At 29.5% G+C, this 48,885-nt stretch carries 47 protein-coding genes (1 of these 47 cut by a window edge); 7 read left to right on the top strand and 40 right to left on the bottom strand.

Going from position 1 to position 48,885, the window contains the following annotated elements; translation table 11 throughout:
- Nucleotides 1-108 precede the first annotated feature (108 nt).
- The 4 genes from L3B96_RS20275 to L3B96_RS20260 all read right to left on the bottom strand — a co-directional run bounded on the left by L3B96_RS20275 (nt 109) and on the right by L3B96_RS20260 (nt 3,168).
- Nucleotides 109-723, bottom strand: a complete 615-nt coding sequence (locus L3B96_RS20275) for an alpha/beta hydrolase (protein ID WP_238948415.1) — start codon at nt 721-723, stop codon at nt 109-111.
- Nucleotides 724-757: 34 nt separating this feature from the next.
- Nucleotides 758-1,423, bottom strand: coding sequence for an HAD family phosphatase (locus L3B96_RS20270; protein ID WP_023976268.1), 666 nt, complete (start codon nt 1,421-1,423; stop codon nt 758-760).
- Between the two features lie 124 nt (nt 1,424-1,547).
- Entirely contained in the window at nt 1,548-2,168 is a 621-nt protein-coding gene (udk, locus tag L3B96_RS20265; protein ID WP_017208845.1) for a uridine kinase, read from the bottom strand.
- A 187-nt stretch (nt 2,169-2,355) separates the two neighbouring features.
- Nucleotides 2,356-3,168: a hypothetical protein gene (locus tag L3B96_RS20260; RefSeq protein WP_238948414.1), complete on the bottom strand. Its 813-nt coding sequence runs from the start codon at nt 3,166-3,168 to the stop codon at nt 2,356-2,358.
- 354 nt (nt 3,169-3,522) lie between these two features.
- On the opposite strand from L3B96_RS20260, the gene L3B96_RS20255 reads away from it, so the two are divergent.
- A complete protein-coding gene (locus L3B96_RS20255; protein WP_011968883.1) occupies nt 3,523-4,002 on the top strand; it encodes a CarD family transcriptional regulator in 480 nt (159 codons plus the stop codon).
- Nucleotides 4,003-4,234: 232 nt separating this feature from the next.
- On the top strand, nt 4,235-4,387 hold the full coding sequence (locus tag L3B96_RS20250; RefSeq protein WP_238948413.1) for a hypothetical protein: 153 nt from the start codon (nt 4,235-4,237) through the stop codon (nt 4,385-4,387).
- A 116-nt stretch (nt 4,388-4,503) separates the two neighbouring features.
- Here the strand turns inward: L3B96_RS20250 and L3B96_RS20245 are convergent, their stop codons facing one another.
- The 7 genes from L3B96_RS20245 to L3B96_RS20215 all read right to left on the bottom strand — a co-directional run bounded on the left by L3B96_RS20245 (nt 4,504) and on the right by L3B96_RS20215 (nt 13,426).
- A complete protein-coding gene (locus L3B96_RS20245) occupies nt 4,504-4,659 on the bottom strand; it encodes a zinc-ribbon domain-containing protein (protein ID WP_011968881.1) in 156 nt (51 codons plus the stop codon).
- A gap of 165 nt (nt 4,660-4,824) precedes the next feature.
- Nucleotides 4,825-6,429 (bottom strand): cell shape-determining protein, encoded by a 1,605-nt coding sequence (locus L3B96_RS20240; protein WP_238948412.1) that lies wholly within the window; start codon nt 6,427-6,429, stop codon nt 4,825-4,827.
- A gap of 598 nt (nt 6,430-7,027) precedes the next feature.
- Nucleotides 7,028-8,869, bottom strand: a complete 1,842-nt coding sequence (locus L3B96_RS20235) for an ATP-binding protein (RefSeq protein ID WP_238948411.1) — start codon at nt 8,867-8,869, stop codon at nt 7,028-7,030.
- Between the two features lie 79 nt (nt 8,870-8,948).
- The gene (locus L3B96_RS20230) at nt 8,949-10,295 is read right to left on the bottom strand and encodes an FIST N-terminal domain-containing protein (RefSeq protein WP_238948410.1); all 1,347 of its coding nucleotides are present in this window, start codon (nt 10,293-10,295) and stop codon (nt 8,949-8,951) included.
- A 267-nt stretch (nt 10,296-10,562) separates the two neighbouring features.
- Nucleotides 10,563-11,858: a homoserine dehydrogenase gene (locus L3B96_RS20225; RefSeq protein WP_011968877.1), complete on the bottom strand. Its 1,296-nt coding sequence runs from the start codon at nt 11,856-11,858 to the stop codon at nt 10,563-10,565.
- Between the two features lie 205 nt (nt 11,859-12,063).
- Nucleotides 12,064-12,669 carry a DUF975 family protein gene (locus L3B96_RS20220; RefSeq protein WP_238948409.1) on the bottom strand — a complete coding sequence of 202 codons (606 nt, stop codon included), beginning with the start codon at nt 12,667-12,669 and terminating at the stop codon, nt 12,064-12,066.
- Between the two features lie 58 nt (nt 12,670-12,727).
- On the bottom strand, nt 12,728-13,426 hold the full coding sequence (locus L3B96_RS20215) for a DUF554 domain-containing protein (protein WP_238948408.1): 699 nt from the start codon (nt 13,424-13,426) through the stop codon (nt 12,728-12,730).
- Between the two features lie 319 nt (nt 13,427-13,745).
- Between L3B96_RS20215 and rpsD the strand changes: the two genes are divergently transcribed.
- Nucleotides 13,746-14,342: a 30S ribosomal protein S4 gene (gene rpsD, locus L3B96_RS20210; protein WP_238948407.1), complete on the top strand. Its 597-nt coding sequence runs from the start codon at nt 13,746-13,748 to the stop codon at nt 14,340-14,342.
- A gap of 70 nt (nt 14,343-14,412) precedes the next feature.
- A complete protein-coding gene (locus tag L3B96_RS20205) occupies nt 14,413-15,120 on the top strand; it encodes a hypothetical protein (RefSeq protein ID WP_238948406.1) in 708 nt (235 codons plus the stop codon).
- A 134-nt stretch (nt 15,121-15,254) separates the two neighbouring features.
- On the opposite strand, the gene aspS is transcribed toward L3B96_RS20205, so the two are convergent.
- The 21 genes from aspS to L3B96_RS20100 form a co-directional block, all read right to left on the bottom strand.
- Complete coding sequence (gene aspS, locus L3B96_RS20200; protein WP_238948405.1) at nt 15,255-17,054, bottom strand: aspartate--tRNA ligase; 1,800 nt, start codon at nt 17,052-17,054, stop codon at nt 15,255-15,257.
- Nucleotides 17,055-17,085: 31 nt separating this feature from the next.
- Nucleotides 17,086-18,339 carry a histidine--tRNA ligase gene (gene hisS, locus L3B96_RS20195; protein WP_023976277.1) on the bottom strand — a complete coding sequence of 418 codons (1,254 nt, stop codon included), beginning with the start codon at nt 18,337-18,339 and terminating at the stop codon, nt 17,086-17,088.
- A 59-nt stretch (nt 18,340-18,398) separates the two neighbouring features.
- Nucleotides 18,399-19,826: a coproporphyrinogen III oxidase gene (locus L3B96_RS20190; protein WP_238948404.1), complete on the bottom strand. Its 1,428-nt coding sequence runs from the start codon at nt 19,824-19,826 to the stop codon at nt 18,399-18,401.
- A gap of 45 nt (nt 19,827-19,871) precedes the next feature.
- On the bottom strand, nt 19,872-20,468 hold the full coding sequence (locus L3B96_RS20185; protein ID WP_238948403.1) for an MBL fold metallo-hydrolase: 597 nt from the start codon (nt 20,466-20,468) through the stop codon (nt 19,872-19,874).
- Between the two features lie 12 nt (nt 20,469-20,480).
- Complete coding sequence (gene dtd / locus L3B96_RS20180) at nt 20,481-20,930, bottom strand: D-aminoacyl-tRNA deacylase (protein ID WP_238948402.1); 450 nt, start codon at nt 20,928-20,930, stop codon at nt 20,481-20,483.
- Between the two features lie 31 nt (nt 20,931-20,961).
- On the bottom strand, nt 20,962-23,178 hold the full coding sequence (locus L3B96_RS20175; protein WP_023976280.1) for a bifunctional (p)ppGpp synthetase/guanosine-3',5'-bis(diphosphate) 3'-pyrophosphohydrolase: 2,217 nt from the start codon (nt 23,176-23,178) through the stop codon (nt 20,962-20,964).
- Nucleotides 23,179-23,522: 344 nt separating this feature from the next.
- Nucleotides 23,523-24,041: an adenine phosphoribosyltransferase gene (locus L3B96_RS20170; protein WP_011968867.1), complete on the bottom strand. Its 519-nt coding sequence runs from the start codon at nt 24,039-24,041 to the stop codon at nt 23,523-23,525.
- Between the two features lie 90 nt (nt 24,042-24,131).
- The gene (locus tag L3B96_RS20165; RefSeq protein ID WP_011968866.1) at nt 24,132-25,007 is read right to left on the bottom strand and encodes a DHH family phosphoesterase; all 876 of its coding nucleotides are present in this window, start codon (nt 25,005-25,007) and stop codon (nt 24,132-24,134) included.
- A gap of 123 nt (nt 25,008-25,130) precedes the next feature.
- Nucleotides 25,131-26,006, bottom strand: coding sequence for a protein translocase subunit SecF (gene secF, locus L3B96_RS20160; protein ID WP_238948401.1), 876 nt, complete (start codon nt 26,004-26,006; stop codon nt 25,131-25,133).
- Complete coding sequence (gene secD / locus L3B96_RS20155; RefSeq protein ID WP_011968864.1) at nt 25,999-27,264, bottom strand: protein translocase subunit SecD; 1,266 nt, start codon at nt 27,262-27,264, stop codon at nt 25,999-26,001. Before secD ends, secF begins: the two co-directional genes overlap by 8 nt.
- 371 nt (nt 27,265-27,635) lie before the next feature.
- Nucleotides 27,636-28,004: a TIGR04086 family membrane protein gene (locus tag L3B96_RS20150; protein ID WP_011968863.1), complete on the bottom strand. Its 369-nt coding sequence runs from the start codon at nt 28,002-28,004 to the stop codon at nt 27,636-27,638.
- Between the two features lie 51 nt (nt 28,005-28,055).
- A complete protein-coding gene (gene yajC, locus L3B96_RS20145) occupies nt 28,056-28,334 on the bottom strand; it encodes a preprotein translocase subunit YajC (protein ID WP_017208831.1) in 279 nt (92 codons plus the stop codon).
- Between the two features lie 160 nt (nt 28,335-28,494).
- Nucleotides 28,495-29,631: a tRNA guanosine(34) transglycosylase Tgt gene (gene tgt, locus L3B96_RS20140; protein WP_077828798.1), complete on the bottom strand. Its 1,137-nt coding sequence runs from the start codon at nt 29,629-29,631 to the stop codon at nt 28,495-28,497.
- Between the two features lie 193 nt (nt 29,632-29,824).
- Nucleotides 29,825-30,850 (bottom strand): tRNA preQ1(34) S-adenosylmethionine ribosyltransferase-isomerase QueA, encoded by a 1,026-nt coding sequence (queA, locus tag L3B96_RS20135; protein WP_238948400.1) that lies wholly within the window; start codon nt 30,848-30,850, stop codon nt 29,825-29,827.
- Nucleotides 30,851-30,978: 128 nt separating this feature from the next.
- Nucleotides 30,979-32,022 carry a Holliday junction branch migration DNA helicase RuvB gene (gene ruvB / locus L3B96_RS20130; RefSeq protein ID WP_238900798.1) on the bottom strand — a complete coding sequence of 348 codons (1,044 nt, stop codon included), beginning with the start codon at nt 32,020-32,022 and terminating at the stop codon, nt 30,979-30,981.
- Nucleotides 32,023-32,087: 65 nt separating this feature from the next.
- A complete protein-coding gene (gene ruvA / locus L3B96_RS20125; protein WP_077828796.1) occupies nt 32,088-32,684 on the bottom strand; it encodes a Holliday junction branch migration protein RuvA in 597 nt (198 codons plus the stop codon).
- A 205-nt stretch (nt 32,685-32,889) separates the two neighbouring features.
- A complete protein-coding gene (locus L3B96_RS20120; protein WP_238900796.1) occupies nt 32,890-33,459 on the bottom strand; it encodes a hypothetical protein in 570 nt (189 codons plus the stop codon).
- Between the two features lie 118 nt (nt 33,460-33,577).
- Nucleotides 33,578-34,312 carry a hypothetical protein gene (locus L3B96_RS20115; RefSeq protein ID WP_238900795.1) on the bottom strand — a complete coding sequence of 245 codons (735 nt, stop codon included), beginning with the start codon at nt 34,310-34,312 and terminating at the stop codon, nt 33,578-33,580.
- A gap of 16 nt (nt 34,313-34,328) precedes the next feature.
- Nucleotides 34,329-35,198 carry an SPASM domain-containing protein gene (locus L3B96_RS20110; RefSeq protein ID WP_238900794.1) on the bottom strand — a complete coding sequence of 290 codons (870 nt, stop codon included), beginning with the start codon at nt 35,196-35,198 and terminating at the stop codon, nt 34,329-34,331.
- Nucleotides 35,199-35,808: 610 nt separating this feature from the next.
- Nucleotides 35,809-36,306, bottom strand: coding sequence for a L,D-transpeptidase (locus L3B96_RS20105; RefSeq protein ID WP_011968854.1), 498 nt, complete (start codon nt 36,304-36,306; stop codon nt 35,809-35,811).
- 63 nt (nt 36,307-36,369) lie between these two features.
- A complete protein-coding gene (locus L3B96_RS20100) occupies nt 36,370-36,984 on the bottom strand; it encodes a DUF488 domain-containing protein (RefSeq protein WP_238948399.1) in 615 nt (204 codons plus the stop codon).
- Nucleotides 36,985-37,291: 307 nt separating this feature from the next.
- Between L3B96_RS20100 and L3B96_RS20095 the strand changes: the two genes are divergently transcribed.
- Both L3B96_RS20095 and L3B96_RS20090 read left to right on the top strand, forming a co-directional pair.
- On the top strand, nt 37,292-37,651 hold the full coding sequence (locus tag L3B96_RS20095) for a DUF5658 family protein (protein WP_238948398.1): 360 nt from the start codon (nt 37,292-37,294) through the stop codon (nt 37,649-37,651).
- A gap of 383 nt (nt 37,652-38,034) precedes the next feature.
- On the top strand, nt 38,035-39,306 hold the full coding sequence (locus tag L3B96_RS20090) for a cation:dicarboxylase symporter family transporter (protein ID WP_238948397.1): 1,272 nt from the start codon (nt 38,035-38,037) through the stop codon (nt 39,304-39,306).
- A 146-nt stretch (nt 39,307-39,452) separates the two neighbouring features.
- On the opposite strand, the gene L3B96_RS20085 is transcribed toward L3B96_RS20090, so the two are convergent.
- Entirely contained in the window at nt 39,453-39,917 is a 465-nt protein-coding gene (locus L3B96_RS20085) for a CBS domain-containing protein (protein WP_011968851.1), read from the bottom strand.
- A gap of 143 nt (nt 39,918-40,060) precedes the next feature.
- Nucleotides 40,061-41,584 (bottom strand): DHA2 family efflux MFS transporter permease subunit, encoded by a 1,524-nt coding sequence (locus L3B96_RS20080; RefSeq protein ID WP_011968850.1) that lies wholly within the window; start codon nt 41,582-41,584, stop codon nt 40,061-40,063.
- Between the two features lie 286 nt (nt 41,585-41,870).
- Between L3B96_RS20080 and L3B96_RS20075 the strand changes: the two genes are divergently transcribed.
- Nucleotides 41,871-42,521, top strand: a complete 651-nt coding sequence (locus tag L3B96_RS20075) for a TetR/AcrR family transcriptional regulator (protein WP_017208818.1) — start codon at nt 41,871-41,873, stop codon at nt 42,519-42,521.
- Between the two features lie 165 nt (nt 42,522-42,686).
- Here the strand turns inward: L3B96_RS20075 and thiH are convergent, their stop codons facing one another.
- The 6 genes from thiH to L3B96_RS20045 all read right to left on the bottom strand — a co-directional run.
- Nucleotides 42,687-43,847: a 2-iminoacetate synthase ThiH gene (gene thiH, locus L3B96_RS20070; protein ID WP_238948396.1), complete on the bottom strand. Its 1,161-nt coding sequence runs from the start codon at nt 43,845-43,847 to the stop codon at nt 42,687-42,689.
- Nucleotides 43,848-43,857: 10 nt separating this feature from the next.
- A complete protein-coding gene (locus L3B96_RS20065; protein ID WP_011968847.1) occupies nt 43,858-44,628 on the bottom strand; it encodes a thiazole synthase in 771 nt (256 codons plus the stop codon).
- A gap of 205 nt (nt 44,629-44,833) precedes the next feature.
- A complete protein-coding gene (thiS, locus tag L3B96_RS20060; RefSeq protein WP_065416310.1) occupies nt 44,834-45,031 on the bottom strand; it encodes a sulfur carrier protein ThiS in 198 nt (65 codons plus the stop codon).
- A 322-nt stretch (nt 45,032-45,353) separates the two neighbouring features.
- Nucleotides 45,354-46,991: a hypothetical protein gene (locus L3B96_RS20055; protein WP_238948395.1), complete on the bottom strand. Its 1,638-nt coding sequence runs from the start codon at nt 46,989-46,991 to the stop codon at nt 45,354-45,356.
- Nucleotides 46,984-47,709 (bottom strand): ABC transporter ATP-binding protein, encoded by a 726-nt coding sequence (locus L3B96_RS20050; RefSeq protein ID WP_077305780.1) that lies wholly within the window; start codon nt 47,707-47,709, stop codon nt 46,984-46,986. Before L3B96_RS20050 ends, L3B96_RS20055 begins: the two co-directional genes overlap by 8 nt.
- A 255-nt stretch (nt 47,710-47,964) precedes the next feature.
- A protein-coding gene (locus L3B96_RS20045) for a thioredoxin domain-containing protein (RefSeq protein ID WP_238948394.1) crosses the window boundary here: on the bottom strand, nt 47,965-48,885 show its 3' end. The gene runs 1,122 nt beyond the window's last position; the window shows 921 of its 2,043 coding nt (coding positions 1,123-2,043); the start codon falls outside the window, past its right edge — the gene reads right to left on this strand; its stop codon occupies nt 47,965-47,967.

The following is a 48,885-nucleotide window of genomic DNA, read 5'->3' as shown; positions in this document are numbered from 1 at the left end:
TATTCTACCTCCAACCTTATAAAATAAACATATTACTTTTTGAAGTTTACACGAAAGTCTTGACAGACTCAAAAACATTTAAAGAATACATTCTTTAAATGTTTTTTGTTATATTAAGTATTTCTTTTCAGCCTCAATTACTTTACGAATAACATCTATACTTCTTAATATATCATTACTTATATTTAGCGAATGGTCAGCTCCTTCTATTTCAATCATCTCTACACCATTAATTCTTTTTATTTTTTCAATAGATTCTATATTTATTAGCGGATCATTTGTTCCACTTATTACTAACGAATTTTCCTTTATTCCAACTCCTAAAGTATCATCTATAGGCGTTAAGTAAATATGCTTAACTTCATAACCACTAATCTCATCACAAAGTAGAGTATGTACAATAGTTCCTATGCTTTTAGATATGAATACTATCTTGGTGTAATTCCCTTTTAATGCTGATTTAAAGATACATATAGATTCTTTTATTAAGTGCTGAAGCTCCTTTTCTATAAGCAAGTTTTTTCTTGCAATCTGAAAACCATATTCTAAAGAAAGAACATCATAACCTAACTCTAGAGCTAATTTCTTCGAATAATCTAAAAGAGGTCTGTCTAATGTATAGCCAATTCCTGGCATCAACACAGTTAGCGTCGTACTAGATTGACTTATTACTTTACTTTCTAAATTAACTCCCCAATAAGAATTTATTAACTCTTCACTCATAAATTTAGTGTTCCTTTCTGAAACTTAATTAAATTCAATACTCTTTAATTTCTTCCAAAACGCTCTTAACATCAACCAATTCCTTACATATTTTAAACGCTAGCTTCTTTGTCTTATCATCTAATATCTTCATATCTGGAACATGAACTCCTGTCATACTCGCTGCATGTGCTGCTGTTATTCCAGCATCTGAATCTTCAACAACTAAGCAGTTATTTGGTTTAACATTTAACCCTTCTGCTGCTCTTAAAAATATTTCTGGATCAGGTTTAGAATTTTCAACTTGATCTCCACAAACTATATAATTAACTTTTTCCTTTATTTTTGCTCTTTCCAATAATTCAAGGGCTCTTTGTCTTCTTGTTGAAGTAGCTACCGCTATTTTATAATTTTCATTATTTAGGTAGTCTAATAGTTCATGTACTCCAGGCTTGATTTTAACACCATTTTTATCAGTAAATTCCAATGCTAATTTAGATTTTTTCTTATATATCTCATCGAAAGGAAAGTCCTTCCCAAACTCTTCCTGCAATGCCTCTTTTATACCCTCAACATTTCTTCCTATGAATTTTACATAAATCTTTTCATCCATTTCATATTGATAATCTTTTAAAACTTCCTGATAACATTTGAGCGATATTCTTTCCGAATCTATTAATACCCCATCCATATCAAATATTACTGCATCTACCTTTTTCATACGTATCTTCTCCTTTTTATGAATTACTACCAACTTGTCTACAATAATTAATAAATGCCTTTTTAAATTTATTCAAACTTAAAAAGACACACTTTATTTAATATTACTTAAAAATTATGTACTGCTATTCTTTATATATAAAATTCCTCACTCTTTCCAGTAGCATGCTTAAAGCAACTGCATTACAACCACCCTCTGGAATTATTATGTCTGCCCTTCTCTTACTTGGATCAACAAACTCCTCATGCATAGGTTTCACTGTACCTAAATATTGATTGATTACAGAATCTAAATCTCTTCCTCTTTCTTTTACATCTCTTAGCAATCTTCTTATTATTCTAACATCACCAGCTGTATCTACAAAAACTTTAATATCCATCAAATCGCAAAGTTCTTCATTTTCAAATATTAATATACCTTCAACGATTACAACTTTAGCTGGTTTTACTTCTACAGTTTCGTTTAATCTTGTATGTTCAACAAAAGAATATACCGGATGATATATTGTATTTCCCGCTTTTAATTCTCTAAGCTGCTCTATTAGTAGATCTGTGTCAAAGGAATTAGGATGATCATAATTAAGTTTTTTTCTTTCTTCCAAAGAAATTCCCTCATTAGATTTATAATAGTAATCATGACAAAGAATTACTATATCATCACTAAAAGCTTCTCTTATATTTTGAGCCAAAGTAGTTTTACCTGACCCGCTTCCTCCAGCTATGCCTATTATCATTATATCTTGCATTTTTTCCTCCATAAGTAATCTAATATAATTATACTTATAATTAATTTTAATAAATACATATTACTACACTCATTAGATTTTATTACAAAATAAAAAAAAAGACAACTCCTATAACTGCGATATCAAATCATATACTACAGTCAATAGAAGTTTACTTTTTACTAACTTTGTTATAAATGTTAGCTCATCACAATACGTTTTTTTGTAGTGGCGATGACTTTTTATATAAATATACTGTAAGATTTTTATTTTCTTTATTAACATTTTTTAGGACAACAGCATTTTCGTTAATGTTTTCATTATCTCCATCATCAAAGAACTCAATTGCTTTGTTAACTCTCTTAATCTCTCCATCACCATTTTTATAAAGCACAGAAAATTTTTCATTAAAACTTCTATAATAATTATTTACTCTCGTATTTTTATGCTCATCCCTATTATATATTTCACAATTTATATTATTATCATTTTCAAAGAAAGTAATTTCACTATTATCTATTATAAATTCTTCTTTGTTATCTATATTTGTTTTATCCTTGAAAGTTATATTTTTTAAAGCAAATTCAATATTTGTTACTAAAGCTTCATATTTATCCAACATGCTTACCAATTGTTCATACTCAACGATATCTTCTCCATATTTAACTTTAAAATCATTTAACATATCCTCTACTTTACCTTTATTATATATCCCTTTAAAAGATAAATCCTTTGCTATTTCATTTACTATATTATTTATGCTTTTATATTTAATAAACTGCAACATTCTAATAATAAAAAACATAGACAATATACAACAAGGCACTGATATTATCGGAAAGTCGATTAACAAAGCTCCAAGAAATATTAAAAATATAAAGTTTCTACTTGCATCTTTATATACTGCAATTCCTTCCAAAAACACAGGATTATAAGCCAAAATCTTATCAGCAAGTAAATTCTTATTTTTCCGTTTTATTTTTCTTTCACTTTTTATAACTTTTTTATTATGAACCCCCACGCCAGCAACCCCCTCTTTTCTGTAATCATTTCCTTAATTTTACATCACATATTATTTATTATCAAGCTGTTGTTTTACTTATATTTCTATATTTTTTTACATTTTTTACATTTAATTTATTTTTTGTATTATTATTACTTATCATAATTTCTTTAAATATGTATTTTTCAATTTACTTTTTACCTTTAATTGTCATATAAATTTTTACGTTATATAGTTATCAAAGAATTAATATTACACTCTAAAAAAATACAAATATTATTGACATGAAATAATAGATATGATATATTTAAGTTTTATTTTTTTTAATAATGTGTTATAATAATAGAACAACCATTTAAGGAGGTGTGTTTTTTGTTTTTGATAGGAGATAAAGTCGTTTATCCAATGCAAGGCATAGGCACTGTTGAAAGAATAGAAAATAAGATTTTTTCAGGAAATACCAAGGAATACATAATAGTAAAGATTACGTCAAATAATTTAGAAATTATGATTCCAAGTGATAAGGCATCTAACTCAAATTTACGAAAAGTTTGCGATAACTCTACCTTAGATCATATATTGCTCACTCTTGAAAATAAAAGTAGTGAATTTGAACTTGCATCATCTAAGGAAAGATATCAAGCTAATGCAAAAAAAATAAGATCTGGATTACTTAAAGATAGTGCAGAAGTAGTTTACGATCTGATTCTTATGAATAAGAAAAAATCACTTAGTTCAAGTGAAAAACAATTATTTAATACTGCTTACAAATTTTTAGTTGAAGAAGTTTCAGTTATAAAAAATATTAGTGAAATTGAAGCTACAAGCTTTTTAAATTTGAACCTTAATTAATTTTTGTTTAGATTAACTATTACAAAATAACCTATATACTGAAAATAGATTTGAATAAACCTGCTAAATAATATAGGTATAATTAATATATTATTTAGCAGGTTTATTTATTTTCTATTTAATTAATAATATAACTAATATTGTTATTATTTTTTCTACAGCTTACGAATAATATTGTATCACTTAGCAAAAAATTAATATGTAAATTTATTGTTTAAGGGAGGTTTTTATTATGCCAAAAGATAGTCAACCTGATAACAAACATGCTAGAATGGAAAAATGCAATCATCAAACTCCTATAACTCAAGAAAATATGAACCACAATCCAAACAGAAAAAGACATTCAATTAAAAGAGAAGGGGTTCAAAATGACCATATAAATTAGTGTATGGTTTGTCAATTAATAGTATCCTATATATACCATAAAGGTATCAATTATACCAATATATAATAAAAAAGCTATAAGAATAATATCTTATAGCTTATCTTTGCAAACAGAAACTATCTTCTGTTGTTTTGTTGCTTTCTAGCTCTTCTACAATCTGCACATCTTACAGGATCATTTTCGAATCCTTTTTCTTTGTAGAATTCTTGTTCTCCAACTGTGAATATAAATTCTTTTCCACAATCTTTACATACTAATGTTTTATCTTCCATTTTCAATTCCTCCAAATTTAAAGACTTAGTTAAATAATACTTTCTCATAAGGAGAAATTTTAATATAATTAAATCTTTGATATATTTTTTTATTCCCTTTAGGAACTATTTTAGTATATCATAGCTCCCTTTTAATTGCAATACTTAATTTTAATTATTTTCTTCCTATTCCTTTTTCTGTTTCTCACTGTTAACAAAAGAAAGATTACTAAATGAATTGGTTATAATATATCTATTATCTCCAACTTTAATAAACTTCATTTCCACTGAGTCGTTAACCTGAGTTAATGCAACCTCTCTAGATGTCTCCGTTGAAACCGAAAAAATATTTTCATTATTTTTTAACTTAATGTCATAAATACTCGTACCTTCTTTTATAACTAGACCTATCCTTTCTACTTCTCCTCTTATAACTTCTTCCTGGTTTCCACTTTCGAGAGAAATATTAGTATTGGTTAATCCCTCTAAATATTTATTTAGAGTAGCTTGAAGTGTATCTCCAACTCCTACAGTGTTATAATTTTTTACATTCACCATAGCATATTGCTTAACTAATCCATTAGAATCTTTCAGCGTCATAAAATATGTCGGCTCATTTTGTATGTTTATCAGATATGGAAAAGTAGCTTTATAACCATACTGTTGTACTTTTCCTTCTGCTGATCTCATGCCTGCTTCTTCTGTAGCACCAGCCGTTTTATACATTTTAGTCTCTCCGGTTCTTGTATTTGTAAGCATAAATCCTACAAGTGATTCATCACTTCCTACTGACGTTATACCTGTATAATAGTAGCAGACACCCTTATCGTATATAATATTCATACCATCTGTTGTTGTCTTAAGTTTATCTTTATCCGTAAAATTCAAAACACCATGAACCAATTCTCCCCATTTGTTAATATACCTATTAATATATTTCATCGGCTGTATTCTGTCTACCCATTCTGGTAAATTATCAATATTATAAATAGTTGAGTCACCTGTCTGAGCATCCATTACTAATGCACCTATGGCCTTTTCTTCTGTAATGCCCACGCCAGTATCATATCTTGTAATGACCCAATATGGTCTGCCGTTATCATCTAATTCAAAAGTATAATCTGTGTGCCCTGCTTTCATATCTCTAAAGTAAGCCGCTCTATTTAAATCACTAAGAAAATATGCAGAATTTAAATATTTAAGCCTAATATCTTTTCCATCAAGCTGGGTAACCAACTCTACATCATTTTGATTTGTAGCACTTACCTTAATATACCCTATCGTTCCTTCTCTATTGCTAATCCATTTAAGAAAAGAAGAATGCTCAAGTGGTCCAACATAACTTAGTTGACCATTTACACTTTGTAATGTCAATTGACCAACACTAACTTGACTCCCAAGACTAGTAATTTCACCTAATTTTTTATCAGCTAGCTTGTATGCAAGTTCTTTATCAATAATAGGCAACTGGTTTATATCAATATATTCTATTTGGCTAGAAAAATCCATTTCTTCTATATTTCCTATTAAATTTCTATGAGCATTATAACTAATTAAAGGACTATATATGATAATTGCACCAACATATAACAAGGCAACAATAATTGCCGTAGATATATATTTTTTATTTCTAATTAATACTCCATATACCAGTGTACACGCCACAAATATCCCTGTTATTGTTAAAATATTAAGACTTAAATCTAGAACCATAGAACTACTAAAAATTAAAATTAATCCTATAATTAAATATGCGCTTAATAATATCTTTAAATATCTATTATTCCCCATCCTTTTCCTCCACACTGTATTTTATTTCTTTTGCTTAAATTATAACATAAAGAATGGAATTAAAAAGCCTCTGTATTTATGAAGCTATATAAATACAGAGGTTCATATATTATTAAAAGGTAATATTTCTAATAACATAGCATATAAAGTGTGGAAACTATATTACTTGAATACTTAGATATATGCAATAGCAAATTATTCCTCGCACTCTAGAAACATTCCTTTTGGGGGCAAATAGTTTAAATTCTCATTTCTCAGTGCCTATAACAATCAAAAAGAGATAAATAAAGTCCCATTAATTGTTTGAAACCTCATTATCTCTAACCTATTAAACACACTAATATAGTAACAAATATTAAATTTATATTCAACATTTGTTTAAAACTCTTAAAAAAAGTAAGTAAAAATATCTTTTTACTATATTATCTTAACTTTTTTTCACATATACTTACATTATAAAAGAAATATTTTACAAGCATGTACATGTTAGAATTCACAATGCACAATGTATAATTTCATAATTACTGTTAAAATTCTTGTAATATTTTTAGAATTACGATGAAGGATTATTTTTGTAATATAATTGAAATCTATAATTTTAATTATATATATCCGAAAATTCTATATTAATTTTTTCAATACAATCTCCGCCTATAGAGCTGCAAAGCGAATATTGCTCTTCTGCATTTTTTACTAGTTTGCATGGGATATATATAACAAATTCAGTGCCACAGCTTATTTTACTTTTTACAGATATTACTCCACCATGCAGCTCAACTAAGGACTTTACAAGAGAAAGTCCTATTCCACTTCCTTCATGATCTCTAGCTAGAGATTTATCTACCTGTATAAATCTTTCAAATATCGAATTTAATTTATCTTGCGGAATACCTCTTCCTGTATCTTTAATTTTTATACAAATTTTATCATAGCAATCTTCAATACTAACAGTTATTTTTCCACCACTTGAAGTAAATTTTACTGCATTTGATAGTATATTCAAAATAATTCTTTCAATTTTTTCCGGATCACATGACATAATTTTTTCTTCCACGTTCGTATCAAATATAAGAGACAGTCCCTTATTCTCAATATAGTCAGCCACTGATAAAGTTATATTCTCTATAAGAGCTATAATATCAATATTATGTTCATTGATATTAAAATACCCAGAATCAATTTTTGTTATATCTATAATATTATTAATAAGTCGTAAAATACGATAACAATTCTGTTTCATTATTTTAGTATATTTATATTTATCAATACTTCTATTTTCAAATATACAATCTTTTAACCTAAGTTCATGTATTTGCAGCGCCGAGAAAATAACACTAATCGGTGTTCTTAATTCATGAGATATATTAGAAAAAAATTCTGTCCTTATTCTGTCGTATTCCTTAATTTCATATAATTTTTTCCTCTCTTCTTCAACACTTTTTTGCAATTCTTCCATATGCTTTTTCTCTGTCACATCTATGGCTACTTTCATGAATAATTTATGTCCATCCTCTAAATCACCAATATATGCTGAATAAAAATTGCAGATTCTTATATTTCCATCATGTGTCCTTATAGAAAACTCCCCATTGTTTTGCCTTTTCTCGGAATTAAATAATTTTTTTATATTTGTACTGCTCAATTCCTCTTTAAAAGCCTCTGAAATATCTGCCCATTCTGAAATCATTGGAATATCTTCAAGTCTATATCCGGTAATGTCACTCCATGATCTATTGATCTTCTTTACAAATCCATCTTCTGTATATAACATTATTGGGACTGGTGCTTCTTCTATGGAATGTCGTAACTGTCTCTCACTTTCCTTTAACGCTTCTTCTGTTCTAGTTCTTTCATTCATTTCTTCTTCCAATATAATGTTGAATTCTTTTAACTCAAATGTTATCTCATCTAATTGATTATCTTTTTCAATAACTTCATTAACCAAATCACTGTTTCTTTTTAATAAAACCTTATTCCAACTCTTTAATTCAGTAGATGTTGTATCATAATTACCTTTATGAAATTTTATCTTATGCTCCATAAACTTAATTTTTAAATGCATTTCAATTCTATTTATAACTTCCTCGTATTCAAGGGGGGTACTTAAATAATCATTTCCTCCAACAATATATATTTTATTTCTATCAATAGCTTCTCCACCTGTGTTTATAAAAATAATTGGAACATCCATCAAATCATCATCTTTTCTTATAACTTCACATAACTCATATCCATTAATGGCTTCCAGACTTATATTTATTAAAATCATATCTGGTATATTTTCTTTTATTGATTTTATGATTGATTCACTTTTTTTAACACTTTTTATATTTATATATCCTCTATAATTAAGAAATTTTATTAGCACACGTGAATCTTCAAAGTACTCATGAACGATAAGAATATTAGCTTTATAAAAAAAGTTTTCTAAATTCTTCATTACTTATAGCCTCGCTTCAAAACATTGTAATATTCAATAAAAAGTATATATTTAAATTTCTTATTCTTTTGTTCTTTGTTTATTTTCCTGTCTTTAAATTAAAAATTAGCATTGTAGATGTGTCATTTATATGACCTATATACTGTTCTCCATAAGCTGAAAATCCTATAGTAGGAATATCTTTAAATATTTTAGCATATTCATCTGACAAATTTTTCTTTTTTAATTCCAAAGTTCTATGTATACATTGAAAATTTATAATCCCATCAATTTTTCCTAATTCACTGGCTTTATTTTCAATTATCCTTCTTGTATCATCAATAATATTTGTAGCTTTTAAAAGGTTAACCTCCATTCCTTCAAGTATATTACAATAAAACATCATACTTGTCCCTATAACTCTCTGAGGTGATCTTACAAAAAAATCATTCTCTTCAATCATCAATCCTAGTGGGTTACTCATAAAATATTTTGAAATTTCTTTAATATTATCAACTTTCACAGCATCTGCATATTCCAACACAGCTGGTCTATTATTAAATTCAATTACTTGTCTTCTCTCTTCGTTCACTTTATTTGCAACGAAGCTATAATCCAAAGATTCAAAACTTTGTGTTTTTATAACACTAAACTCAGCATCATCGCTTATCTTTATTAAAATTAAAGCTACTGAATCTGTAGAAGTATATCCATTTACAGAAACATAGGTCTCTACGAACTCATTGTTATCCGCAGCTGAACCACCAACAAAGAACACATTAGTCCTATCACCTATCAGATCCATTATTTTTTCCTCTTTCATGCTTAATCCATCTATTAATGTTATACCAACAAATTTTTCCGAGCTCATATTATATAAACTTTCTTTATAGTATTCTTCAAAAGAAGTAAAAGCAGGCTCTAAATTTAAATTTTTCTTTATATTTCCAACCAATTCAACTTTTATATCAGAAATAATATTAGAGTTAATAGCCATTGCAACAATGGAATTATCCAATATTTCTCCGCTTGCAAGTTCTCCTGCCGTAGAGCACCCTACAACAATACATCCCTTAAATTCTTCTTCCATAAGCAAACTTATCTTTTGTTGATTATAATTAGAAGATGCAAAAAATATTACTAATTTTATGTCGTTAATATTTAATTGATTTTTTATATCCTTTACTGCATCCTCCTCCGTTATTTTACTTGAGGATGATGATCTTATACTTTTTTCAATATTATCCAAATTATTTACATTTAATTGCCTAGCAATATCAAGAAGTTTATTAATTATTGTCATATCATCTGGAGAATTTATATCAAATTTATTGGGATTAATTCCTTTTAGAATTAATTTAGCTATAGTCATTTCCATAATAGCAGGATTCCCCTTTGATCTTTGTTGAATGATTTCGTCAATCATCTTTTTTATTTTTCCGGGCAAAAATGACCACCCCTTTCTTTCCACTAAATAAATAATCTATTATTCAAATCGACTCATATATTGTCCAATTTTTCAAATATAAAGTAATTATAACATATTTTTTCTATATTTTACTTAATTTTCGTATCATATTTTTTAAGATTTTTCAAAAAACTTTTAATTAAAAAAAATGCCACTTATTACATTTAATAAGTGGCATTAACATTAATCTTTACTAGAATATTACCTATTTTTCCAACAAACGAAGCTGTACGTTCAGGCTAGAATTTATTTAAAATCCTCTATTCTTATTATGTTATCTATTTTGTAAACAGATTTTAAGCTAGTAATTTCTTCAACCGCACCATCAATTTGAGCCTCACTAGTTCTGTGAGTAACTAATACAATAGTTACCTGACCATCTTCTTCGTCACCTTTTTGTATCACAGACCTTATACTTACATTATGTTTTCCAAGTATTGCAGTAATTTCTCCAAGAACCCCTGATTCATCCAAAACAGTTGCTCTTATATAAAATTTACTTTCAACTGAACCCATGTCTAAAATTTCTCTTTCCCATAGGTTATTCTTTACTACTGGATTCGGATTTTCTGTTTCAACATTATTTCTTACAATAGAAACAATATCACTCACCACCGCACTGCCAGTTGGAAGATCTCCTGCTCCTCTTCCGTAAAACATTAAATCTCCTACTGCATTTCCTCTTATAAATACAGCATTGTATGAATCATAAACATTCGAAAGCGGGTGTTTCTTCGGAATCATTGTAGGATGAACTCTAAGTTCAACTTTGCCATTAGTTTCTTTTGCTATAGCAAGTAATTTAATTCCCATTTTAAATTCCTTAGCATATTTCATATCAACAGCTTCAATTTTTGTAATTCCTTCTCTATATACATTTTTCACATCTATCTTTGACCCAAAAGCTAATGAAGCAAGTATTGCTAATTTATATTGTGCATCATACCCTTCAATATCTGATGTAGGATCAGCTTCAGCATATCCTTTTTCTTGCGCTTCCTTTAATACATCATCGAAATCAGCACCTTCAAGTTCCATCTTACTTAAGATGTAATTAGTTGTTCCATTTACTATTCCATAAAGAGTTTCTATTTTATTTGCAGTTAAGCTTTCATCTATTCCCTTTATAATTGGAATCCCCCCAGCTACACTAGCCTCATAACTAAACATAATTCCGTTTTCATCAGCTTTTTCAAAAAGTTCATCTCCACCAGTTGCTAATAACATTTTATTTGCAGTTACTATATGCTTTTTGTTTTCCATGCATCTTAGCATATACTCTCTAGCGGGTTCCATTCCTCCCATGACTTCAACGACAATTTTAATGCTACTATCTTTTAATATTTCATTAAAATCAGTTGTTACAAGTTCGTCCGATATTTCAATACCTCTTGGTTTATTTTTATCTCTAACAAGAACTTTTGCTATTTCTACTTCATATCCACATCTTTTCATAATTTCTTCTTTGTTAGAGTTTAAAATCATCCAAACACCACGACCAACATTCCCCAATCCTAGTAGTGCTATTTTTACTTTTTTCATTCTGCGCCCCCCTTAAGTTACGACTATTATAAATAATAGTATACGTATTTATTATAATTCTTATATTAATTTTTGGCTATATTTTTTTGTCTAATATTTCGTACGTCAAATAAAAAATTATTACTTATAATTCCACTATTCGAAAATGTTTTCTCAATAAAAAAATATTTTATCATGTTATGTAGCTGCAATTTAAATAAGAAAGTTACTTTTTTATCTCTAAATAAAAATTGGCACGAGTTACTTGTTGATATGGATATATCCATAAGACTCCTATTCCAAAAGTCAGAATTGACATAATCCACCACCCAACAAAACTTAACTCAAGGAGTAACAAGCGAATCTTATATCCCCTCATAATTGATAGACTCTGCTTTAAACATTCTATTATAGACTTATTGTTATCTTCACATAATATGAAGAACGCTTGTGAAAACATAAGCGAGACTATAATACCAGGGATTATCAAAAACATTGTTGCAATAGATACAGTTAAATTAATCAATATCCATAATCCTAAGGCCTTAAAGTAAATATTAATGCCTACAAATAAATCATTAAACTTTTCCTCATTATTACTGAATGCCAAATTTAATACAAATTTGCATGTTCCTAACGTAGCCATTCCACCTAAGAAAACACTAACACATTCACCAATAGCAGTAAGAAGACCTCCATCTGGTTGAAGCAACTTCATCGCAACGTAAAATCCACTTATTATTATTAAACTTACAAATAAAGTTGTTATTGCTATTCCCCATTTTCCTTTTAATTGTTTTTTCGACTTTCTCTTTAGTTCAGATATCTTCATTCTAAATCCTCCAATCAGAAATTGTAACAATATTATATTCTATTAAAATCCAGTCAACTTATTTTAAAAAAAATTCAAATATAATTGGTAAAAATATTCCTGGCAACAAATTTGCAACTTTAATTTTACTTATCCCAAGCATATTAAAACCAAGTCCTACGATTAACAGACTTCCTACTGCTGACATATTAGAAATTACATTATCAGTGAGTATTGTTGAAAGTCCTCCTGCAAGCAAAGTTATACTTCCTTGATATATAAAAATTGCGATTGATGATAGCATTACACCTACCCCAAGAGATGATGCAAATATTATTGATGACACTCCATCTAATATTGATTTAGCAAAAAGGGTTGAGTTATTTCCTTGTAATCCACTTTCAAGAGACCCCACCACTGCCATTGCTCCAACGCAAAATAATAAGCTAGATGTAACAAATCCTTCTGATATGGATATTTTATCATTAGAATTATTTTTCCTTTTTCCATTTATTTTTCTTTCAATCATATTTCCTAAATCATTTAATCTTCTATCAATATCTATAATTTCTCCTATAAGAGCACCTAGTGCAATACAAATTATTATTTGCAATGTATCTTTTCCCTTGAGCGCTCCAGATATACCTATGTATAATACGCATAAAGCCAAACCATTCATTATTGTATTACTAATCTTTTCGGTTAATCTACCTTTTACTATTAGCCCTATTAAGCACCCACCTATTATTGCTAACGAATTAACTATTGTTCCTAACATTTTTCTTCCCCCAACTTTTTTATCATTTTATTTTCCGCTTAATTATAACATATGTGAATTATTATCCCTACCTTGAGATTTACAAATAAGAAATTTAATTTCATAAATTTAGCTAATTAAACTCAATTACCAAAAAATACAACGTGTCAAATAAATTATCTTGTACAAACTAATTTATGAAATCATTAATATAGATTTCTAAATAATATTATTCCATTGGAATAGAAAACATTAAGATAATTTTCATTCGTATATTATATTTATTGTATTATTTTAGGTTAACTTTTATCAAAGCAAGACCTTATAGGAGATGATAACTATGGCAAGAATGAGAGAACCTAGATTCAAGTTGTGTAGACGCTTAGGATTAAATGTTAGTGGACATCCCAAAGCTATGAAAAGAGCCAACAATGGCAGTGCTAGAAACGCAAAAAAGCTCTCGGCTTATGGCCTTCAACTACTTGAAAAGCAAAGACTCAGAGCATACTATGGTGTAATGGAAAAACAGTTTGCCTCCTATGTACGAAAAGCGTTAAAAGATAAAGAACCTACTGGTTATGCTCTAATAAAAAGGTTAGAATGTAGATTAGATAACTTAGTTTACAGACTGGGCCTTTCGTCTTCTATTGCACAAGCTCGCCAAATGGTAGTTCATGGGCATATTTTAGTTAATGATAAAAAGGTAGATATTCCTTCTTATGAAGTAAATATAGGTGATATAATTTCTTTAAAAGAAAAATCCAGAAATAATGACTTGTTTAGTGATACTTTTTTATCAAATACTCTTAATACCTATCCGTATCTAGCCAAGGATCAAGATAATTTTTCAGGAACTCTTATAAGATACCCTTTAAGAGAAGAAGTTCCTATTGAAATCAATGATTCATTAATTGTAGAATTCTATTCTAAACTCTAACATAATTAATCATAAATTTAAAATGTATTTTTTTAAATATTATGATAACATCGAGAGGAGGAATTTATCATTGGAATTTAATATAAAACAAAATACTCTTGAAAAAAGACCTTATAGAAGCTTTTCTTTTTGGAAAGAAAAAATTCTAAATGAAGAAAATTTATGGGAGGGTTATTTTGATAATAAAGAGATAACTAACACCTCAAAAGTAATTTACACTGGAATTTTTGATCTTGAAAAAAACATTCTCCAATGCGGTTGGGCTGCTTATCCTTGCGGCTATAGTCTATTAGGATTTTTACAACATGTATTCTTGCCAACATCTTTTTTTGCTTGGTTTGACCGTAAATCTGATGGTTTCTTTATTCCAATATCAGATTTTAATACTGTTATTAATGAAACTTTAAACTACAATGATTCAAATGTAGATTTAAATTCTTTAAATTCAATAAAAAATTCATATGATATTTTAAATAATTTTTGGGACTGTGATTCTGAATCATTAAAACAGGAATTAAAATCTTTTTCTAAAAAGTTTAATGATACTTGGAATAACATTCCTAACCAAAGGCTATTCATAGAAATTTTTGATAACCCATGTGATATATTTGATTTTGTAAAAGAGTCTATATCGTGGGAATCAAAAGAATTCATAGAAGAGGATATTTCTATGAGCTTAGAGGCTCTTAAATTTGCCTGCGATAATGCAGTTGAAGAACCACTATTAAGCAGGAGGCTCATTGATATCCTAAATACTAATGCACCAATACTCTTCTAATAATAACTAATTGTAAATTGAAACAAGACAATTAAAAGTCTTATATATATAAATTAATCCTATATAATAATATAAACTTAAATAAAAACTCTTATACTTTCATTCGTATAAGAGTCTTTTATAATTAATTAATTCTATTCTTTATCATTTTTTTCTTCTTTTGGTAGTATTGCTATGCCAAGTTCAGTTAATTGCTTTTCATCAACTATATTTGGTGCTTCACTTAAGTAACAATATGCATTTTGATTCTTAGGGAATGCAATAACATCTTTGATATTTTCTGTTCCTGCTAAGAACATAATCATTCTATCAAGACCAAATGCTAAACCGCCATGTGGTGGTGGCCCAAATTTAAATGCCTGTAATAAGTATCCAAATCTTTCATTTACTACTTCATCTGTTAGTCCAAGTGCTCTAAACATTCTTTCTTGAAGAGCCGTATCATGGATTCTTATAGAACCTCCACCTAACTCTTCACCATTTAATACTAAGTCATAAGCCTTAGAACGTACGTTTCCTGGATCTGATTCGATAAAATCTAAGTCTTCATCCATTGGTGCAGTAAACGGATGGTGACAAGCTTTATATCTTTCTTCTTCTTCACTATATTCAAATAGTGGGAATTCAGTAATCCATGTGAAATTAAATTCATTCTTATCCTTAATCAAATCAAATTGCTTAGCAAGTTCTAATCTTAACGCACCTAAACTTTGGAATACCACTGAATCTTTATCTGCTACTATAAGTATAGCATCTCCAGTTTTAGCATTCATAGTTTTTACTATAGAATTCGTTACATCATCAGTTAAGAACTTAGCTATTGATGATTTAACACCATCTTCTTTAATTTGAATCCAAGCAAGACCTTTAGCCTTGTAAGTCTTAACAAACTCCCCTAATTTATCTAAAGGCTTTCTTCCAAGGTCTGCTCCACCTTTTAAACATAAAGCTCTAACAGATCCACCAGCTTCTATTGCTGATTTAAATACAACAAAATCTAAATCCTTAACATCTTCTGTTATATTAGTTATTTCCATCCCAAATCTTAAATCTGGTTTATCAGATCCGTATTTTTCCATAGCATCTTTAAATGTCATTCTTTTTATTGGAAGCTGAACATCTACACCTGCTACCTTTTTAAATACATGAGCAATTAACCCTTCGTTTACTGCAATTATATCTTCTTGTTCTACAAAACTTAATTCCATATCAACTTGAGTAAATTCTGGTTGTCTATTCGCTCTTAGGTCTTCATCTCTAAAGCATTTAGCTATTTGATAATATCTATCAAATCCAGATACCATTAATAACTGCTTAAATATTTGTGGTGACTGTGGAAGCGCATAAAACATTCCAGGATAATTTCTTGAAGGTACTAAGTAATCTCTAGCTCCCTCTGGAGAACTCTTTGATAAAATAGGAGTTTCTACATCTAAGAAGTTATTTTCTTCTAAATAATCACGTATAGCCTTTGTAGTTTTACTTCTAATCTCAAATATTTTGTGCATATCAGGTCTTCTTAAGTCTAAATATCTATATTTTAATCTGATATTTTCTGCAGCGTCTAAATCTTCTTTTATATATATTGGTGGAGTTTCTGATTCTGAAAGTATCTTTATAGATTCACATTTTAATTCAACAAAACCAGTTGGCATGTTTTCATTAACGCTTTCTCTTTTAACAACTTCCCCTGTTACTGCTAAGCAGTATTCAGATCTTACTCCTTTTGCCTTTTCAAAAGCTTCTGCATTAATTTCCTCACCAAATACAACTTGCATTATACCTGTTTTATCTCTTAAATCAATAAATTCAAGTGCTCCAAGCTTTCTGTTTCTTTGAACCCATCCCATTAATGTTATTTTTTTGCCTACATGTTCTTCTCTAGGTTCACCGCACATCATTGTACGTTTTAATCCATTTAAAGATTCACCCATTACTAAAATCCTCCCTTAGTTTAACTTATTCTTATTTAACTATTTTAGCTATTTCCATCAAGTCTTCTAATGAAACTTCAAAAATCTCACCATCACTCATTCTTTTTAAATTAACTTTTCTATTTGTTAATTCATCTTCACCTAAAATAGTAGTAAATGCTGCTCCTAATTTATTTGCATACTTCATTTCAGCTTTCACGCTTCTACCCATGTGATTTATCTCACACTTCACACCTAAAGCCCTTAAATCACTAGCCAGCTTAAAAGCATACTTACTTTCTGCTTCTCCTCTAGCACCAATATATAAATCAAATAAATTTTCTTTAGGTATTTCTATATTTTCTTTTTCTAAAGTCATAATTAATCTTTCAACACCCATACCAAATCCAACTGCTGGCATATCTGGTCCACCAAGTTCTTCTATAAGCTTATCATACCTTCCTCCTCCACATACAGTAAAATCAGAAGTTAAAATTTCAAATATAGTTTTTGTGTAATAGTCTAATCCCCTTACGATGCCTGGATCTATTGTATATGGAAGTCCTAAGATATCTAAATATTCTTTAACTTTATTAAAATGCGTACTACACTCTTCACAAACATAGTCCAATATTATCGGCGCATTTTTAGTAATTTCATGACATTTCTTCTCTTTGCAATCCAATATTCTCATAGGATTTTTTTCAAATCTATCTTTACAAGTATCGCAAAGTCCATCATAATTATCAGCTAAAAATTTCTTAAGCGCTTCATTATATTTAGGTCTACAACTTGGGCAGCCTAAATTATTTATATTTAAACTTAAACTTTTTAATCCTAATTCTTTTAATGTATCCATAGCGACTGCTATAACTTCTGCATCCATTGAAGCTGCATTTGAGCCAAACACTTCTAATCCACATTGATGAAATTGTCTAAGCCTTCCTTTTTGGACATTTTCATATCTAAACGCTGGTGTAATATAGTATAATTTTGTTGGCTGAGCTTCGTTAAATAATCTGTTTTCCACAAATGCTCTTACTGCTGATGCAGTTCCTTCTGGTTTCAATGTTATACTTCTATCTCCCTTGTCATTAAAAGTATACATTTCTTTCTGAACTATATCTGTTGTATCTCCAACACTTCTTAAAAATAATTCTGTGTGTTCGAACATCGGAGTTCTAATTTCTCTAATTCCATATGTTTTAGCAACCTTTCTAAAGGCACTTTCTATATAATGCCACTTATAGGCATCTTCAGGCAACATATCCTTGGTGCCTTTTGGTGCTTGCATTTCAATCGCCATTGATCTTTTCCTCCTATTTGACTAAACAAATTTACAATATTCTAATTTATTACAGTTAATTATGTATACAATGTATCAAGCAACGCTTTCTTTTTCTCAATCATTTCATCAATTCTAGATACATATTCATGAAGATCTTTTAAGTTTGGAAATCTTTCAAGTCTATCTTCCTCTAAAAATATCACTTTACTTACAGCTGCTGCTCCCAGTGCAATTACTGTTTGTTTTTCCTCAATCATTTGAATATTGTATATACATTCTTTGCCTTCTTTAGCATAACCTAAATTCTCCATATTTCCAACCATATTTTTTTGCCTATACATATAATATGGTGAAATACCTAAATTTTCTGCCAGATTCCTACTTTCTTCATACATTTTTATAATTTGATCTTGGGACGTAATTTGTATTCCTTTTTTCAAGATAAATTCTTCATACATTCTAGACCCTCTTTTAAGCGCTAGGCCATGAACTGTAATGCTATCAGGTTTTAGTTTTATTAACTCATTCTTAGTATGAATAACATCTTCATGCGTCTCACCTGGAAGTCCTATTATTATATCCATATTAATATCATCAAATCCAAGTTCTCTAGCCATTTTAAATTTTTCTTTTATATCTGCTGAAGAATGAGTTCTACCAATTAAATTTAAAGTTTTATCATTCATTGTTTGGGGATTAATACTTATTCTATCTACTCCATACTCTTTCATTGTCTGAAGTTTATTTCTAGTAAGCGTATCTGGTCTTCCGCATTCAACCGTAAACTCTTTTATATTATCATCCTTAATAAAACAATTATAAATTTCTTTCATGATTATGTTGAACTCTTCATCACTTACTGATGTTGGAGTACCGCCACCAAAATATACTGATTCGATATTAAGTTTTCTTTCCTTCACATATGAACTCATACCTTTTATCTCTTTAATAAGTGCCTCTATATATGGCGTCACCATCTTTTTATAAACACCTATAGGGTTCGAAGTGAATGAGCAATATAAACATTTTGTTGGACAAAATGCCATGCCTATATATATAGCTATAGTATTTTTATCCTTATTAACTATTTTTTTCTCAGCTTTTGCCACATCTATACAAAGTCTAGCTTTATCCTCATGAGCCAAGTATTTTTCTTTAAATATTTCTATCACTTCATCTTCAGTATTGCCTTCTTCAAGCAATTTTAATGCTATTTTAGATGGTCTGATTCCAATTAATATTCCCCAAGGATAAATGTCATGAGTTACATTTCTAAGGCACAGAAAAAGAAATCTTCTAAGAGAATTTTTAATATCTTCTCCTAAAGATTCTTCTACATAATAATTATTATATTCAAACCTTAAGGTTTTCTCATCAATATAAACCATATAATCTGTATCTTCTGCACCCACAAATTTAATTTCCCTCATTGAGTAATATACATTAAATAATTGGTATACTTCGTATCTAAATTTAAAATCATTTAAACTAACTTTAACTTCCATCGTTTCTCCCCTTAAAAATGTGCAAATTAATGCACATTTTTATTTTTATAAGAATGGATTATTCCTTTTTTCATATCCTATTGTAGATGCTGGTCCGTGTCCCGGATAAACTTTAACACTATCTCCCAAAGGCAATAACTTTTCCTTTATATTTTTTATAAGCTTTACTCCATTCCCTCCTGGAAAATCACTTCTTCCAATAGATCCTTGGAAAAGAGTATCTCCTGTAAACAGTTCATCATTTACTAGGAAGCATACACCACCTGTTGTATGCCCAGCTGTTTCTATAACTTTAATTATATTATTGCCTAAAGATACTGTATCTCCTTCTTTTAAATATTTTGAAGCTTTCGGCAGTGATCCAAATACAAACTCGTCATTTTTCATATATTGTTCTTCATTTTCACTTATATAAAAAGGAATATTGAGTTTATTCATTAATTCAATAACTGCTCCCACATGATCCATATGTCCATGTGTCAAAAGAATAAATTTAGGCTTTCCATCCAACCTACTAATCTCTTTTTCTATCAAATTCGGCTGCCCGCCTGGATCTATAATTGCAAGTTCCTTGGTGCCTTCATCCATTATTAAATAACAATTTTCTTCATACATTCCCGCTATTAATGTTTTTATAATCAATTTGAATTCCTCCTAAAAATTTCTCTTACTATCTAATAATATGGTAACAGGCCCATCATTATTAATTTTAACCTTCATGTCTGCTCCAAATTCTCCACATTCAACTTTTAAGTTTGATATCTTAAGAAGATCTAAGAATTCTTCATACAGCTTTTTAGCCTCTTCTCCACCTTGTGCTTCCATAAAATTGGGCCTTCTTCCTTTTCTACAATCACCATACAATGTAAACTGAGATATCACAAGTATTTCACCTTTAATATCCAATAGTGACAAATTCATTTTATCATTTTCATCATGAAACACTCTCAAATTGATAATCTTATCTTTTATATATTTTAGGTCTTCAAAAGTATCATCCTTAGATATTCCTATTAATACATTAAAACCTACACCTATTTCACCAATTATATCTCCATCAACACAAACGCTAGATGAGCTCACTCTTTGTACAACTGCTCTCATGTTATCTCACCTTTCTGATATATATAAGATTCTAACTATTTACTCTATATACATCTGTCACACCTTTTAATCTTTTAAGTCGCTTCATTAAATCCTTCAGACTATCGACAGATGTAATTTTTATTTTTACATTAATTAGTGCCGATCCTTGCTTTGCTAAATTCGCATTTACAGCACTTAACTGTAGTTTAAGCTCTGTTATAACACTCATTATATCTGCTAGCAATCCATCTCTATCATCAGCTACAACTTGAATTTCTGCAAAATAAGATGTACCTTGTGCTGATCCCCAATTAACTTCTACTACTCTATCTTTATCTGTATCTATAAGGTTTTGCAAATTACTGCAATCACTCCTATGAACTGATACTCCTCTACCTTTAGTTATATATCCTAAAATTTCATCTCCAGGAACTGGACTACAACACTTAGCAAACCTGACCATAAGATTACTTTCACCTTTTACTGTTATTCCATATCCATTAGGTTCTGGTTTTCTTGCTGTTTTTGCAATTTGTTCCTCTATATTCTTATTTAAAATTTCCTTATTTTCTTTTTCCTTGTTTACCTTATCTACACCTATCCCATTGTCTTCCTTCAATCTTGCAATAAGAGTAGATACAGAGAATCCTCCTATACCAATTAAAGCATATAAATCATCCATAGAATGAATATTATATCTTTTCACTAATTTTTCATAAAAATCCCCTTTAGCAACGTCAGCATAGTTAACACACTGTTTCTTTAATTCCTTTTCAAGAAGTTCCTTGCCCTTTAGCATATTTTCTTCTCTTTTAGCCTTTTTAAACCAAAGCTTTATTTTGCTCTTAGATTGATTACTTTTTGCAATGTTTAACCAATCCATATTAGGTCCCTTAGCATTAGGCGAAGTTAAAATCTCTACAATTTCTCCTGTCTTGAGAGTATAATCTAAAGGAACTATCTTACCATTAACCTTAGCACCTACGCACTTATTTCCTACATCAGTATGTATTCTATATGCAAAATCTATAGGCGTAGCATTACTACATAAATTTATTACAACACCTTTTGGAGTGAATACAAATACTTCATCTGAAAACAGATCTATCTTAAAACCTTCAATAAACTCTTCAGCATCTGATGTTTCTTTCTGCCATTCCAACATATCTCTAAGCCATACTAGCTTCTTTTCAAAATCTTTTTGCTTATCTTGCTCTCCTTTGGCGCTATCTCCCTCTTTATACTTCCAGTGAGCTGCAATTCCATATTCTGCTGTTTTATGCATTTCAAAAGTTCTAATTTGAATTTCAAAAGTTTTGCCTTGTGGTCCAATTACAGTGGTATGTAATGATTGATACATGTTTGGTTTAGGCATTGCTATATAATCTTTAAACCTTCCTGGAATTGGCCTATAGATAGTGTGTACTATTCCAAGGACACCATAACAATCCTTAACAGAATGCACCAAAACTCTAATAGCCGTTAAATCAAAAATTTGCTCTATGCTTTTATTCTTACTAACCATCTTTTTGTAGATACTATAAAAATGCTTTGGTCTTCCATCAATATCCGATTCAATTCCAGAATTTCCAAGCTTTTGTTTTAAATCATTTACTATATCGTTTATGTAAGTTTCTCTTTCTACTCTCTTTTCGGCAATACTATCTACTAATTCATAATATTCTTTTTCATGTAAATATCTAAAACATAAATCCTCTAATTCCCATTTAATTTTAGACATACCCAGCCTATGCGCTAAAGGCGCGTAAATATCCAATGTCTCTTTTGCTTTGTTTTTTTGCTTTTTTGCTGGCATAAATTTGAGAGTTCTCATATTATGTAATCTATCTGCCAATTTAATAATTATTACTCTTATATCCTTTGCCATAGCAAGCAACATTTTTCTCACATTATCAGCTTGTTGCTCTTCTTTAGTTTTATATTCCATTTCTCCAAGCTTAGTAAGCTTCGTAACACCTTCTACAAGATTAGCGATTTCTGCATTAAAGAGGCTGACTGTTTCATCATAAGAAAACTCCGTGTCTTCAATTACATCATGCAATAATCCAGCTACAATAGTATTAGTATCCATACCTAACTCAGCTAGAATTTCAGCTACTGCTATCGGATGAATAATATACGGTTCACCCGATTCCCTTTTTTGGTCCTTATGAGCTTTTTCAGCAAAATCATATGCTTTTTTTACCATTTCAACATCAACATTATTACAATTCTTATCAATCTTTTCCAGTAATTTATCAATCATAAGGATTACGCTCCTTCTATATTAATTCATTTGAAGTAAGTATCTAAAACAAAACAACAGATTAGAAATTACAGTATAATTTTTAGGCAGATAATTTAGTAAATACTGATTCTTAGCGTTAGTCAATTTATCAGCATAAAATACAATCAAATTAATAAAGTATCCTGAATTCCGCTCCGCTTTTTTGAATATACCTAAATTCAAAGGCTGGTTTAATAACCAGCCTAACTTTTTAATAATTATATATTATTTTAGAATTATTTTCAACAATACATTTAAAAGAAATGGAATCCTTACCAATTATAATGCCCAGAAACAACTCTTAAAATATCTAAAACCACAACTTAGATGTCATATTTAACTAATGATAGTACATCATATCCTTCTAATTTATCTTTTCCTTTTAATTCTGTTAGTTCTATTACAAAATCAAGTGAAGCAACTATTCCACCTGCTTGTTCTATTAATTTAGCAACACCTTCCACAGTTCCCCCTGTTGCTAATAAGTCATCTACAACAGCAACTCTTTGACCTGGTTTGATTGCATCTTTATGAAGTTGAAGCTGATCTTCTCCATATTCCAATCCATAATTAACTGATATAGTTTCTCCTGGTAATTTTCCTGGCTTTCTTACTGGAATAAATCCTACTCCTAAAGCATATGCCACAGGAACTCCAAAAATAAATCCTCTTGCTTCAGGCCCAACAATTAAATCAATTTTTTTATCCTCTAGATGTTTAACTATTCTATTAATAGTTTCCCTTAACGCTTCTCCATCAGCAATTAATGTTGTTATGTCCTTAAAACTAATTCCTTCTTTAGGAAAATTTTCGATTACCCTTATTTTTTCTTGTAAATCCATTTTAACTCCTCCATAGAATTTAATTTAACATATCATTTATGATTTAATATTAAACAACTAATAATTAATAAATATTGCTTTAATATTTCATTAACTTTCCATATACCTTATGGAATTATTTGTTTTAAGTCTATATAAATATTTAACAATTTGATCAGCTCTATCTTTATCATTTGTAGTTAAGAGCTCTAAGACAATTCTAGCATTATCCATAACACCTACCGCACCTATAGGCGGAATTATGAATTCAATTATATTATTTATACCGTCATTGTTAAACTCTTCCAAACTGTTAAATTCTATTATTGATCTCAATCCATTATTATTAGTATTCATCAAGAACTTATTTCCTTCTTTAATCAGTACTCCATTTTCTCCTTTTGATGGTACCTTTGCCCACTGAATACCTATAAGTATTAAATCTAAATATTTATTTATACTTTTCATATTGTAGTATATAGCAATAGCTTGCATAAGTTTAAAAGTAAGTCCACTTGTCGATAAGTTCTTATATCTGTATTGGCACCCCTTTTGGTTAGGATTTATGTAAATATAGTCATTAACAAGATCACTTTCTTCATTTTCAAGAATAATTAAATCAATACCTAGTTTTTTGCATAGCTCAACTTCTTCTTTAGATTTTAATCCAACACCTAAAGTTATTAATAGTTCAGCACCTAAAAAATCTACGTTATTTTTTATATCTACCGAATTTATTCTAGCATCAGCTTCTTGCCTATCATATATTAAATATTCTACATCAGCATTTAAATATCTTAAAACAAGAATTAACGATGAAACTGCACAAATCCCATCGACATTATATGTACCATAAACAACTATTTTTTGTCTATTATTTACCGCCAAAGCTAATCTCTCTATTGCTTTGTTCATACCCTTAAGTATAAATGGGTTATATCCACTAATATAATTTGGACAATATATACTTTCCCAGAATTTACGCATGGTTTATTCCTCCATAAAATTAGAAAACACCTTTATTATAAATGATTATAATAAATTTTACAATTATTTTGTTAACAAATGAAAAAACCCCCATTGTGCTGGAGGTTTCTTCATTTCCAGTAATTAAGCTTTTTGTAATTTTTTCTTTTGGCTTCTAACTCTATCTTTTAAGTATACCCAAATTGGTGATGCTATACATATTGATGAATACGCTCCACTTATGATACCTACAATTAAAGGAATCGTAAATGCTTGAACAGATGGCACTAAAAAATTCATTGCTATTATAGTAACTACTGTTGCTGAAGAAGTATATAGTGATCTTGCTATAGTTTCAGTCAAACTTACATCTGCCACTTCAACTGATTTCGCTCTTCTCATTATCTTTGTGTTTTCTCTAATTCTATCAAAAATAACTATCGTATCACACATAGAATACCCAACTATAGTCAGTATCGCTGCTATAAAAGGTGTATTTACTGGAATATAAAATATTGAGTAAACAGAAATAGTTACTAATATATCATGAATTGTGGCCGCTATAGCCGCTACTCCAAATTTGAATTCAAATCTAATAGCTATATACACTAACATTACTGCAAAAGCCGCAAGTAATGCATATATAGAATTTTGAGTCAACTCTCTACCTACTGATGATCCTATTTCATTTTGTGAAACTAGCACTTTATCATCCAGTTTATATTTAGATTCTAAATCAGATACAATTAATCCTAACTTATCACTATCCAGATCTGCTGATTTTATTTCATATTGATTATTATTAATTGTATTCGTCGAAGCATCTGGTGCATAACTTCGAATGATTGTGTCAACATCATCTTTATTTATACTTTCGTCTAGTTGAAGTACTATTTCAGAACCACCTTTAAAATCTATACCAAAGTTTAGTCCTCTAACACATAAGAATCCCATTCCGATTACAATAATGATTAGGGATATTGAAAACCATAATTTTGTCTTTTCCATTATTTTAAGCATGTTTTTCATCCCCCTTTTTCAAAGTAACACCAAAGTGTGATGGTTTATTTATAATTCCACTTTCAACAGCTAAATTAACAAGTACTTTTGTTACTACCAAACCTGTAAATAAACTTATAACTATACCTATCATAAGTGTAATTGCAAAACCTTTTACTGCTCCAGATCCTATAAAATATAGAATTAGTGATGCAAGTAAAGTTGTCATGTTAGAATCTACTATTGAAGATAATGCATGCTCTGATCCTTTTTTCACTGCCGCCTTAACAGTATACCCTTTCTTTAACTCCTCTTTAGTTCTTTCAAACGTTAGTATATTAGCATCAACAGCCACACCAATAGTAAGCAAGAATGCTGCTATACCTGGAAGAGTCAATGTAACACCTACTTCTATAAAAGCAAAAAGTGTAAGTGTTATATACAAAGTTAAAGCAATATTAGCCATTAATCCTTGAATTCTATAATGGAATAGCATGAATAAAAATACTAATCCAACTCCTATAATTCCCGCCTTAACAGAGTTTGGAAATGCTGTAGCTCCTAGTTCCGCTCCAACATTACTAACTGAAACTTCTTTAACTGGAAGTGGAAGTGCACCTGCATTAATCATTCCAGCTAATTCTTTATTCTTTTCTAATGTATCATGTGTTTCAATACTTGCTTTTCCACCTGAAATTTGCGAATTTACTCGCGCAGTTGATATTTCTTCGTCATCAAGGTAGATTGAAATATTTTGCCCAATATATTTTCCTGTTGCATCTGCAAACTTTTGTGCACCTTCATCATTTAATTCTAAACCAACTTCATATCCACCATTTTGTTGATTCATTTGTGCAGTTGCTTTTTTTACATCTGAACCTGTTAAAATTTCAGTTCCATCTGGCCCTTTAAAACTCAAATTACCAGACTTAACCAAACTATCTACTATTTCCTTAGAATTAGTTAATCCCGGTACATCTACTCTTATTCTCTTTGGACCTTCTGTTGCTACAATTGTTTCTGCAACACCAAGTTTATTTACTCTTAAAGATAAATGTTCCTTAGCACTTTGTAATTCTTCTGCAGTTACATCATCTTTTTGAATTTCCATAAGAACAGAAACTCCGCCTTGTAAATCTAGTCCTCTAGTTATTACTTTATCAAATGATTTAAATTCCCATCCTCCTAGAACAAATCCTTTAAATCCTGCAAAAGCTAACAGTCCAATTACAGCAATAATTAATATCAACAATGCTGAACTTTTGCTTTTTCTTTTCATCTTAATCCCCCTCTGCATATTATGTCTTTCATTAGGTTAGTATTTACTATATATTCCTTACTGAAAATTTTGGATTACAATTTCATTAACAGTTTCCTTTATTATGTAAAATACTTTAATATTTAAAATTAAGAAATTAAAGTCTTTAAGCTGAATTTTAAAGAACTTATTACTTCTTAATTTTAAATATTATTACATTCTTATGTTGCACATTGTTCATTATAGCACACTATAATTTCTTAATAAAGTTTTTTATTAATGTATAATATAACATTAAAATACTGTTTAACCTTCATTTAAATAAAAATGATTTCACATATGTATAACTTCTTTTAATCTTTGTAAAGTTAGTCATTAAAAACTGAAGTATCTTATAAATTTATCCCTAGCATCCCAGCAAGAGTACCTACAACCAGTGCTATAATCAATTTAATGAAATCAAAAAGCTTAAATGCTAATTCTCCATTAAAACTACTAGATAGTATAAACAATACTAAATAATATGATAGTGCTACTCCAAAGCCTACAAGCCATCCCTTTGATTCATTTTTCTTTGCTCCTATCATTGCTCCTAAACTTAAACTGCATAAAGATATTATTACATATATCATGTTAAAAATACCTTTACTAAATACTAGTTTAGTCATCAATAAAGATAGAATTGTAACTCCTATGAAGCTTAGAATCAAAGTTCCAATAGTACCTTTTACTACTGATCTAAAATATTTACTATTTTCCATCAAAAACACCCCCCAACACTTCATTTTATGAAATATTAAAGGGCATTATGATTAATCCATCTTTATTTTATGAGATATTCCGCTCTTCTCTAATTTAATTCTAGTTTTTGCAGGACCACTTTCAATTGTAACTGATTTTTCATCTATATGTGTAATCTTACCTATGATTCCACCTCTTGTCACAATTTCATCATTTACTTTTAATTCATCAATCATACCTTGATATTTCTTTTTTCTCTTCTTCTCAGGTAATATAAGAAGGAAAAAAAATATCACAAATACAAGTAAATAAGGTACTACGCTCGTAAGTAACGCTAACATATTATCCATACTTTTCCTCCAATGTGTTTATTATTTTTTTCTATTCATGATATGTAGTTTACATTTTATTTACTTTAATGTCAATATAAACCTACATTTGTTACTCATGTTCATTTAGAAATTGTGTAAAGATCTATATCCCACCAAATTCATAAATAATTATTTTCAATTATCTTCCTTCCCATTGTGATAATTTTTCTTCCTTAAATTGCTTAAAATAACCACCTTCAATTGCGTCTCTTATATCTTTCATTAACTTATTATAAAAATACAAATTATGTAAAACACATAATCTCATTGCAAGCATTTCCTTTGCTTTAAATAAATGTCTTATATATGCTCTTGTATAATTCTTGCATGTTGGACATTCGCAACCATCATCAATAGATCTATCATCAAGTTCATATTTTGCATTCATAAGATTAAGCTTGCCTTCACTACAAAATACATTTCCGTGTCTCCCATTTCTGGCTGGAAGTACACAATCAAAGAAATCCACGCCTCTGTCGACCGCTTCCAATATATTGCTAGGTGTACCTACTCCCATTAAATATATAGGTTTATCTTCTGGCAAATGTGGTACAACTGCATCTATCACTCTATACATTTCTTCATGAGTTTCTCCAACAGCAAGCCCACCTATGGCATATCCATCTAGATCCATTTTAGTTATTTCTTTAGCGTGCTTTATCCTTATATCTTCATAAACTCCACCCTGATTTATTCCAAATAGCATTTGTTCCTTATTTATTGTATCTGGCATAGAATTTAACCTATCCATTTCATTCTTACATCTTTCAAGCCATCTTGTAGTTCTTTCCACTGATCTTTCTACGTATTCTCTAGGCGCTGGATTTTCAATACATTCATCAAAAGCCATTGCTATTGTAGATGCCAAATTACTTTGAATTTGCATTGATTCTTCTGGTCCCATAAATATTTTCTTTCCATCTATATGTGAATTAAAATACACGCCTTCTTCTTTTATTTTTCTCATCTTAGCTAACGAAAATACTTGAAATCCACCTGAATCTGTGAGAATTGGTCTATCCCAATTCATAAACTTATGTAATCCTCCAAGTTTTTTAACCACTTTATCACTTGGTCTTAAGTGAAGATGATATGTATTAGAAAGTTCAACCTGGCATCCTATCTCCTTTAAATCCATGCTAGAAACTGCACCTTTTATAGCTGCTAATGTTCCAACATTCATGAATACTGGAGTTTGTATAGTTCCATGAGGAGTTTCAAACTGCCCTCTCCTTGCTTTTCCATCCTTTTTTAATAAAGTATACCTTTTACTCACAAGCGTTCACCTCTTAATTATATTTTTACGAAACTCAGCTACCTTTGTTTACTGAGCAACTCTGAGATTCTTTAAAGAAACTAACTTCCATTTAGTTGTTAGCTGAATTATAAAATCAATATCTATTTTCTAATTCATCCCATTTTATATTGAAACACTTGACTATGTCACCTCATCAATGTAATCAAAACTTTTATTTAATAAACATAGCATCTCCAAATGAGAAAAATCTATATTTTTCATTTACTGCTTCTTCATATGCATTCATAACATTTTCTCTTCCTGCTAAAGTTGAAACAAGCATTATCAATGTAGATTCTGGTAAATGGAAGTTTGTAATTAACTTATCCACTACTTTAAATTTATATCCAGGATAAATAAATATATTAGTCCATCCACTTTGTTCCTTAACAAATCCATTTTCATCACCAATAGTTTCTAATGTCCTTGTTGAAGTTGTTCCAACAGATATAACCGCATTTCCTCTTTTTTTAGTTTCGTTTATTATATCTGCACTTTCTTTTGAAAGCATATAAAGCTCTGAATGCATTTCATGCTCCTCTAGAGATTCGACTTTTACAGGTCTAAAAGTTCCAAGTCCAACATGTAATGTTAGATATACTATGTTAATTCCTTTATTCTTTATTTCTTGCAATAACTCTTTTGTAAAATGTAATCCCGCAGTAGGTGCTGCAGCAGAACCATTTTCTTTAGAATACACTGTTTGATACCTTTCCCTATCTTCTAATCTCTCATGAATATATGGTGGCAAAGGCATCTCCCCAAGCGAATCTAGAACTTCCTCGAATATTCCATCATAGAAAAATTCAACTATTCTATTTCCGTTTTCCTTTACTTCAACAACTTCAGCTTTTAACTTACCTTCTCCAAATGTAAATTTTCTACCAACCTTTGCGGATTTACCAGGCTTTGCTAGGCACTCCCATCTATCCTTTTCAATTCTTTTAAGTAAAAGGAACTCAATTTTTCCGCCAGTACCTTCCTTTTCTCCAATTAATCTTGCTGGCATTACTCTTGTATTGTTTAATACTAAAGTATCTCCTTCATTTAAGTATTCTATAATATCATGAAATTTCTTATGCTTAATCTCACCAGTTTTCTTATCTAAAACCATAAGTCTTGATGAATCTCTTTGTTCTAACGGATGTTGAGCTATCAACTCTTCTGGTAAGTAAAAATCAAAATCTTTTACGTTCATTTATTTATCTTCTCCTAACTAATAGCTTATTCTTATTATTGACACTTCTAAGGAAGTTAAACTTTCGAAAACTATATCAGTTGTTCAAAACTCAATTTTAAAGCGCTTACTAATAAATCCCTACTTATCTATTTATCAAAAAAGCTACCTTGTACTTTCCCATTATTACTTTTGCTTTTTGAATTGTTTACTCTTCCAAGATGTTCATATGCCTTATCACTTGCTATTCTTCCTCTTGGTGTTCTTATTATAAAGCCTTTTTGAAGCAAGTATGGTTCATATACGTCTTCTATAGTTCCCAATTCCTCACCTATAAAATAAGAAAGTGTTTCAATTCCAACAGGTCCCCCGTTAAAATTATCAATAATAGCTTCAAGTATTTTATTATCAACTTTATCAAATCCCTGATTATCAACTTCCAATAATTCTAAAGCCTCTCTAGCCTCTTTCAATGATACTAGCTTATTAGATTTTACTTCTGAATAATCCCTGACTCTTTTTAATAGCCTATTGGCAATTCTAGGTGTTCCTCTTGATCTCTTAGCAATTTCCAAAGCGCCTTCTTCAGTAATTTTACATCCAAAAACCAAAGCGCTTCTACTTACTATCTCCTTAAGTTCTTCATCTGTATAATATTCCATGGCACAAAGCACACCAAATCTATCTCTAAGTGGAGATGTAAGCATTCCAATCCTTGTTGTTGCTCCAATTAGTGTAAATTTAGGAAGATCAATTCTTATAGATTTTGCTGTAGCACCTTTTCCTATAACTATATCTAGAGCATAATCCTCCATAGCAGGATATAATATTTCCTCAACATTTCTATTTAGCCTATGTATTTCATCTATAAATAAAACATCATAATCTTTTAATGTTGTTAGTATCGCTGCTAAATCTCCTGCTCTTTCTATTGCTGGTCCAGAAGTGATTTTTAAATCCCCACCCATTTCTTTTGCTATAATATTAGCTAAAGTAGTTTTTCCAAGTCCAGGTGGTCCATATAAAAGTGTATGATCTAATGCTTCTTTTCTATTTCTTGCAGCTTTAATAAATATATCTAATCGCTCTTTTACTTTGTCTTGTCCTATATATTCATTTATTTTTTGAGGTCTTAAACTAAGTTCAGAATTAAAATCTTCTTGCATCTCAGATGGATTAACTATTCTTTCCAAAAAACCTCCCCCTTTTCTTATGAGTCATATATGTATAATTTTTTGCTACTTATGTCTTAGAAGCTTTATCCCATCAACGCCTTTAATGCATTTTTAATGATATTTTCTACACTATCATTCTTATCTATCTTTTTAAGTACTGATTCTGCTTCCTTCTCGCTATACCCTAGCGCAATTAACGCGCTTAAAGCTTCTGATAATGCCATAACATTCTCATTATCCTTTGTATCAATTTCCATACTGCTATCCAGTAATTCATCTGGCTTTAGTTTATCTTTGATCTCTAAAATAATTCTAGCTGCTGTTTTTTTGCCTATTCCCACACCTCTACAGATGTGTTTCTCATCGCCAATCATTATTGCGTATTTTAAATTATTAACTCTGCTTATAGATAATAAAGATAATGCTGCTTTTGGTCCAACTCCACTTACTGTTAAAAGAAGCTTAAACATCTCTAGCTCTTCCTTTGAATCAAACCCATATAATCCAATAAAATCTTCCCTTACTATTTGCTCAAGGTAAAGCATAATCTCCTCTCCATTCTTTGGCATAGAGGACATTGTAGCACCTGATGTAAATATCTTGTAGCCTATACCGCTATTCTCTACTATTACATAATCTTTATTTATCCCAATATATTTACCTTTTATATATTCGTACATCTATTTCACACCAACTTTTCTATATCTATAACTATATTTAAAATTTAGCTAAAAAACTAATTTCTACATTATTAAAACCTAACTTATACTTTATCATTTTCAGCCAAATCTTTCAACAATGTATTTTTTAATTAATAAAAGGCATGTAGTATTAAAATTACCAACATGCCTTTTATTAATTAAAATTTACCTATCAGAATTTCCACTATGATAAAAATTCTGATAAGCTTTCTTCCGCATCATCTTTTGAATTATATTCAAGTTCAAAATTCTTAATTTTGTCTTTATCTATCTCACTTAAGTTATCTACTTTTTTACTATTAGTATACACATCTTCGCTATTTTCAATTGATAAAGTTCCATTATCATCAGTTTTATATATAGCTAAAAAGCCATCTTTTTCTCCGATATAATATTTATTAGGTTTTACAGCTTTAGAAGCATCTCTTTTATAGGTCATTTCTCCATTAGATTCTACTTCTAAAACATATCCCTTATCTTTTAATGCCTTTGATAATTCCGTTTCTGTTAAGTTCTTATCTATATTTAATTCTTTCTTTAACTCTGACAATGTTAATTCTTTTTCTTTCTTTTCACCTGCATATAAATAAATTCTTATATTATCATTTAATTTATTATTTATTTCACTTGATGATACAGGATTATTTTTAGCATTTTTGTTACTTATATACTTTTCTGAAAAATAATATGTTATAGAAAATATAAGTGCTAATGCTAATGTCATACCTATGAATAATTTCTTTTTATTTACCATAATAATCACTCCTTATCAAGGAGTATAGCCATTATTTCTATATTTATACAAGAATATTCTTTGAATGTATAAATTAAGTATCTCCATAAAGTATTTACCATTTAAGATCGATTTCCCATTAACTTTTTCTAAAAGCATGTTTTATGGCACTTATTAATATAATCCATGTTATTTTGAAACAATTCCTATAATGCATAATAGCATTTATTATCAACACGAATATTATTAATTCAATATAATATAATAGTACTGCTATTATTGGCTTTGCGTTCATCCACTTCATATCTAAAAACATTGAAGTTAAAAATGACAATCCGAATACAACTGCACTAAGAATTATAAGTCCTTTTATCATTCCTTTAAAATCTTCATGACTTGGTGCTATTCCACTTATTAGTACTAGAAATAAAACTATAGTTATTATACCTTCTTTACTCACTATTATTCTCGGATCTAGTATTCTAGATATATCAGCAACTTTATCTTTTAATACAAATTTACTCTCTATAAATATGAATAATGGTATATTTATTATAACAGGTGCTATAGCTATAAGAAATTCCTTAATACTAATTAAAAATGGCATACTGCTTCCAACCCTTGATCTTATAAATCCTGGTCTGTTTCCTTTTGGCAAAAGTTGTACTTGTTCTATTTTAGCAAGACATAAAATTGCAACTAATAAATGTGCAAGTTCATGAGCCGGTGTACTTAAAGCATATATAAATTTAGCCATTCCTGCATTTATACTACTCAGTGCTCCTTGAAAAACCGATTGTATGAATCTCAATACATAGTAATACGAAAAATATATCAATAAAAAAATACCCACTGACTTAATTGCTGTTTCCATTTTAACAACGCCCCCACTATCTTACTCTATTTATAAAACCACATTTTTTGCATAATTCTTCTACTGCCTTTCTTCCAGAAAAACCATTATATATGTCTATAGCTCTTTTTGAACTTAGAATTTCTTCTAATGTATTGTCAAAGATATTACCAAGTGCTATGCTACCATCACTATCTAAACAACAAGGCACTACTGTTCCATCTACCAATATTCCCACTTGATCTCTAAGCCCATAGCAGAAGACTCTTTCTCCTAACTCCTCAACTTGCAATGATGGCCACTTAAATTTCTCTCCCATACTAAGATATACATTATTTTTTAGTTTAAAACTATTTTTTTCCTTTAAACTTTCTCTCAAACTGGATTTTATTTCGAAACTTTGTTCAAGAAATTCAAAAATATCAATATTCATGCTATTACTAGCAGTATACTTTGTATCTAAATTCCACAACCTTAAAGAAGTTATTATATTAGTTTTTTCACTAGCTTCTTTAACAAATTCAATTATATTATCTATATATTTACTAAACTCAACATGTCCCTCATTCGCTTCAAAGCTATGAAGCGAAATATTAACTTGCCTCAAAGCATTTGAACTAAGTAACACATCCTTAACTTCACTTATTAAAGTTCCATTAGTAGTTATATTAACCTTTAATGAATTTTCATTGCTTATATCCAAAAAACTCTTTATATTTTCATTTAAAAATGGTTCTCCCATTAGATGGAAATATACATAATCAGTATGTGATTTCACGCTATTTACGATATGTTGAAAACTTTTCTTATCCATAAACTTAAGTTCCCTATTTGTTTTAGGGCAAAAATCGCAACTTAAATTACACACATTTGTTATCTCTATATAAATCTTTTTAAATTTCTTCATTAAATTATTACTCCAATCAATACATTTAGATAAAAATAAAATATATTTTATATCTCAAACTAGTATATATTTTAATCCCCGCCTTTGCAAGAAAATCACTGTTTTCTTAAAATTATTTTACAATAAAAATTCCACCTAAATCTAATATAAAATTTAGATGGATATTTATGTTAAACACTTTAATTATAATAGTCAATTATTATCTTTATAAAAGACAAAGAGCAAGTGAATCTTACTAACTTCACTTGCTCTTTCTTAGTTACTGATTTTAACGTTGTCCGCCAACTGGGTACGACCGTCTGTCGTACATTGCTTCCGGGATTTTTTCGTTGCCCGTCACCAACTGTATATCTCTTGAGATATACTCTTCTGCCGGATTGAAGTGTCAGTACACTAAGATAAATTAAGCCTTTATCTTGATTTAATTATATCTCATTTCATCATTAATTGCAATAGTTTTTTGAATTTTCTGAATAATTGTAATTTTTATAATAAAATCCATATACTAGATTTAATGTGAATATGTTTTCTTTTATATTTAATTACAAGTGCAATTTTATATAATTATTCTCTTAACCTTTATTTATCTATCCAAATATATAAATATGGGTTAATTTATAACTACTTTAGTCCCCTTAGGTATATTGTCATAAATCCATTTAGCATTTTCTTTGGCTAACCTTATACACCCATCTGATAGCTTCATACCTAACCTTCCATCTCTAACCGATCCATCCAAATTATAAATTATTGAATGAAATAAATAATTACCTTTAAACTGTGTATAATACCAACACTTGTATCCTTTATTTACGCCAAAATAGAGTCCCTTTATTCCAACCTTATAAGTTCCTTTAGGTGTTGGCGTTGAGGCTTTTCCCAAGGTGCACAAATAACTATTAATTAGGTTCCACTTATTTGTGCTTCCTTTAAAAATATTCACTTTAAAGCTTCCAGTATCTACCCAAATCAAGTAGTTGGTTTCACTAGAATAATTCTTAGAATTTACATAATCTGCATAGCTAATACGGTCACTCGACATATCTGCTCTAATGCCATTTTTTTTAATCCCAATACCTCTTAATACTTTAGATAAAATTTTTTTCATAATTAAAATCCTAATTTAGTAATACATATTAATATATGTCTTATATATTAATTTTGATTTCTATTATTCTAAATGCTGCACTCTATATCCAATTTCTTTATTTGCCAGTCGATAACCTTCCTTAATCATTTCAACCTCGCTAATTTCGTTACCAAGCAAGCTGTCTATAGTAATCTGATTCCTATTACTAAAGTATTTACTTAAAAGTTTCTCTTCTATTTTCTCTTGAGATGCCAAAGTATAGTCATCCAAAATATGCTTAACATTAAATCCATTCTCCCTTAATGATCTTCCAACTAATATACTCCTATGACACCTTATAGGATCCTGCATAGCTCCAAGAAGTGCAATATTATAACCTTTCTGACATCCTGTTTTTAGCCTCTCAATTCCTCTTAAAAAATCTTCTTCCATAATTACCTTTTCAAAATCAGAATATCCTTCCTTATTATAAGAGTTTTTATCTTGCCTTTGAGCCGCAAGTTCTTTAGCCATATATATGTATATAAATCCTTCTTTTTTTAAAGTTTCAGCTATTGTTTCCTTATTATATTGAACATTATATTTCGAATACGGAGTTCCTCTTATATCTACAACAGTATCAATATTATAAGTCTTTAGCATATCTATTAATTTCTCTATAGAATAGTTAGAATGTCCTATTGTGTATATGTCCATTTACTTGAACTCCTCTCTTTATTATATTATTTTTTCTTTGCCTGCAATTATACCATGCTCTTTCCTTAAAATTTTCTTAATTCAAACTTTACTTCTATGCTTATCCACAGCTTTTTTAATTTCTTTGATATTTTAAATCCTATCTATAAAAATATAACAACATAAAAACTACTTAGAAAATAAGGACATATCTATAATAATGTAGTTCAAAATATACGTTCTAATAAAAAATATATATCTACCTATAATTAATAAAGCTTATACAATATCTTCATTGTGGTAATAATCACTAAATGGAGGTGTTTTAATGATTACTTTTATAAAAAACTATTCTCTTAAAAATATAAAAATAAAATTTTTAGCTCTATATATCCTGAATGTTACAGACATAATATTTACTATTTTACTCTTAAATACTGGTTTTTACGTAGAAGCAAATATTTTCATGTTAGAAGTAGTAAAAAGTCCACCTGTAAGTTTTTTATTAAAAATATTAGCTCCTGCAGTTCTTTTTGTATTCATATATTTTAGAATGAAAGATGCAACTGATAAACAACTAAAGTACTGTAATTACTTTATTAATGTAAGTATCATATTCTATGGTTTAATAAACACATTTCATATTATCTGGTTTGCATTATTGCCTATATTTATTTTCATATTTTAATTTGCTAACTCTTTTGAAAATCAATATCTAATTCTCTAAATATATATTTATTATATTAATTAATATGTTCAGTTTTCTATCCTAAGCCCTTTATCTTGGCGCTTTTCTCTTAGTGTTAAAATCTAACTTCTCGTAAATACACCATAGTAAATTTATTAAAAATATAATTAACAATTAGAAATATTTTCAATTAATTGAACAACAAGAAAAGAATATATTCTTTATTTTTAAAAATGAATTTTTTCTAGAGACAAAATTCATTTTTTATGTTATAATTCAAAATGTTGCTAAGTAATCCTAATAATTTGCAACCCGAAATGATAATAATGTCATATTTAATATTATTTTTATTCAAATTTTAAACTAAGGAAGGAGACTTTACTATGAAGAAAATTAAATTTGGTCTAGCATTACAAATTCTTGTAGGACTTATACTTGGAATTATAGTAGGTGGATTTTTTTATGGAAATCCAGCTGTTGAGGCATATTTAAAGCCTATTGGAGATATTTTTATTCGTCTAATAAAAATGATTGTAGTTCCAATCGTCTTTTCATCACTTATAGTTGGTATTGCTGGAGCGGGAGATATTAAGCAGGTTGGAAGACTTGGAGGAAAAACTCTTCTTTATTTTGAAGTAGTAACAACTATTGCTATTGTATTAGGACTTTTAATAGCTAATGTGTTTCATCCAGGTACAGGAATAAATATGCAAGAGCTTGCTAAATCTAGCATTGATGCTTATGTAAGCACTGCAGAAAATGTAGCACATCATAGCTTTGCAGATACATTTATAAATATTGTACCTACTAATATTTTTGATTCACTTACAAGGGGAGATATGCTTTCAGTCATTTTCTTTTCTGTTATGTTCGGTCTAGGTGTTGCTGCAATTGGTGAAAAAGGGAAACCTGTTATACAGTTTGCCCAAGGAACGGCTGATGCAATGTTTTGGGTAACAAATCAAATAATGAAGACAGCTCCTTTTGGAGTATTCGCTTTAATTGGTGTGACAGTTTCTAAGTTTGGACTTTCATCTTTAATTCCACTTGGAAAACTAATAGTTACAACTTATGGTTCAATGATTTTATTTATACTACTAATATTTGGACTAATTGCAAAATTAGTTAGGACAAGTATCTTTTCAATCATAAGAATTTTAAAAGACGAACTTATACTTGCTTATAGCACAGCAAGCTCAGAAACAGTTTTACCTAAAATCATGGAGAAAATGGAGAAATTCGGATGTCCTAAAGCTATTGCAACTTTTGTAGTACCAACAGGTTATTCTTTTAATCTAGATGGTTCTACTCTTTACCAAGCTATTGCCGCAATATTTATTGCACAATTATATGGTATTAATTTATCAATACCAGCTCAAATTAATTTAATGCTTGTATTGATGCTTACTTCAAAAGGTATAGCAGGCGTGCCAGGAGTATCTTTTGTAGTTTTACTAGCCACTCTTGGTTCTGTTGGAATTCCAGCCGAAGGCCTAGCTTTTATAGCCGGAATAGATCGTATACTTGATATGGCTAGAACTGTTGTGAATGTATTAGGTAATTCTCTAGCAGTTGTTGTTGTATCAAAATGGGAAGGAAAGTATAATTCTATAAAGGGCAAAGAATATATAAAATCCATAAAGAAAGCTGCTTAATTCCATAACAAAAAAGTGAGTGTTTATCTAGAAATTATTTTCTAAATTAACACTCACTTTTATTTTTATATTCTATTGTCCTAGATTAATTGTTATCTTTATTTCTACTTTTAATATAATTATTATAGATAAGTTTTTACTATTACCTACAACTTATCTATAATCTTTTTCTGTATATATCTAATTACATCGCCTCTACTAATAACTCCTACTACTCTTCTTTCTTTATCTATAACCGGTATCTTTTTAAAGTTATGTTTTGAGAAAATAGACAAAACCTTTTCCATAGTATCTTCTGGAAAAACACAGAAAATATCTTTACATTTTGCAATAGTCATGATATTAGTATCCTTTATAATTCCAATTTCTTCTTCTAATTCTTCCTTTTTAAGATAAAATACATATGAAATTAAATCATACATTTTTCCTTCTTTAGGATTTATGCTTCTTATTATATCACCATCACTTACAATACCCGAAAGTATTCCCTTGTTATCTACTATTGGTACTCCGCCTATTTTATTGGTGACTAATACCCTCATGACATCTTTAATAGTATTTTCTTTACTTACGGAAATTACATCAGTAATCATAAAATCCTTTACTTTCATTATTCTATCCCCTTTAATCAATTTATTTTATAAGTATTTTCTTATTTGTCTATCAAATTCATTAGTAAAATTTTATATTAATATCTTTTTAATTTATATATTATTAAATAACACATTCCTCTATTATAGTTTAATTTTTTATATCATCTTCTAGTTCTCATAAATAATGTTAAAAATATAGCAATAACAGCTATAGCTCCAGTTACAGAAATAGAATATGCCATAGCATCTACAGATGCTTGTCCTTGAATAATTTTTGCCAATTGAGATAGTGCCATAACTTTAGAAGTTTCTTGTGAAAAACCTTCATACATATATGATTTTGTTAGTGAATTTATAGTTCCTACTGCTGTTTTATTGTAGATATTTATTTGCTCTGCAAGTTTTGAATAATTATAACTTGTTTTCGATTGTATTATTACTGTCATTATGGTTACAGCAAGAGAACTTGCCACCTGTCTTATAGTGCTATTCAATGCTGATGCTCTTGGAATCATTTCGCCTTTTACTACATTCATACCAGCAGTGCTAATAGGCATCATAGCTATTCCTAATCCAATAGATCTTATACAGTTAATAAATATTATTGATTCCTTGCTAGAATTCATGCTTATAGCTGTTGACAACTTAAATGTAGCTAGTGCTAATATAATAAGACCTGGTATAACTACAGGTTTAGCTCCGAATTTATCATAAAGCGTTCCGCTTAATGGCATCAAAGCCCCCATAACTAGTGCTGATGGAAACATGATAAGTCCCGCCTGCATCGCAGTATATCCCCTTACATTCTGCAGAAATAAAGGCAATACATATGACCCTCCCATTAATCCTATAGTTAACACAGTTATTATAACTAAGCTCATACTAAAATCAAATAGTTTGAGAACTCTCAGATCTAATAGTGGGTCTGGATGTGTAAGTTCGTTAACCACAAATAATATAAGACTTAAACTCCCCAACGCAATTAATATTGGATTTATCATATCGCCCCAATCAATTGAGGATCCCTTTCCAAGTACATATAACAAACTTACTAAACCTACTGTAGATGATAAAAATCCTACTATATCAAATGCCTTAAATGGTTTCATAGGTTGGCCTTTTAAAATAATCATCCCCAACACTACTCCTATTATTCCTATTGGGATATTTACTGTAAAAATCAGTCTCCAATCCATTTTTTCTATAATCAATCCACCAAGAGTTGGTCCTATAGCAGGTGCTGCCATGGCTGCTATTCCATAAACCCCAAGTGCAAGTCCTATCTTTTTTCTTGGAAATACAGAATATATTATACTCATGCCAACAGGCTGCATCATCCCTCCTCCAATAGCTTGAAATACACGAAATGCTATCATACTAGAATTGCTCCATGCAAATCCGCATAGCGCGGACCCTATTGTAAAAATTGCCAATGCAACTATATATACTTTTTTAGCACCAAAAATATCTTGAAGATATCCTGTTAAAGGAATAATTGCTCCAAGTGCTAATGTATAAGCTGTCATTACCCACTTCACATCATCCAATCCTACTCCAAATACAGACATCATTTTAGTTAATGCAACATTAATTATACTACTGCTTAGTACTGACATAAATGTACCAACTATGATAACTATCATTGCTAACCATGGATTTGCCTGCTCATTACTATTATCCTTCATTCTTTATTCACCCCATTATTTAACATATTACTAGGCATTAAATAAGCTAAAACATTTACATGCTCCTGCTTCTAAGTTACTTAAGCTTCCTTATACGTCTCTTCTCATTAATTTATAACTTTTTATCATATCTGCGATTTCCAAAATATAAGTTACACTATGAAACTTATTTAAGTATAAGTTACACCGCGTAACTTGTCAATGAATTTTGAGTAACATTTAGTAACTTGTAAGTTTATGATTCATTTGCTATGATGTAATTGTCAATTAGTGAGGAGGTAAAGAAATGGAATTTCAACGCGCTCGAAACGAAGAACAAAAAAGCATTAGGCGTGAACAAATCATAGAGGCTACATTAAAGCTATATGAAAGAGAGCCCTTAGAAAAAATCACACTTGCTTCAATTGCTAATGAGTTAAATTTTTCAAGAGCAAATTTATATAAATACGTTTCCACTAAGGAAGAGATCTTCCTATGGATATTAAGTTCAGATTTAGAAAAATGGGTAAAAAAGACATATGATAAACTTAGAGATTATGATCAATTAGAACTTAAAACATTTTGTCTGTTGTGGTCAGAACAAATGTATGAAAATCAGCGTTTTTTAAAGCTGTTCTCAATTTTAGTTTCAGTATTAAGAAGTAATGTGACAACAAAATCACTGGAGATATTGAAGCAAGATCTTGCTAATAGCTTTGGTAAATTAAATTTGATTACTAAAAAATTTATTCCTAACCTGACAGACGATGAGCTTAAACTTTTTAATGAATATCAGATTTATTATGCCGCTAGTTTATATTCTCCAGCAGTATCCTCTAAAAACCAACGTCAAGAATTTCAAACTGTTTCACTACTAGAAGCTCCACCTGATTTTGTTTCGCGTTTTGCAGGATATCTTGAAGTAATTATATTGGGTCTTCAAGCGAAAAATAAATAATATTTATTTTATAATTCTTATATATAAGTCAAACTATAATTAGTATAATAATTTATCTAAAAAAAGTAGGAATCAATTAGAGATTCCTACTAAATTATTTCAGTATTAAGATATATCTAGATTACAACTTATCTATCTTTACCTATGTTTAAAGATATAAACATCTTATAAATATACATAATCATTCATTACAGGCTGTAAGCCTTTAGACTTAATTACTTCATACACTTCATCTACTGATCTGTTATCTGCAATTTCAAATTGATTATCTCCCCTGTCTTCTGCATCTTCCGCATGGCTTCCTATTCCTGTACTTACACCTGCTGAAATCTTAGTAGCTGCTAAGCCAATTACATTATTACGAAATCTTTCGCATTCTCTTGTAGAAATCGTAATATTAGCAAAAGGCATAAAAAGACGGTACGCTGTAATGACTTGCAAGAGTTGTTTCTCATGCACATCCTTTGGATTAATTTTATCATTATTAATAATTGGTCTTAACCTTGGACATGAAAATGCTATCTCTGCATGCGGATACTTTCTTTGAAGAAGGTATGCATGTACCCCTGTCGCAAAAGCATCTTTTCTAAAGTCATCTAGACCAAGTAATGCTGCAAATCCAACACCACGCATCCCACCTTTTAGAGCTCTTTCTTGCGCATTAAGTCTATATGGAAATATGCGCTTATGCCCTTCAAGATGAAGTGTTTCATATTTATCTGAATTATAAGTTTCCTGGAATACAGTTACAAAATCTGCACCGCATTCTTGAAGATATTCATATTCATCAGAATTCATAGGATATACTTCTAATCCTACCATCTTAAAATATTTGCGTGCTATCTTACAAGCTTCTCCAATATATTTTACATCTGACATTTTTCTGCTTTCACCAGTAAGCAGAAGCACTTCCTCCAAACCTGTTTTAGCTATTGCCTGCATTTCTTTCTCTATTTCATCGAAATTTAACTTCGCTCTGCGTATTTTATTATGACAGTTAAATCCACAATAAATACAATAGTTCTCACAATAATTTGCTAGATATAGTGGTGTGAACATGTAAACTGAGTTACCAAAATGCTTTCTTGTTTCCTCTTTAGCTAATTGAGCCATCTCCTCTAAAAACGGCATAGCTGCTGGTGATAATAATGCTGCAAAATCTTCTATGGTACGATAATCATTATACAAAGCTACTCTAACATCTGTTTCTGTATACTTATTATAATCATAAGCTTCCATGTGATTAATTACTTTATCCATTACATCTGATTCTAATACTTCCATCCCAGCCATATATTCCATGTGATTTATACGTTCTTCGCTCATAGTCTGCCTCCTAATCTTCTAAAAACCCAGTTAATGGTGATGACGCAGAAGCACCTTTATCTAGAACTCTACCTAGTCCTGAAAGATATGCTGCACGTCCTGCCTCAATTGCTTGTTTAAATGCTCCTGCCATAGCTGGAATATCACCAGCTGTCGCAATTGCAGTATTAGCCATAACTGCTGCTACTCCCATTTCCATAGCTTCACAAGCTTGAGATGGCCTTCCAATCCCTGCATCCACAATAATTGGAAGATCTATTTCATCTACTAATATTTTTATAAATTCTTTTGTGGCTAAACCTTTATTAGATCCAATCGGTGATGCAAGAGGCATAATACACGCCGCTCCAGCATTAACTAAATCACGAGCCACATTTAAATCTGCATGCATATATGGCATTACTATAAAACCTTCTTTAGCAAGAATCTCAGTTGCTTTAATAGTCTCATAATTATCTGGAAGCAAATATTTTGAGTCATGAATTATTTCAACTTTTACAAAATCACCACAATTCATTGCTCTTGCAAGTCTTGCAATCCTAACTGCTTCTTCCGCATTTCTTGCCCCAGATGTATTTGGAAGCAATGTAACACCTTCTGGAATAAAATCCAAAATATTTTCACCTCCGCTTGTATTAGCGCGTCTTAATGCCAAAGTAATCATCTGTGCGCCTGCATTCTCAACTGCAGCCTTAATTAAATTCAAATTATATTTTCCAGACCCTAGTATGAATCTTGATGAGAATTCATGTCCTCCAAGTGTTAATACATCTTTTTTCATTCCAATACTCTCCTTTAGCATTTTTCAGCAAGAACTAGCAGTATATAAAATTCGATTATTAAAATAAATTAATATGTATAACCAAATTATTAAATAAATAACTTAATTTAAAAGCTTGTCCTTTTCTAATCTAGATCTTGCAGTAAAATTATTATTTTTATTGTTGATAATATACATTAGTGATATTTCTGAATTTATTAATGCATCAGCCGCCTCCAACAAAGCTAATTACTTCTAAAGAATCACCATCTTTAATATTTGTCTGCTTATATTGGGGTTTTGGCATTATTTCACCATTTAGCTCAACTACAATCTTATCTATTAAATATCCTTCACTGATAAGAAAGTCCTCTAACGATAATCCAGTTGCATTATCTACCTCTTTTCCATTCACTTTTACCATTTAATCACCTCTTAAATATTTAATATAACTAAAAAAGGCCACACGAAAAAATACACCCAAGGTGGTGTACCCCTTCGTGTGACCTTCACACTCTGTAAATAATTATATCATTACACTAAGTTAGTGTCAAATTAACTTTAATTCGAAATTCCGTTATAAGTGGTTGTCATTGTTTAATATCACCATTTATAACATCCGCTGTTTTATTATAATTTGTCTCTCATACAGTCATTTTATTTCCTTATTACCAATTTGCTTTAATAAAAAATGCATTACAAAATCAAAAAACAAATTTTTGTAATGCATTTTTGTCTTATTCTGACTATTTTTCATTATATATTTTATAAGCATTCTTTAATAAACCTTTATATAAAAGACTACTTCCAACAAGTGAAGTAATAATGCAAATTCCAAATATAATTACATAATTCCTCAAGATTATGGCAACTACTACTAAACCAGCTCCTAATATAAATATAATAAGCATAATTAATAGAGGTATATAATTATTTTTAAACATAGCTTTTTCATTTTCCCATTCCAATTTTGGTGATTTAAAATCTATATATAATCCCAATAAAGTTACCATAAGTATTGATCCAAATGAAGATATTGTTCCGAGCAATATTATGATAGGACTTACGTTTACTAATAAGAGTCCTAAGACAACTATAACCATCCCAAATCCATTTATAAATAATGATGAAAGAATCTTAGAGTATAGCTGAGTTTTATATTCCACAGGAATATACTTCGATACAATAAAATCTTTCCCCTCTCTTGAAAGTGCACTTGCACCTGCTCCACCTGACATTATGCATACCGTTCCACCTACAAATGCAATTGCTATGGTAATCGCATTCCATTTGGGACTACTATTTAATAAATACCTATACTCTGATAGTTTACCACCAGAAAAAAATGCAACTCCCATTACTGCCGGCATGTAAAACATCATCGCTATGCAATTAATAAAGAATTGAGGAGTTCTGAATAAGATTTTAATATCTTTTATAATTAATGCTTTTAACTTTGAATTTTCTTTTATTATTTTATCTGCCTTACCGTTTTCTAAAATATTTTCCCTCTTGCTATAAGTTTCAGAAATACCTATTACTCCCTTTAAATATAACTTTCCTCCTATATAATAATATATTATGAAAATAATTAAACTTAGGCATAAAGACATAAGTATATTAAGCAAGCCTCTAATGTCATTATTATATAATAGCCCATTTGAAGAAAATCTACTTGTTATGAAAATATCATTTAGTGTACTCATCGCGCTGTTATTTCCATCTGAAAATCTTTGAATCATTTGCTGTGAATTTGTACTTCTTCCAGAACTTGATGTAAAAAAATTGAATCCTACTATCAATATTAGTGATGCACACCCTGTAAATACTCTAAATGCATCTTTATGCTTAGATAAGCTAGTGAACCTCATAAGAATCATGCATATTAACGATGCCAATACCATCGGTATAATAGGAGTTATTAATAACACTATAATTCCATATAAATAATACAAGAAGCTTGCCTTTGACACAAATCCATAGACTATAAGTGGCAAAATTAACATTGATGTATACACATACATATTAATTAACACTGCCATAAACTTTCCAAATACTATTTCACTGCTTTTAAAAGGAAGTGGTAATATAACTTCAATATCATTTGAAAAGTATAAGATATTTATTATTGTATACATTCCAAAGATGAAAGAAACACTCTCCCCAATTGACAATATTATTGATAATAACATTCCTTCCTGTTTCATAGCATGAAGTGGTCCGTAGCCTTCACTTATTATTACAGTAAAAGGCATAGATAACATTACTACAATAAATATCATTAGCATCACTGCGAATACAGGTTTCATTTTCTTACTACTAGCAAACATTTCCTCAAATGCATTTCTTATAAAATATTTTGTTATTATCTTAAGCCTATTCATCTTGAATCATCTCCAAAAACATCTCTTCTAAGGATTCATTCTCTTTAAACTCTTTTCTCATATTGCTTAGTGTTCCATTAAATATTAATTGCCCTTTATTAATAATCGCGACTTTATCACAGACTTTCTCTGCAACTTCCAACACATGTGTAGAAAAAATCACGGTATTTCCTTCATCGGCATGTTCTCTCATCATTTCTTTTAATGTAAATGCTGATTTTGGATCTAAACCTGTCATTGGTTCATCTAAAATCCAAACTTTTGGCTTATGAATCAAAACTCCCATAAGAACCACCTTTTGTCTCATACCATGAGAATATGAATGTATCTTATCTCCTAATGCCAACTCCATTTCAAACCTTTTTGATATTTCTCTTATCCTTGATAATCTTTCTTCCTTTGAAACCCCATAAACATCAGCCATGAAATTTAAATATTCCATTCCACTTAATCTTAAAAACATATCCGGGCTATCTGGAACATAACCAAATTGCTCTTTTGCTCTAACTGGCTCTTTACTAATATCAATTCCGTTAATTTCAATTTTTCCCGATGTAGGCGATATTATTCCAGTTATCATTTTAATAGTTGTTGTTTTTCCAGCCCCATTAGGCCCTAATAATCCATATATTTCTCCATCCCTGATTTCCAAATTTAAATTGCTTACCGCATTATAATTTCCATTATAACTTTTTGTTATATTGCTTATATTTATCATAAATTTATCCTCTCCTTGGAATTATTATACTAAAACTCGGTCTTATAACAACTTAAATAAATCTTAATTTTAGATTAATTATTCATCTCCTTTTAATATGCATACATAATCCTAAAATTAATAAAGCCATTATTGAGAATTTAATAAGGAGTATATAACTTCTAAAATTATTATATACATCCTTAAAAAATGCATTTAAATAAATTTAATCCTATAAAAAACCTCTTTTTAATGTTTACTGAATACTACGCTACCTTACAATTTAGATAATATTTTTCTTAATTCACCAATATCATTTACTGGAGCCATACATGATTTTCCTTTACATAAATAATATGTAGATTTTTCATTTATAAGATCATATTCCTTAAGAAATGGTGCTAAATCTTCTATTTTATTTCTATTTTCATCATTCTTAATTATTGTTGTTAAATTAAAAATAGACCTTTCACTTAATAAATCTTTGATTTTTTCTTCTTCACCTTTATCATTAGTAACGCATACTAATTCTTCTGATTCATTTAAAGCAAATGATGCAGCCATTAAAAAGAATGAATGATTTATCTCTTCATTAAATACTGAGCCACAAATAAAATTAAATTGTTTCTCTGCCATTTCTTCAAGAGTTAAATCTCCAGTAAGTCTTGCAAGCTTTATTAAATTGTAAGCTGCAACAGAATTTCCTGAAGGCATAGCACCATCAAAAAGTTCCTTAGGTCTAGCAATTAATTTTTCACTATCCTCACCATAAAGGAAGAATCCATCTTTTTCATTATCCCAAAATAAGTTAATCATATCCTTATTTATTTCAATCGCCTTATTTAAAAACTCAATATCATAGCTACTTTCATAAAGCTCTATAAGTCCAAAACAAAGAAAAGCATAGTCATCTAAATAAGCTTTATGACGCGAATCCTTATCTCTATACCTTGCAAGAAGCCTTTTATTTTCATCCATCAAGTTATTGAAAATAAATTCTACTGCTTTCTTAGCATATTCAAAGTATCTTTCATCCTCAATAACTTTATAGGCTTTTCCAAGTGCAGCTATCATAAGTCCATTCCATGAAGTTAGGATTTTATCATCTTTATGTAATTCCATTCTTTCACTTCTATATTGAAGTATTTGTTCACTAAGTAACTTTATCCTATCATCTGACTTATGAAAGTTTTTATT

Origin of the sequence: Clostridium sp. YIM B02569 (genome assembly GCF_022320765.1) — a bacterium.
Taxonomy (GTDB): domain Bacteria; phylum Bacillota; class Clostridia; order Clostridiales; family Clostridiaceae; genus Clostridium; species Clostridium beijerinckii.
The sequence above is the reverse complement of the archived record's forward strand: the minus strand, read 5'-3'. Positions and strand labels throughout refer to the sequence as shown.

Excerpts from the sequence above, each read along its gene's own strand:
- L3B96_RS20190 (WP_238948404.1), bottom strand. The coding sequence starts at position 19,826 with ATGGAAGTTAAAGTTAGTTTAAATGATTTTAAATTTAGATACGAAGTA.
- yajC (WP_017208831.1), bottom strand. The coding sequence starts at position 28,334 with ATGGATAATATGTTAGCGTTACTTACGAGCGTAGTACCTTATTTACTT.
- L3B96_RS20065 (WP_011968847.1), bottom strand. The coding sequence starts at position 44,628 with ATGAAAAAAGATGTATTAACACTTGGAGGACATGAATTCTCATCAAGA.
- ruvA (WP_077828796.1), bottom strand. The coding sequence starts at position 32,684 with ATGTACGAATATATAAAAGGTAAATATATTGGGATAAATAAAGATTAT.
- thiH (WP_238948396.1), bottom strand. The coding sequence starts at position 43,847 with ATGAGCGAAGAACGTATAAATCACATGGAATATATGGCTGGGATGGAA.
- L3B96_RS20085 (WP_011968851.1), bottom strand. The coding sequence starts at position 39,917 with ATGAAAGTAAAGGATTTTATGATTACTGATGTAATTTCCGTAAGTAAA.
- L3B96_RS20245 (WP_011968881.1), bottom strand. The coding sequence starts at position 4,659 with ATGGAAGATAAAACATTAGTATGTAAAGATTGTGGAAAAGAATTTATA.
- L3B96_RS20220 (WP_238948409.1), bottom strand. The coding sequence starts at position 12,669 with ATGAAGATATCTGAACTAAAGAGAAAGTCGAAAAAACAATTAAAAGGA.
- L3B96_RS20170 (WP_011968867.1), bottom strand. The coding sequence starts at position 24,041 with ATGGATTTACAAGAAAAAATAAGGGTAATCGAAAATTTTCCTAAAGAA.
- L3B96_RS20105 (WP_011968854.1), bottom strand. The coding sequence starts at position 36,306 with ATGAAAAAAATTTTATCTAAAGTATTAAGAGGTATTGGGATTAAAAAA.
- L3B96_RS20235 (WP_238948411.1), bottom strand. The coding sequence starts at position 8,869 with ATGAAGAATTTAGAAAACTTTTTTTATAAAGCTAATATTCTTATCGTT.
- L3B96_RS20250 (WP_238948413.1), top strand. The coding sequence starts at position 4,235 with ATGCCAAAAGATAGTCAACCTGATAACAAACATGCTAGAATGGAAAAA.
- L3B96_RS20165 (WP_011968866.1), bottom strand. The coding sequence starts at position 25,007 with ATGCGTAAATTCTGGGAAAGTATATATTGTCCAAATTATATTAGTGGA.
- udk (WP_017208845.1), bottom strand. The coding sequence starts at position 2,168 with ATGCAAGATATAATGATAATAGGCATAGCTGGAGGAAGCGGGTCAGGT.
- L3B96_RS20100 (WP_238948399.1), bottom strand. The coding sequence starts at position 36,984 with ATGGACATATACACAATAGGACATTCTAACTATTCTATAGAGAAATTA.
- L3B96_RS20150 (WP_011968863.1), bottom strand. The coding sequence starts at position 28,004 with ATGGAAAATAGTAAATATTTTAGATCAGTAGTAAAAGGTACTATTGGA.
- L3B96_RS20240 (WP_238948412.1), bottom strand. The coding sequence starts at position 6,429 with ATGGGGAATAATAGATATTTAAAGATATTATTAAGCGCATATTTAATT.
- dtd (WP_238948402.1), bottom strand. The coding sequence starts at position 20,930 with ATGAGAGCAGTTGTACAAAGAGTGAGCTCATCTAGCGTTTGTGTTGAT.
- L3B96_RS20225 (WP_011968877.1), bottom strand. The coding sequence starts at position 11,858 with ATGAAAAAAGTAAAAATAGCACTACTAGGATTGGGGAATGTTGGTCGT.
- thiS (WP_065416310.1), bottom strand. The coding sequence starts at position 45,031 with ATGGTAAAAGTGAATGGAAAAGAGGTAGATAATGCAACTGGATTATCG.
- hisS (WP_023976277.1), bottom strand. The coding sequence starts at position 18,339 with ATGGCGATTGAAATGCAAGCACCAAAAGGCACCAAGGATATGTTGCCT.
- rpsD (WP_238948407.1), top strand. The coding sequence starts at position 13,746 with ATGGCAAGAATGAGAGAACCTAGATTCAAGTTGTGTAGACGCTTAGGA.
- L3B96_RS20055 (WP_238948395.1), bottom strand. The coding sequence starts at position 46,991 with ATGAATAGGCTTAAGATAATAACAAAATATTTTATAAGAAATGCATTT.
- L3B96_RS20050 (WP_077305780.1), bottom strand. The coding sequence starts at position 47,709 with ATGATAAATATAAGCAATATAACAAAAAGTTATAATGGAAATTATAAT.
- L3B96_RS20110 (WP_238900794.1), bottom strand. The coding sequence starts at position 35,198 with ATGAAGAAATTTAAAAAGATTTATATAGAGATAACAAATGTGTGTAAT.
- L3B96_RS20215 (WP_238948408.1), bottom strand. The coding sequence starts at position 13,426 with ATGTTAGGAACAATAGTTAATTCGTTAGCAATAATAGGTGGGTGCTTA.
- L3B96_RS20115 (WP_238900795.1), bottom strand. The coding sequence starts at position 34,312 with ATGGAAACAGCAATTAAGTCAGTGGGTATTTTTTTATTGATATATTTT.
- L3B96_RS20095 (WP_238948398.1), top strand. The coding sequence starts at position 37,292 with ATGATTACTTTTATAAAAAACTATTCTCTTAAAAATATAAAAATAAAA.
- L3B96_RS20175 (WP_023976280.1), bottom strand. The coding sequence starts at position 23,178 with ATGATTGATAAATTACTGGAAAAGATTGATAAGAATTGTAATAATGTT.
- L3B96_RS20075 (WP_017208818.1), top strand. The coding sequence starts at position 41,871 with ATGGAATTTCAACGCGCTCGAAACGAAGAACAAAAAAGCATTAGGCGT.
- L3B96_RS20090 (WP_238948397.1), top strand. The coding sequence starts at position 38,035 with ATGAAGAAAATTAAATTTGGTCTAGCATTACAAATTCTTGTAGGACTT.
- L3B96_RS20270 (WP_023976268.1), bottom strand. The coding sequence starts at position 1,423 with ATGAAAAAGGTAGATGCAGTAATATTTGATATGGATGGGGTATTAATA.
- L3B96_RS20080 (WP_011968850.1), bottom strand. The coding sequence starts at position 41,584 with ATGAAGGATAATAGTAATGAGCAGGCAAATCCATGGTTAGCAATGATA.
- L3B96_RS20275 (WP_238948415.1), bottom strand. The coding sequence starts at position 723 with ATGAGTGAAGAGTTAATAAATTCTTATTGGGGAGTTAATTTAGAAAGT.
- queA (WP_238948400.1), bottom strand. The coding sequence starts at position 30,850 with ATGAACGTAAAAGATTTTGATTTTTACTTACCAGAAGAGTTGATAGCT.
- L3B96_RS20120 (WP_238900796.1), bottom strand. The coding sequence starts at position 33,459 with ATGGTAAATAAAAAGAAATTATTCATAGGTATGACATTAGCATTAGCA.
- secF (WP_238948401.1), bottom strand. The coding sequence starts at position 26,006 with ATGCTTAAAATAATGGAAAAGACAAAATTATGGTTTTCAATATCCCTA.
- aspS (WP_238948405.1), bottom strand. The coding sequence starts at position 17,054 with ATGGGTGAATCTTTAAATGGATTAAAACGTACAATGATGTGCGGTGAA.
- secD (WP_011968864.1), bottom strand. The coding sequence starts at position 27,264 with ATGAAAAGAAAAAGCAAAAGTTCAGCATTGTTGATATTAATTATTGCT.